We start from the raw sequence: 53,838 nt of genomic DNA, 5'->3' as shown, positions 1-53,838 counted from the left end.
TAAAAGAGACATTTCGTAACAGACTAAAAAATATTGCACAAGTTTGGATTATCGTATGTGGTCTTGTAAACCTAAATCTTTGAATAATTATATATTATTTAGGAAAGTTATCTAATAGGAATTTTAATGAATTTATCTTTTATTAAAAAAACAACAACTCCAACGATGATATAAAATAAACCAACTAAAAATAAGCCCAAAGGCAAATTATTAAGTTTATCGCCAATCAACCACGCTACCGCCAAACTCATGAATAACAAAACGGTAAGTCCAATCATAGAAAGTACCAAAGTGATAGCTAATGTTGATATGGTATCAGCCAATTTAGATGACAAATTTAAAATACTTAAATTCCATCTTGCCTCTGCATACGTCGAAGCCTCTTCAAAGATATTTTCGACCTTGTCTTTCATGTGTTCAATTGATTCCATCATAAAATTTCAATAGTTGATTAGTAGTCATAGGAAATTTTAAGACATTTAAAATTTCCTATGACCTGAAGGTTTTAGGTTAAATGGAGTCAAAACTATGCGGTTCTAATTTGTCTATCTGCCATTTCAATAGCGTCCTCAACTTCCTCTTTTGCTTTATTTTTCCATGACTTTGCTTTATTCTGGGCATCATCAGTTAATTGTTTTGCATTGTCTTTCCCATTCTGAATAGCCGTGAGCAAATCATCTGCCCATGTATTGGCATTTTGCTTAACTTTTTTTCTTAAATCTGAGCCTTTTTCGGGAGCAAACATTAATCCAATCGCCGCACCTACTGCCGCTGCCGTAGCAATACCGATAACAATTTTTGAGTTATTTGACATAATTCATTTTATTTATAGTGAAACATTATGTAATTACCCTAATTCAAAAAATAACTATGCCTTCAATAATTTGTTATTTTTGATAATTATTTGGGGCAAAAACACCTCAGTTTGAGAATAAACGACGATATTTTTATACGTAATTATGAATCCGTATCTATTAAAATCTGAAAGTCTATTAGAAAGGGCAGTATAATCCACATTTTGAGGTAGAACTCAAAAAAGGGATACGCACGAAAGCAAAGGGAAAGGAAAGTACAAATAAGAAGAAAACGAACTCGGTAGTAAATGGAGAGTATTGAAAATCAAAGCAAAAGCGATTGCTCAATTTTCATAAAATCAAGTGGTTTTTCAATAAAAGTATCCGCACCTGTACTGATAGCGATTTCAAAGAAATTTCCCATAGCACTAATCATAATAATTTTAGATTGTGGCGATAGAAGTTTTATTTCTTGAACTCTATCAATACCAAAACCATCGGGTAAATTATTGTCTAAAAATAACCAATGCGGTTTCACTTCAGAAGCTTTTCCAATGCCATCTTTGAGCGTATGGGCATAGTAAGAAGTAATCCCTTTTCTTTTGAGAAAATGCTTTAAAAGTAAACAAGTGTCCCTTTCATCATCTATTATTAACGCCACTTCGTGCATGGTACAAAATATTAAAATTATAAAATTATGGTATTATATATTACAAAATTTTCGATGTTGCAACATACATTTTTGTTAATCAAAAAACCGTACCAGCTCGTCTTAAAACTGACAATTAAGTTTCTTAAATTAACCTCCAATAAATAGTTTAAGTTTGAATATATTATAATTAGCTGGAAAATAGTGGTTTATGCAATAAGATTTACCTATGTGAAGATAAATTTAAAAAAAAATACGATTCTCTTTCACAAGAGAATCGTATTTTTTGATTTTATAAATCAGTAATTTATTTCTTAGTCCAAAATTTTAGTTCTTCTTCAGCCATTTTAACGGCTTCGTAAGCATTTACGATACCTCCACTTGATGATAAAAGACTAAAGTCCACTAATTCACCCGTACCAGGTTGGCTTACTTTTAATTTACTTAATTTGATAGATGAATTGAGTATAATTTGTTTAATTTTTTTGAAATCAAAATCTGGATAATAAGACATTAATAAGGCTGCCAAACCTGTAACCACTGGAGCTGCCATACTTGTACCACTTAAGTCTTCATACTGCGACCCCACAACTGTCGATTTTAAATCTACACCTGGAGCAAAAACATCCACAGTTTTATGACCATAGTTTGAAAATTCCGCTACGGCACTTGGAGGTTGCATCCATGAAGTTGCTCCTACTTCAAGCCAATTTTCGGCTTGTTTTCCATCAGCAAATTTCTTGGAAGGATAATTATCGCTTATATCAATATTTTCGTTTTCATTCCCTGCCGCATGAATCAATAATACACCTTTAGACTGTGCATATTTTACGGCTTCATCAACAGCCTGTTTCTGAGGAGATACCGATTTACCAAAACTCATGTTGATAATCTTTGCTCCATTATCTACTGCATATTTGATGGCATTAGCCACATCTTTATCTCGTTCATCGCCCTCTGGTACGGCTCTAATCGCCATAATTCTCACATTACTGGCAACGCCTGCAATACCTAAAGCATTAGTACGATTAGCCGCCACAATTCCCGCTACGTGCGTTCCATGACGTGCATCTGGACCTTTTACTTCATTATTACCATAATCTCTGTCGTTGATATTATCAACATCGTCTCCAACAATTGTACGTGGATTGAACGACAAATTTATCCCAAACTTAAACTGAGCATCATAATATTCGTAGGCTTCTTTGAGTTTTTCTTCATCCTGACCAATTTGCTCTAATAATTCAAATACTCTTTTCGCTTTTCTAATATCTTCTGGTTCTTTCGAAGTAATTTTTGCCAAGTCTTCTTTTGAAACGTCTTTTACTTTTAGATATGTTGAAAGAATCAATTTAGAATCTATATATTTTTCGTATAGCTTAATAACAAAAGGGCCTTGTTCTTGCAACTCTTTAACTTTTGCTTCGTAACGAGCTTTATATTTTTTATATAATTCATATTCAACATTCATTGCTGGCGAGAGGCTGGCAATATCTTGAATATATTGGTATATCTTCTTTAAACGGGCATATTCACGAGTAACTTCCATTGTTTCTCTTGATACGTCAGTGCCATCTTTTCCTCCTAAAAAATCCCAACCATTAATATCGTCAATATATCCGTTGTTATCATCATCGACTCCATTATCAGGAATTTCCTTAGCATTTACCCAAATATTATCTTTTAAATCCTCATGATTAATATCAATTCCAGAGTCGATAATAGCTACTAAAACGGATTTTGATGTTTTTCCATTCAAGAAATCACGATAAGCCCTTTCGGTACTTATTCCCCTAACGCCATTTTCCAAATAATCGAGATTAAACCAATTCAAGGGTGCTTTATCAGGAGATAATTCCAAATATTGAGCATTTGAAACCCTCAAAAAAGAACACAAGAAGACAATGAGGAGAAATTTATTCAATTTCATAATTGAGTTATTATAAAGTATAAGGATTACTTAGTGGCGGCAATTTCAATTTATTTACTGCAAAATAATCCATTTTGCAGTAAATGGCTATTTTTTCTGAGTAAATATATGATATTCTACAAATCTAATAAAAAATTACGATTTGAGATTGGCTTTTTCTAAAAATCCTTCAAGATGAATACATAAAAAGAAGTGCAAACTAATGTTAGATTAAAACTTACGCACTCTCAACATTCATATAGACGATATAATTTTCTTCTAATTGTTTTGAGCACCTAATAGAGACACAAAAGCAGATTTAAGAATCTCTGACAAAATCCTTAAACCTGCTTTTTACGAATATTCAAATTTTAATGTGAATCTCTGGTAACGATACTACCTGATTTTCCTTTTAAGAAATCCATATCAGCTCCTAAGTGTGCTTGCTCAACATGATTGATGTATAAATTAACATAACCACGAGAAATATTTAAGTCGATTGCTTGCCAGTTTTTGCGTCTTTCGGCGAGTTCATCATCCGAGACTTCTAAGTGGAGTGTTCTATCTGGAACATTCAAACTGATAAAGTCTCCATTCTGAACTAAAGCTAAATTTCCTCCTGCGGCTGCTTCTGGTGAAACATGAAGAACAACCGTTCCGAAACCTGTTCCAGACATCCGTCCATCCGAAATTCGTACTAAATCATGTACTCCTTTTTCTAATAATTTCTTCGGAATCCCCATATTTCCAACCTCTGCCATTCCTGGATAACCCTTTGGTCCAACATTCTTTAAGACTAAAACTGAGTTTTCATCTACCTCTAAGTTTGGGTCGTCGATACGAGCATGATAATCTTCAATGGTTTCAAAGACAACCGCTTTTCCTCTATGAATCATCAACTCTGGAGTAGCAGCAGAAGGCTTAATCACGGCACCATTTGGAGAAAGATTCCCCCTCACCACAGCAATTCCAGAGTTTTCTTTAAAGGGTGCTTCCATTGTTCCTACAATATCTCGATTAAATACTTCTGCATCTTCAGAATTCATCCCAATTGAACGACCGTTCACCGTTAACACATCATTATGAAGGACTGATTTTAACTCTTTTATTACTGCTGGAAGTCCTCCTGCGTAATATAAATCTTCCATAAAATGTTGCCCAGAAGGCTGTAAATTGGCAATAAGTGGAATGTTATGAGAGAATTTATCAAAATCTTCAATGTTCAATTCTATCCCAATTCTACCAGCAATTGCCAGGAGGTGAATTACAAAATTTGTTGAGCCACCAATAGCCGCATTAATCATAATGGCATTTTCAAAGGCTTCTCTTGTCAATATTTTCGAGAGTGTTAAATCCTCCTTAACCATTTCAACTATACGTCTTCCTGACAATTGAGAAATCACTTTTCTACGAACATCCGCCGCTGGAATTGCTGCATTATTTGGCAATGACAAACCTAATGCTTCAACCATTGTTGCCATCGTAGAAGCAGTTCCCATTACGGCACAATGTCCTTGTGTACGAGCCATACAACCTTCAGCTTCAATGAGTTGCTTCTCATTAATTTCACCTAATTTAAAGGCTTCTGCAAAACGCCAAACATCAGATGTTCCAATATCTTTTCCTCGCCAATGACCTTTAAGCATCGGCCCTCCAGAAATCACTAAAGTAGGAATATCCACACTACACGCACCCATAATAAGCGAAGGAGTAGTTTTGTCGCAACCACATAAAAGCACAACGCCATCTATCGGGTTAGCCCTGATTGATTCTTCAACATCCATACTTGCCAAGTTGCGGTATAACATGGCAGTTGGTTTAATTAAAGTTTCTCCCAATGACATTACTGGAAATTCAACAGGATATCCACCTGCTTCATAAACCCCTTTTTTTACAGATTCTGCCAAATCTCTAAAATGTGCATTACAAGGAGTCAATTCCGACCATGTATTACAAATGCCGATAACGGGGCGACCATCAAACATATCATCAGGAATTCCCTGATTTTTCATCCATGCACGATAAATAAAACCATCTTTGCCCGTTTTACCGAACCAATTTTGTGAGCGTAATTTTTCCATTTTGAGATTTTAAAGTAAGACAGATTTACAATCTATCAGTTTATTTTTGACGCATTGAAAATCCTCGATTTATTGTTATTGACAAGTGAAAACCTATCGATTTTATTCTTAGTGACAGTTAAAAACCTTTCTCACAATATCACTCTGTGTCTAAAGTTCTAACCATTGTAAATTTCAAATCATGCCCAAGAGCATATTCGCAGGTACGAGTTCCAGATGGAAATGCAGAAAACTGAGCATTTCTAAATTGAAATCGACGTACAAGATTATTGTTTTCTATGAAGAGCGTATCCTGTCCTGCATACCCAAATGATTGTCTTCCCATAAGTTGTGGGAGAGTGAATTTCCGAAGTCCATTCTGAGCTTCAAAGCCTGTAAAAGTAAGTTTATTATTGTTGCGTGAATACACTAATATTTCGGGGTATCCATCTGAATTCAAATCACTTGTCTCTGCTCTATTGGCATTTTCCAAGCTTTTATCATGGCTTTTCCCAATAATTTCAGTACCAAATAAAACAATTAATTTCACTCCAGTAGAATCTCTGAAAAGTTGAAAAGTATAAGCATCCTTCTTTTGCTCAAAAAACATTTCATCTCTTTTCAAATCTTGAATTTTAGGTGGCGAAGCATTCAAGAAATTAGCTTTTTCAAGCGAATCTTGTGCCTTAATTTGTTGTATTAAAGTATCTGGAAGAGCTATGTATTCGTTTTCTTCGGGGCTTGCTTCTTGACTTTCAAACCAATACAAAGCACCTGCCAAAGCCACTATAAATAAGAATAAGATTAGAAAAAATAATTTTGATTTTTGCATTGAATGAAATGGGAATCCCTTTTGTACAAAGCTATGAAGTTTTTGGGGCTTGACAAATAATTTCACGCATCGAAAAAAGAATATTCAACTCGTGGATAATTCCAACCAAATAAATTATTCAACTCATAACAAGCAATTAAACTAAATATTTTCGATAACGACTATTTTTGATTTTCAAAACCATTCAAAATGTACAAACACTATTTCATTTTCTTCCTTTTATTGTGCTTGAAAACCTCAGCACAAATCACTCATTCTCATAATGATTATGAGCAAAAAGAGCCTTTTTTCATGGCTTACAATTTAGGCTTTGATTCCATTGAAGCGGATGTTTACATCAAAAATAATGAAATTTATGTAGCTCACGACTGGGATAAAATTAGTCTTGATAGAACATTTACAAAACTCTACTTAAATCCAATTCTTGAAAAAATAAAGGAAAACAATGGCTATCCATATCCAAATAAAAAGCCCTTACACCTATTAATTGACTTAAAAAAAGATGGTAGGGAAATTCTTACCTTACTCACAGAAAAATTAAAACCATATAAAAAAGCCTTACGTCACGTAACCATCACCATTAGTGGGGATATGCCAGCACCAAACGAGTTTAAGAACTTTGATGATATTTTTTATTTTGACGGCAGAAATGAATTGACTTACTCGATAAAACAGTACAAAAGAGTAACAATCATGAGTTCGGGCATCACCGTTTTTGGGAAATATTGGAATGGAAAAGCTCCTTTATTGGATGAAATGGTACTAAAAATTAAAAATTTTGTAACAGAGAATCATTCAAAAGGGAAAAAAGTAAGATTATGGGGTACTCCAAATACCATTTTAGGATTTGAAACTCTGAAGAATTTGGAGGTAGATTATATCGGCACAGATGATTTAGAATTATTAGCCAATTTTATGAAATAAAGTAACACAGACTTTAGTCTGTTATTCAACTTACAGACTAAAGTCTGTGTTACTTTATTTTGCCATCACTTCAAACGGTAAATTCAAACTCAGTATCGTTTCTTCAATTTCAGAAAGTTCCTGTTTCATATTTTCGATATAACGTTCTGATTCATTTTTGAAAGAATTTGTCAGATTTTTATAATACTCAATTCCAGATAATAAATTGACATAAAATGCTTTCAGAGAACGTAATTGAGAGGCAGAGAGGCTTTCAATTTGTACATTTAATTGTTTTTTGTAATAGTCCACATAAAGTAAAAGTTCATTTACAAACAGATTGGGTCTTTTCAAAGAATTGAGTAAGTTGACTCTTCCATAAATGTGGTCAACCATTTGTTGAAGAGAAAAAACGCCTGAAAAATACGCTAAATTAGGACTGGGGCAAATAGTAACCGCCTTGAGATGATGGGCAGGATGAATATTATTAATCAACAAAGCCGATACCCCTAAGCCTTCGCATAAACAATCTCGCTGAGTAAGAAAGTCAGATTTTGTTTGTTTTTCCGCTTGACTCAAATCACTTTCTTCGATTTGTTTTAATTTTGAATGCAAATATTCACGAGAAGATTCACAAATCGGTATGGCAGAAAATTCAGTATTGGTCGTCAGAAATTTCTTATAACATGGACTTCCCGGTCGGTTTTTATCAATTCTTTTCACTCGCTGATGTTCAGCACTGGTTTTCTTGAAATTATTAAATGGAACGCCTAAAGGGGAGGCATTACTCAAAAAATAATCATCTTTCTCAGCAGTGGACAATTGAACAAGGGTTTCTTCATCAACGTTGGTAGCTTCTGGAACTAACAAAAACGGGCTTCCCCAACCAGTTCCATCGGCTTGATAATAATCTAATAAAAAATTGTCTTCATTGGCTGTACCAATACCTCCTTGCACCGTAATTTTCATAACAGGCAAATGCTCAAATGGTTGTAATCCTTTGCTAATCAAAGCATTATTACACATTTCTATCAGTTCATTTTTTAATGCCGAACTATTTTGTTTGAATTCCTCCATGATGGGCCCTAATAATAAGCCATCAGTTGCGAAAGCGTGACCTCCGCAATTCAAACCAGATTCTATTCTGAATTCCGAAACCCAAAGTCCTTTTTTGGCTAATATTTTACCTTGCGTTAAAGCAGAACGATAATCACTTACTTTTAAGATGATTTTTTTGGTTAAGTTACCTTTTTCATTAGGAAAAAAATCATCAAAACTATCAATGTAACCGTACAAACGTGGATTATAACCTGCTGAAAATACAATGCCTGATGATAAATTACTTTGTGCATAACCCCGCAAAGAAGTTAGGGCATCAGAATATTCCTTTGGCAATAGTTCACCTTCTTTGGTATAATTGTTTTTATCAACTTTTGACATCACATTTACATCAATTGAACCAGCTACGATACATGCCCGAAGCTTTTGCTGAATTTGCTGTTTTATGGAACATTCCTCCAACTGATTCATTTCGATATACAACTTTCTTAGCCGTGACGAATCAGGAAGTAACTCAAAATATTTAACTATTTCTGAGCCTTCAACAAAATCTTCTGCACGGAGTTTTTCAACTTGCTTTGTGACAAGTTTATCCAATAAATTGAGATATTCAGTGATTCGCTTTGCCCGATAATCAGTTTCTTTTACGCTGATTGGAATATATTTTTCACCATTGGCGAGCGAGTGAAATTTACGGAGTTGTTCAATTACTTCATCTTCTATGATTGAAATGACAGATGATATACCGAAGCGAGCTACTTTTAGAGGAGTGTCAATTGTATAACCCAAACCCATGACAGGAATGTGAAATGTATGAGATGTTGTTGCGGTCATTATTTTCAAAAGTTTTAACAAAGCAACTAACAAAACTGCTTGCTAAACATGACAACAATCATCGTTTTTCATGATAATTTAAGTAAAAATTGAAAGACAATATCACAAGTTTTGTTATTTGGCCTTCAACAAACTTCTTCCGCTTGTTCTTCCTTCTTCTTGGATTAAATCAATCTCTAAATTATCAGGACTCAAAATCTTACAAATTGTATAAGGAGTAGGTTTTTCATTAAAAAGCAACATTTTAGGCTCCGAAATCACAGGGTAATGATTTGCCTGTGCGGCATAAAAAGCAGGTTCAATTTCATCGTAAAGAAAACTGATATTGTCTATATGAGAGGAAAATTTTGATGAATCTCTATCTAAAACTTGTTCTCTAACCAAACCAAGTGCTTCAGGTTCAGATAAAACAATTTTTTGATTCCCCACTTTCAAAACAGTTGAACGGTCTTTTTTATCGACAACTTCTGCTCCTAAAACGTCTTGATAAAACTTAACATTCGTTTCTAAATTCTTAACAATCAACTGAATATGGTCTATATTAAATAAAGTTTTCACTTTTAAATTCGGACGTTCAACCAAAACAATAACATTATTGTCGAAGCCATACATGGCTACCGCATTTGTTTCTGGTTCATTGGGAAGTGTAAAGTCTTCAACAGCAAAGCCGTATCCCTGTTTTAAAAGTGATTTGACGGTTTTTCGAATATTTTTGGTGTTAATGGCTAACCAATGAACTCCATAAACTGGCAAAAACACTTTGGGGGATGAATTTTTCTTACTATTTGAATCTACTTTTGAAGTGTCAGAAATTGAAATATTTATCGTTGTTTCATGCGAACAAAAAGTGAGAATATCCAAAAATGTTAATGGATTGTCCGACTGTTCGATAATATGCTTCGCTTTAAAAAAAGTCGTAAAAAAATAGGAAGCATTTTTTTGGGACGAAGAATCACTAACAGTATAGTGAATATTATCAAGCATGATTGGCTTTTGAGCAAAATTGGGGAAAGTCAAAAACACAAATAATATTGAAATAATAAAGTTTATTTTCATCAGTTAGGGGAAACTTAAGGAGTTCAAGGGAATCCTTGCAATTTACCAAGTTTTCTAATCATCAAAAAGTAAACACGAGACAAGTAATCCTTTTTCATTGAAATATTCTCTAAATTGGAAGTAAATCAACTTATTTCAGCCGTTCTTGAACCCATAAACCATTCTACGAGTTAATAAAATAAGTCCGATAAGCAAACCAATAGATAATTTAGAATGTTTCAAAAAAATATTCAAACGCCAATATTAACCCAAAACTGGAAACAAAAATATTACCCGTGGATAATTTGTTTCTCGGGGTTACTTATTTTGATTGTTATCAACGGATTAACAACTACGTCTCTTTCCGTTTTTGACCATGCTTTTTTATCAGACTTTCACTGGACGAGAGAAGAGCTAAAACTTCGTGAATCCGTCACCAACAGTATTACACTCCTTTTTATTTTTATTTCTGGATTAATCATTGATAAAATTAGAGTCAAGAAAATGTTACTCTTTGGTACTTTCACTTTAGCATTTACCTTACTCGGTTACAGTTTTATCCAGAATAAATATCAAGCATACTTTGCTCATTTTTTTCTTGGAATTTCAATGATTACTTCAGGGTCAGTAGCTTGTATCATATTGGTTTCTACGTGGTTTAATGAAAAAAAGGGATTAGCCTTAGGTATCGTTTTGGTAGGAACAAGTTTAGGCAGTGCTATTTTTTCACCACTCAATACGTATCTTTTACATGAATATGGTTGGCGAGATGCCTTTAAAATATTATCCATATTTCCAGTTATTTTATTTTTCTATATTTTCTTTTTTGTCAAAAACTCTCCTTCTAATATTGGCATTTCTGCCTTAGGTAGTACGGTAAAAAATAGTCTTGATATAGATACCGATTTACTAAATCAAGGCATGAGTTATCAAGAAGCTTCAAAAACTCATTTATTCTGGTTAATTTGTATTTGTGGCTTTTGTACTTTTTACAGTTTAGTAGGCACTATTGCCAATACTTTTTTACACGTTATAGAAGCTGGTTATACAGAGCATAATGCCAGTTATTTTCTGACACTCTATTTTTTAGTGGCAGGAATGAGTAAATTAGTTATCTCTATTTTTTCAGATTATATCAACCCCTATCTGGTATTCACGATATGTTGTTTAATTATGATTTTGGGACTTTTAGGTTTTGGTTCTATGGATAAAAACTTAATTTTTCCATCTATTTTCCTGTTGGCTATGAGTTGGGGCGGTATTTATTCGCTTTATAACTTAATTGCAGTAAAGACTTTTGGCTTAAAAGAAGCAGGAAAAATAAACGGGACTATCAGTATGTTTGAAGGCGGTGGTGCTTTTTTAGGCCCTTTTTTAACGGCAAAAATCTATAATTTAGAGAATTCATACCAAGTGCCATTTTTGATAAATGCAAGTCTAATGATTTTTGTATTTTTCATATCTATTAAATTCAGAGCATACGTTAATAAAATCAATTCTTAGAATTTTATGCAATACAATTTCGACGAAGTAATCAACAGAAAAAATACTGATTCCTTTAAGTGGGATTTCTTTAATGACCCAGAAGATACCATTCCAATGCCCGTTGCGGATATGGATTTTAGAAGTGCAGAACCTATTTTGGAGGCTTTGAGAGAAGTTACTGAACATGGCGTTTTTGGCTATTCTATGGTACCTGAAGTATTAAAAGATGTTTTTCAAGAACGTTTACAAAGACTTTACGGTTGGAAAACTGAAAAAGATTGGCAAGTCTGGATTCCAGGATTAGTACCTGCGATAACGGCAAGTTGTAGAGCCATCGGTGAAATTGGGGAAGGAGTCATTACTTCCATTCCAGTTTATCATCCATTTCATTTAGCTCCCAATTATGTTGGTAAAAAGTTACAAACTTTTCCAATGAAAGAAATTGATAATCGTTGGACGTTTGATTTTGAGGCTCTCGAAAAAGCAATTACGCCTGATACTAAGCTATTTATGCTTTGTAATCCGTACAATCCAGCAGGAACGGTTTTTACCAAAGAAGAATTAGAAAAATTAGTTGATGTTTGCAAAAAACACGATATCGTGATTTGTTCGGACGAAATTCATTGCGATTTAATTTTGGATGAAAATAAAAAACATATTCCAATTGCCAGTTTGAGTGAAGAGGCAACCAATATGACCATTACATTATTAGCACCTTCCAAAACATTTAATATTGCAGGTTTGGGTTGTTCAGTAGCAATCATTCCAAACCCTGAGTTAAGAAAGAAATTTGAAGATGCTAAAAATGGTTTCTTCCCTCCACTTACTCGTCATTCATTGGTAGCCGCATTGGTTGCGTATCGTGATTGTGAAGATTGGCGTTTGCAATTGGTAGATTATTTAAAAGCAAATCACGACTTTTTATACCAAGAATTAAATGGTTACAAAGGTCTTAAAATGCTCCCACTCGAAGCCACTTATTTGGCTTGGATTGATGCAAGAGGAACAGGAATTGCCGATATTCAAGAGAAGATTTTAAAAGCTGGCGTGCGACTGATGAATGGAAATGTATTCATGGGTGAAGGCTTTTTGAGACTCAATTTTGCCTGTCCAAAATCAGTTTTAGAAGAAGCTGTAAAACGGATAAAAAGTATTTTATAAGATATTTTGAAAATCAAAAGGGTTGTCAATTTCATAATTGACAACCCTTTTTTAAGTTTGGCGAATAGCATTCGCCAAATTTTGAAATTAAATCTGGCGAATGCTATTCGCCACTACCAAAACTATTTACCATCCAAAACAATTGCTTGGATTTGTTCTTTCTTCACCAATTCATTAAATTCTGGCACTTTCTTATTTTTGATTTCATTGAATTTTGCTACAACTTTATCAATTTTCGTTGCCAAATCATTATAAACATCATAGTGTTGTTTGTTGGGTCTTGTAAATCCTCCTGATAGCACATAAGATGCCACGCCAGCCATTTTGTCATTCAATCTGATTGGATACGCCAAAACATCTTGTGGAGCTTTTGCTTTCGTTTGCATCAATGAACTTTCAATTACTTCCAACGAATCAATCATTGGTTGTGAAACCTTCTTCAATTTCGATACCAAAGCAGTATCCTTAATGGCTCCTAAATAACCACTAACCGACGATTTTATTTTACGAATTTGATTAATCGTTTTATGGCAATCGGTCACTTTTTGATTTACTTTTTGAACCAAGTCAAACTGAGCTTTGTAATCTTCGTCCGTTGCTTTTAGTCTTGGGTCTTTTTTGATTTCAAAAGTTTGTTCAGCAATTAAAGTTTTATCATCAATCAGACGAACTTTATACATTCCAGGCGTAGCAATTGCCCCTGCTCCACTCCCAGCCCACATCACGTTTGTACCATCCACCGCAACTACATCGGGATAACTAAAATCCCACACAAAATTATTCATTCCTACATTTGCCGATATTGTTCCTGCCTTTGGTTGTTTCAAATCTTCATAAAAATCCTTAGAAACTTTGAGAACTTCCCCTTTTTTATCTTTGATGTTTGAATAAGTGATGATTGTATCACCTTTCTCCGTCAAAAATTGAAGCTTTAATTCCTTGTTTGGCTTTGTTCCCAAATAATAGCGTACTTGCACGCCCAAAGGCACATTTTCACCAACTTCTGCATCTGGACGAGCAGGTCTTGCACCACCATTCATTAAATACGACGGACGTGGTTTGAACAAATGTTTTTCAGCTTTAACTTTTCCATCCATGATTTCATAAAGTGGCGTAATATCATCTAAAATCCAGAAAGAACGTCCATGCGTTGCAACGACCAAATCTTTTTCACGTTTATGCACTTGTAAATCACGAATCGGACTTTGTGGAAGGTTTAAGTTGAAAGGTTGCCAAGAATCACCATCATTGAACGAAACATAAATACCTCTTTCCGTTCCTGCATACAATAAACCTTTCATGTTCGGGTCTTCACGAACCACTCTGCAATATTCATCCACAGGAATACCATTGGTAATTTTCGTCCAAGTTTTTCCGTAATCCGAAGTCTTGAATAAATACGGTTGTCTGTCGCCAAACATATATTTATTGGCAGCTAAATACGCTTTTCCTTTGTCAAATTCAGATGGAGAAATTAAGCTAATTAATGAATAATCAGGCAATTGAGAGGTAGGTAAAGATACATTCAACCAATTTTTGCCCCCATCTTTTGAAATATGAATCAAACCATCATCTGAACCTGTCCAGAAATGCCCTTTTTCTAAAGGTGATTCTGCAAAGGTGAAAATTGTTCCATAAATCTCAGCACCCGTCATGTCTTTGGTAATTGGACCGCCTGTTTCTCCAAGTGTTTTGGGGTCATTTCTCGTCAAATCGGGTGAAATTGTTTCCCAACTTCTACCTCCATTTGTGGTTACGTGAACATAATTTGAAGTGATGTATAATTCTTGAGGATTATGCGGAGAAAAAACGATAGGATAAGTCCACTGAAAACGATATTTTTTAGTGATTGAAGGAGCTCCAATAGCTGATTCTGGCCAAATAGCCACATCTCTCATTTCCCCAGTTTCGGCATTATGTGACGACATTTGTCCATCGTATTCACCACCATAAGTAATTTTTGAATTTAATGGGTCAGCCGCAATATAACCCGCTTCCCCGCCTGCCACTGGATACCATGCTTTTGCATCAATACTATTTCCGTCCGTTCTTGAGGCAATTCTCACAGAAGAATTATCTTGTTGAGCTCCATAAACATTGTACGGAAAATCATTGTCTAATGAAACGTGATAAAATTGAGCTGTTGGCACATCAACGTCCGAGAATGTTGCACCGCCGTTGTAAGTTACCTCCGCTCCGCCATCATCGCCAATGATGAAATTATCAGGATTTTTAGGGTTTATCCAACAGTCGTGCGTGTCACCATGATGAACCGAAATTCTTTTGAAAGTCTTGCCTCCATCATTAGATTTCATGGCATTAACATTCAACACAATAAGACTATTTTCATTTTTCGGGTCAACTTCCAAATCCATATAATACCAACAACGTTGCCACAGGTTTTTGTCCTCATTAATCAAAGTCCAATGCTCACCACCATCGTCAGAACGGAAAAGTCCACCTTTCGCATTTTCAACCAAAGCAAACAAACGATTTGAGTTTGAACCAGCCACAGCAATTCCAATTTTACCCAATAATCCTTTGGGCATACCTGGTTTTTGACTCAAATTCTCCCAAGTATCTCCACCATCAATTGATTTATACAAACCGCAACTTTTTCCACCGCTACTCATAGAATATCCGTTACGATAGGCTTGCCACATTGAAGCGTAAATAATTCGTGGATTATTTGGGTCAATTCTTACCATTGCCGCACCTGTACTATCATTTTTTGAAAGAATTTGCTTCCATGATTTTCCACCATCAGTTGTTCTAAAAACCCCTCTTTCTGGATTGGGAGCGAATGGATTTCCAACTGAAGCCACATAAGCAATATCTGGATTGGTTGGATGTATTTCAATATTTCCAATGGCATCGGCTTTGGGTAAACCTACAAATTTCCATGTTTTTCCAGCATCGGTAGATTTATAAACTCCGTCACCATAAGAAATATTACTTCTCATATCGGCTTCACCCATACCTACATATAAAACGTTGGGGTCAGACGGAGCAACGGCAATTGCCCCAACCGAAGTAGAATGAAAAGTAGAATCTGAAATTGGAAACCAAGTTGCTCCACCATTAATGGTTTTCCAAACTCCACCACCAACTGCACCAAAATAATAAATTAAAGGTTGGTCGGCATGACCAGCAACCGCCAATGAACGTCCTGCACGATAAGGACCAATATTTCGCCAACGCAAAGCATTAAAAAGGCTGTCATTAACAACTTTTACAGGACTTGCCGTTGAAATAGTTTGTGAATTTTTCTTAGCTTTTTTTTGTGCAAAAGTAGTATATGCACATAGAGAGATTAGGCAAAATAGCCATATTCTGAGAGGTAATCGTTTGTTCATGATGAAAATGTTTTGATGAATTCATTCGTAATTTACGAATTAAAGACTTCTAAAAAAACATCTTTTCTGCTAAACGAAATGTATTACAATGGGCTTCAACAATATCCCTAATTTGTGGAGAATATCCTCCTCCCATCGACACTACGATTGGTAATTTATACTTAATTGCCTGCTCAAAAACAAATTCATCTCGGCGATAACAACCTTGCGTTGAAACGCTCAATTTTCCCAATTTATCAGTTGATAAAATATCAACTCCTGAAATAAAAAATAAGAAATCGGGCTTTTGAGTTTCAATTAATTGGGGTAAAGTAGCATATAATAAGGTCAGATATTCGTCGTCTTGTGTATAAGTTGGCAGTTCAATATCTAAATCGGATTTTTCTTTATGCAAAGGATAATTTTCCTTTCCGTGCATTGAAAAAGTGAAAACACGTGCTTCATTTTGGAAAATTTCAGCCGTGCCGTTTCCCTGATGAACATCTAAATCGACAACTAAAATTTTCTTGGCTAATTGATTATCTAACAAATAATTCGCAGCAATTCCTACGTCATTCAACAAACAAAACCCTTCTCCTCTATTGGTATAAGCATGATGTGTTCCGCCTGCCACGTTCAAAGAAATGCCATTATTTAGGGCAAAATGACAACAATCAATCGTTCCTTGAGCAATAATTATTTCACGTAAAACCAATTCTGCCGAAAGAGGAAAACCAATTTTACGAATCATCTTTGGGTCAATATTTAGATTTTTTAAGTCTTTCCAATAATCTTTGGAATGTGTTCTTAAAATCCATTTTTCATCAATTGGATGAGGGGCAAAAAAATCATCGGCATTGCAAGTTCCTTCATAAATGAGCTGTTCGGGGATTAGCTCATATTTTATCATCGGGAAACGATGTCCTTCGGGCAAAGGATGTTGGTAGATGGGCGAGTACGCTATTTTGAGCATATTTTTAGCGGCATATTGGTCTGAACTATCTTTTATTTTAACTTCCCGAAAGAAGAAATAACTTTCGGGAAGTTGCCAATTTATCTCTTAAACGTCTTCATGTGAGCAATTGTTTCGGTCGGATTCTCGGCATTGAAAACATAACTTCCTGCTACCAAAACATCAGCACCTGCTTCAATTAATTTTGGACCAGTTACATGATTTACACCTCCATCAATCTCGATTAAAGTATCTAAACCTTGTTCGTCAATCATTTTACGAAGTTTTTTAACCTTTGCATAAGTCATTTCTTCAAACTTCTGACCGCCAAATCCTGGGTTAATCGACATCAATAAAACCATGTAACAATCAGGTAAAATATCTTCCAAAACCGAAACAGGTGTTGATAAATTCAAAACAACCCCTGCTTTGCAACCAGCATCTTTTATTTGCTTTAAAGTACGGTGCAAATGAACCGTAGCTTCGTGGTGAACTGTAATAATATCCGCCCCAATTTTAGCAAATGTTTCAATGTATCTTTCAGGCTTTTCAATCATTAAATGTACGTCTAATGGCTTAGTAGCGTGCTTTTTAATGGCTTCGATAACTGGCATTCCATAAGAGATATTTGGCACAAAAAGACCGTCCATTACGTCAATATGAAACCAATCAGCTTGAGAATTATTGACCATTTCAATATCTCTTTGAAGATTCGCAAAGTCAGCGGCAAGCACTGATGGGGCAATTATAGTAGTATTCATTTGTACTTTTTGAAAAAATTAAAAAAATGTAACACAGACTTTAGTCTGTCAATCAATAAGGTAACAAACAGACTGAAGTCTGTCAATCAATAAGGTAACAAACAGACTGAAGTCTGTCAATCAATAAGGTAACAAACAGACTGAAGTCTGTCAATCAATAATGTAACAAACAGACTGAAGTCTGTCAATCAATAATATAACAAACAGACTGAAGTCTGTGTTACTTAATACCTAAAAGTATCACCTTTGAAATCAAAAATTTCTATTTTCTTACCGTCTTTTTTCTTCAAATAAACTTTGTCACGTTCATGAGCATCAACCATTTGAACAAACTCCGCATCCTTTGGTAAATATAAATTTACATACTGAGCATCCGCTACCGACTTTGTAATATTTTTGGTATAAACGTCTGATTTATAAACTTCTTTGCTGTAAGACGGATAAACTATGGTATCGCCCGTCTCATACATTCGTATTAAACTTTCAGCCACTTTCGGATATGGATTTTCTCCTCTTGCTTTATTTCGATAATTATATTTCAATGATTCATCATTCAAAACTTGTTGAATTGTTTGTGTTAGTGAAAACAAATGAATCACAAAAACCACCCAAATGGCATAATTCATAGGTTTGGATTTTACCCCTGCCTGAATTAAAGCTAAACTCACCAAAATAATTGAATAAGGAAATGAAAAGCCCGAATAACGTTGTGTTAAGCCAAAAGTATGTCCATTTTTGAAAGTAAAGAATATCAAAAATAGTGTCGGTAAAAAAGTCAAAATCAGTAAAAACCAATTTTGTTTTCTCTCAATTTCACCTTTTGTATTCCTCCAATATTCGGTCAGTAAATAAAATAGAAGTCCGCAATTGATAACTTCTAAATACGAAATACTTTGTTCCTTAAAAGCAAATATTACCGCCAAAACATATAAGGCTAAAATACCTTGTAACCATTTCAAATTCTTATTTTCACGATATTTCAGTAGAGCAAAAATGGAGAAAATTGAAATTATAAATGCTAAAAGCAAACTCTTTTTTCCAGCAATGGTACTTGTTAGACCATTACTACTGATAAATAAATCGGTAAAAATGGGTAGTGATTTCTTTGACACATTTTCAACGGTGGCGGGGTCGATATATCCTACATGAAGATTTGGAACTGCATGAGCCTCTTTATAGTAAATTTTGGCTTGATAGCTAAGTGTTTGAAAGGTATAATTTCCACCGCCAAATGTTATCCAATATCCAAAAACTGTTGCACCAATGGAAAGTGAAAGTGGCAATAATACCCACGCACGCATTTTTCTGACAAAAAGCAAAACATAAAGTCCATGAGCCATAAAAACGGTTGCGGTCAGGAAATGTGATAGTAAACACATAGCTGATAAAATTCCGTAGAATAAATACAAACCATTATTTTTAACCCCTTTTTCTTCATTTTTAATAATTTTCAGAAAAATATGAGTCGCTAAAAGTGTCAAGAAAAAACTTAAAGAATAATTGCGAATTTGTTGGCTATATGCAATAAAAAATGGCTCAATTGCCATTAAAAAGGAAGCTAATAAAGCTAAAGGAACATTATTGAAATGCTCTTTTATGAAGAAAAATAAGAGTAAAATCGTGGCACAACTAAATAAAACGGATAAAAAGCGAGCAGAAAAATCTGACAGTCCAAACATATTTATCCAATTATGAAGCACTACATAGTAAAACGGGCTATTGCCAATATCACTTCTACGAATACTATCATAATAATCATCGAGGTTTTTCTCAGCCCAAAATTCTTTTGGAGTAAAGGTATTTTTTCCTTCGGTATGGAAACAGTTTTTTTGAGAATTACCTTCCATTGCCATTCCTTGACTTATCAAAACGGAGGCTTTTTCATCAAAAAAAATACCATGTTTATCAAGATTATAAACTCTTAAACTAAAGGCAAGAATAACTATGAAGGTCAGAATGAGGTATGCGTAACGGGAAAGAGTCATTTGGTTTGGATTAAAACAAAAAACACGGAAGTAAATTCCGTGTTTTGAAATTCATCACAAAAATATGACTTATTCTTGCCCTAAGCAATAAAGAGAAACGTTTGATTATTTTTTTGACTAAAATAAATACCCGAGAGACAAGCCAATAGTTGTATTTCTGAAGCCATAAGGATTTGCAATATCACTACTTAAACGCCAAATATTAGCACTAAAATTATAACGACCTTCAATGAAAGCGTTATTCCCCAATTTAACACCCAAACCTAAAATACCACCCCACCCAAGGGCTTCTTCATTGTACACTTTATCGTTAACCGTTGGCAAATAAGAAGCATAAGGCCCAATTACTGTGTAAAGTCCTTCATCGCCCATATTAATTTTCAGCAATAATGGGATTTCAATGTAATTTGAAGTGATTTCTGAGGTATCAATTTTGAAACCTTTTTGCGAAAAAGCAATTTCAGGGCAAAGCGAAATATCTTCTGAGAGAGCAATATTCGCAAAAACTGCTCCTTCAAAGCCTACTAAAGTACCTTGTGGATTATAAATAATACTTCTTCCCCATTGAGTTCCCGCATGAGCTCCACCTCTAATTCCGAATCGAATATTTGATTGTGAAAAAGTAGTATGTGTTAAAGTAATTAGTAGTCCTACAATAAATACTTTGAATATTTGGGCAGTAAAGGTTTTTTCCATGATTTACAAAATTAGGGACGAGTTATCGTAAAATTAGTTTTATTTTGAGAAAATACTTCTCGTTATTTATTATTTGGCGGTAATTTAGCCAAAATTTATTTTTTGAATTATGAACCCACAAGAACAGATTAACCAACTGACAGACCAGTTAAATCACTATAGTTTTTTATATTATCAAACTTCAACTCCCGAAATTTCGGATTTTGAGTTTGATAAGCTTTTAGAAAAACTAAATGATTTGGAAAAAAATTATCCCGATTTTGTGCGTCAGGATTCTCCAACTCATCGAGTTGGTGGAACCATCTCGAAAGAATTTGAATCAGTTACGCATCGTTTCCCAATGCTTTCTTTGGGAAATACATATAATGCTCAAGAATTGGCGGATTTTGATGAAAGAGTTCGTAAAGGATTAAATGATGAACCTTACGAGTATATATGTGAATTAAAATTTGATGGCGTTGCTCTTTCTATGTGGTTTGAAAATGGTGTTCTAACTCGTGGTGTTACTCGTGGCGATGGAGTTAGAGGTGATGATATTACTGCAAATGTAAAAACAATACGAACATTACCGCTTAATATCACCGCAAAAAATATGCCAGTTAGCTTTGAAGTACGTGGTGAAGGCTTTATGCCCTTGACTTCTTTTGAAAACTTGAATAAAGAAAGAGAAGATATTGGCGAACAATTATTGGCAAATCCACGAAATGCGGCTTCAGGGACATTTAAAATGCAAGATTCTGCAGTGGTTGCCAAACGCAAAATGGATTGTTACATTTATCAGTTTTTATCAGAAAATGAGACTTTTACCACTCATGAGGAAAGTCTGATTGAAATGAAAAAATTAGGCTTCAATGTTTCTCCAACTTGGCAAAAATGCCATGACATTGAATCAGTTTTAGCATTTATCAATCATTGGGAAGCTGAAAGGCACAATCTGCCATTGAACACCGATGGAATTGTTATTAAATTAAATTCTTTTGCACAAAGAGAAATTTTAGGCTATACCGCAAAATCTCCCCGTTGGGCAATTGCTTACAAATACCCTTCAGAATCCGCCTCAACACTTTTAGAATCAGTCAGTTATCAGGTCGGCAGAACTGGAAATGTTACACCAGTAGCCAATTTAAAACCTGTACTTTTGGCAGGAACAACGGTAAAACGAGCAAGTATTCATAATGCCAACGAAATTGAACGCTTAGATTTATACTTGGGTGATTATGTTTTTGTAGAAAAAGGTGGAGAAATTATTCCGAAAATAACCAATGTTGATTTAAGTAAAAGAAAGGATAATCTTGAAAAAGTAATTTTTCCAGAAAATTGTCCCGAATGTGATTCGCCACTTGTCCGTAAAGAAGGTGAAGCCAATCATTATTGCCCGAATGAAAAAGGTTGTCCTCCACAAATTAAAGGCAAAATCGAGCATTTTATTCAACGAAAAGCCTTGAATATTGAAAACTTAGGAACGGAAACTATCGACTTGTTTTACAAAAGAGATTTAGTCCTGAATCCTGCCGATTTATACGATTTAAAACGTGAAGATTTAGGAGGTTTAGACGGTTTTAAGGAAAAATCAATTCAAAATATCTTGAAAGGTGTAGAAAAATCTAAAGAAATCCCTTTCAAACAGGTACTTTTTGGAATTGGAATTAGATTTGTTGGAGCAACAGTTGCAGAAAAATTAGCGAGCTATTTCAACAATATTGATGCACTCGCTAAAGCAACTCAAGAAGAATTATTACAAGTTCCAGAAATTGGGGAACGCATCGCACAAAGTGTGGTTGATTTCTTTCAAAATACTGATAATCAAGAATATATTGCACGACTAAAAGCGGCAGGATTAAAATTTACGCATGAAGCGGTTGAAATAGTTGTAGAGGGTGACACTTTAGCAGGAAAAACTTTCGTAATTTCGGGAACTTTTCAAAACTTTGAGCGTGACGATTTGAAAATCAAAATTGAAGCCAACGGAGGAAAAGTGCTTAGTGGCGTTTCTGGCAAACTAAATTACCTCGTAGCGGGTTCTGAAGCAGGACCTTCCAAATTAGAAAAAGCACAAAAATTAGGCGTTCAGATTATTTCAGAAGAGGAATTTATTTCGATGTTAGAGAGTAACTAATCACAATATGAAAACCACGGGATTATGCCAAAATAATCTCAGAATATAATTTAAAATTGACGGACAAAATCCGTTTTACATAATAATAATGAGACCAAAATTTCATGGCGTAGCTCCAGCCTTAGTAACTCCGATGTTAGCGGATGGGAGTATTGATTTCGACGGATTGAAAAATCTACTCAACCACGTAAGCGAAGGTGGCGTTGATTATTTAGTGGTTCAAGGAACAACAGGTGAGTCGGCAACGACAAGTAAGGCTGAGAAGAAAGCTATTTTGGACTTCATTAAAGCAAATAATCCTAAAAACTTACCAATTGTTTATGGTCTCGGTGGAAACAATACACCAGAGGTTATCGAATATATCAAAGAAACTGATTTTGATGGAATTGATGCCATTTTGTCGGTTTGTCCATATTATAATAAACCAGGTGCAAGAGGCGTAATAGCTCATTATACCGCTATTGCCGACGCTTGTCCAGTTCCCGTAATTATGTACAACATTCCTGGGCGTTCGGGTATCAATATGTCAGCAACAACGACTTTGACATTAGCTCAACACCCAAATATTATTGGTATAAAAGAAGCCTCATGTATTATTGAACAGGTGATGGAAATTTACAAAGACAAACCTGAAGACTTCCTAATAATTTCTGGTGATGATGTGCAAGCTGTGCCAATTATTGCTTTGGGTGGCGTTGGCGTGATGTCGGTTGTTGCCAATGCTATTCCGTCCAAATTCACGGAGATGATTCATGCGGCTTTGGACGGAGATTTCTCAACCGCCAGAACTACACTTGGAGATTTCTTGGCAATTGACCCACTTTTATATGAAGAAGGCAATCCCGTTGGTGTAAAGAAAATCATGGAAATAAAAGGACTTTGTGCTTCAGAGGTGAGATTGCCATTAATGAAAGCTTCAGACGAATTAGGTGAAAGAATGAAAGTAGTTTTGGCAAAAGATAACTTATAATTTAAAAACTCTTAAAAATATGTTTGTTCACGTTGTAAATTTTTGGTTAAAAAAAGACCTAACTGATGCTCAGCATCAGCAATTTGTTGACGGTGTAAAATCGCTTGGTGCAATTGAATCATTAGTAACTTTTAATGTTGGAAAACCTGCTGATACCGATAGACCTATCATTGAACGTAGTTATGATTATTGTGAATTAACAATTTTTAACGATGTTGCGGGACATGACTTATACCAAGACCACCCGATTCACGTTAAATTTGTGGAAGAATGTAACCACCTTTGGGAAAGGGTATTAATTTATGATTCAGAAACAGTTTAGCGTATCGAGTATGAAAACATTGAGTTTATTTTTGGGAGGATGTTTGTTATTGAGCAGTTCAATGATGAGTTGTAAATCTAATAAAAATTTACAAACAACCTCTTATTATCAGCCAAATTATCAAACTGGCGGACATGACCAAAAGACAGGTTTAGGTTTTCAAATTCCAGATAAATATCCAATCGAAATTCTTATTGGAAACGAGCAACCACAAACTTCAGTGCAGGAAATTGAGAAGTTATCTATTTCAGATGAATCTCCAATTCAGCCAAACCAAGTTTATAAAGGAACAATGTTGAATCGTGGAAATGACCAACAGCAGAAAAAAGCCTTATTAGATAGAATGGTAGCTCAGGCTCAAGATTTGGGAGCAAGTGGTTTAATGAATGTTAATTACAAAGTGTTTTCAACGGCCAAAACCACAGGTTATATTTTGTCAGGCACAGCTTTTAGATATGTTTTGAAGTAATGCTATAATTTACTAACAAAAAAGCTCTCAATTTGATTGAGAGCTTTTTTGTTTCGGAACTATCTACAATTTGTCGCAGAATAAAATTAGCCCACAGATTGTACTGATTCAACGGATTTACACGGATAAATTTAAAGAAAAATCAGTGTAAATCTGTTTTATCTGTTCTATCAGTGGTCTAATTTTGTCTTGCGACAAATAGTAGATAATTCCGTTTTGTTTTTATATGAACTGTTAGCAATTAATTACCAACCACAAAAACAGCATTACCAAAAAGTAATTTACCATTTTGCCAGAAACCTCTGAAAACGGGGTCATTTGCTAAATAAACAATTTGTCCTCTGCCTAAATCCTGCGTGCCAAACACTAAAGAATTTTTCAATTTTTCTTGTGCAGTTGAACCCGCAAAACCTGCTAATAAAGATTTCTCTTTAATCACACCTACGTTCCAACCTCCACTAAGGTATTGATAATCAGAAGATTCTAACACTAAACTAAAATAGTTTTTCTCATATCCAAATGCTAACGGATGTGTTGTATCCATCACGACACGATAAATACTTCCTGGAGTTTCTTGGGAAATTGATTCTCTCTCGGCATTACCAAAAATCTTTAATTTCTCTGCGTCAGTCTCTTTTTTCTTCTCCTCTTCTTTATGTTTTAATTCAAAGCCATCCTTTCCTGCCAAAGCATTTAAAGCTCCTTGAACAGCTACTAAACGCCCACCTGCACGTACCCAATCTTTAATTTTACTCAAGGTTTTATCGTCTAAAATTTTACCATAATTCCCATCTGCTAAAATCAATACATCAAATTTTGACAAATCGGTAGTTCCAAAATAGCTTTCTCCTAAAACAGTTGAAGGGTATTCAATTTGCTTGTCAAAGAAATGCCAAGTAGCCCCAAAAGCAGTTGGCGATACGCCATCACCCGATAAAATAGCCACTTTAGGTGGTTTCAGGTAACTAACATAGTCTGAACCAAAATCAGAGCCTTTGGTCATCATGCCCGTAGAAACTGAGAATAAATTTACTTGTAAACGGTCTGCCTCTTCTTTAACGATTTTATCGAATTGGTCGCCTAATTTTTCATTTCCAGTACGAGTAATAACTAATGTTCCTTCGTTAAAAGATTGATTTTCAACTTCAAAGGATTTTGCTGCTGAACGAACTTTAATCCCTTTTTTCAATAATGAAGCTAATAATTTCAATTCGCTAAATGCTTGCCATTTTACTAAATAAGCATAAGGCTTTTCGGCTTTGGCAGATGCAATTGTGAACGTTGGCTTTCCAGCAGGATTAATTCTATCTTTCACCGCAAAAGTATTCAAACCATAAGCGTAAGGGAGCGACCACGAGGTAATATCATACGTTAGAGAATCCTCAACCATCGTTTTGGGTTCTAATAAAATCTTCAAAAATGTTGAACGTGGTTGGTACAAATTAATCACAATGTCTTCAGCATCAACATTAAAAGTAGCATTTTTATCATCTTGGTAACTATAACCAGAAGCCATCATTGCTTTGCCTGCGGTTCCGTATTGGAAATTTTCACGATCTAAAAACGTCAAAAATTCACGTACACGACTTTCGTTTCCTTTTGTTTTGATGACATACGATTTATACTGACCTACTGGAAATTTTTGGGTATTATCAAAAAACTTGATGAATTCTGTAACCGTTTTGTCTGCATTACTCGAAATGGCCTCCATACAAGCAAAAGACGTACTAAAATGGTGGTCAATTCTTTGTTTTAGCGTCAAAGTATCACCGTCTCTTTTGGTAATTCCCAAACCTGCACGCCCCGAACCACCTTGTTCGTAAGTCATACCAAAAGCTCCATTGTAAGTTGGATAAGTATCACCGTAAGATGGATAAAGTAAATCAAAACGCTCTTTTGAGAAATACAACCAACTATTTTTATCAAAATCTCTTTTATTATAATCTCCCAAAATCTTTTGGAATTCTCTTTGCCAAGGCGTAATATCTTCGTGATAAGGTTTGGCAGATGGTGAGAAATAATACGGATTTTCTACTCCTTGCTCATGGAAATCAGCATGAAGATGTGGCATCCATTGACGATACAAAACCATTCGCTCTTGTGTCTCCTTTTGTACTTGCCAAGCCCAATCACGATTCAAATCGAACAAATAATGATTAAATCTTCCTCCAGGCCAAGGTTCATTGTGTTCAATAGCCGACGGAGTTGGATTATACGTTCCTCCCACTTTCTGATTATAAAAATTTACATAACGGTCATATCCATCAGGATTAATGCACGGGTCGAGCATCACCACTGTATTGGCAAGAATATTCTTGGAACGAGCATTTGACGGATTTAATAATTCATAAATCGTAAAGGGAGCTGTGTTTGAACTACAAGATTCATTTCCGTGAACATTATAACTCAACCACGCAATAGCAGGTTGCTTTTTGGTTGGTTTACCTTCCATCAAACCAATTGATTTTAAATTATTGGTTCTGATTTCTTCTAATTGACTAAAATTTTCAGGCGATGCAATGATTGCAACCATCAAAGGGCGACCTTCATTCGTTGAGCCGTATTTGACAATTTTTACCTGCGATGGATGCTTACTGGCAATATATTCGTAATAACTAACCACTTGATGATGACGTAAAAAACGGTCACCTTTTTTAAAATTTAAAAATTCTTCTGGAGTTTGTACGCCAGTTTGGGCAATTAAATTGCTCGATAGAGATAACAAAGTCAGAAGAAAAGATAAAAAAAACAGTTTTGTTTTGGCATTATTTTGCATGATAAATTGGTTATTGTGTTTGTTGAAGATGGTATATTGACTTTTGTACGGAATTCAAAATATTATAACCGTTTGATGTATGGTGTGTGAACAAACATGGATTTTTGATTACTTTTTGGGAACAGGGTCATAACCATGCCCGCCCCAAGGATGACAAGTGGATACACGTTTCATACCCATACGGAAGCCCTTCCAGAATCCCCAAACCTGAATTGCTTCAATCATATATTGAGAACAAGTAGGTGTGTATCTACATGAGTTGGGAAAATATGGAGAAACGATGGCTTGGTAAATTCTGAAAATCGAAATAAATATTTTTGACATATTACTCCTTTTTACGTCGAGGAAAGTTAAAGAAAAACGAGGTAATCATCGGCACAACAAAAATACCAACCGTGATTAGAGAAATGTACATATCAGCGGTTTCACTTTCAAGGAATTTACAAAGAAAATTGTCGTCATAAAAATGACAAAATGCTGATGACGAAAGTTTAACACCCAACACACCAATTACTAAAAAAGCAGCCGTTTCTAAAAATGGATAACGTTCCATTAATTTAACGAAGCCTTGAGCCACAAAACGCATTGCCAAAATACCAATAAAAACCCCAATACAAATGATATATAAATTGTCAGTAAAGGCTACTGCGGCGAATACATTATCTATCGAAAAAGCCAAATCCATCACTTCTACTAATGCAACAGTTGCCCAAAAAGGTCCAAATGCTCCAATCGTTTTTTTGTAAAACCAATTTGTCTTTTTATCAAGGGTATCGTCTTCATGCTGAGGGGTACTTTCGCCTTTAAAATAGTCATAACAAAGGTATAAAAGGTAAAATCCTCCGATGGGTTTCAACCACCAAATTTTCACTAACATTGAGGCAAAAATCAAACTCAAACCTCTAAAAAAATAAGCTCCAAAAATACCATACTTTAACGCTTTTTTTCTTTCTTCTTTCGATAAATCCATGACCATAGTTGCCAAAACAGCCGCATTATCTACCGAAAGTAGGCTTTCAATCAAAATTAAATTGCCAATAATTAAAGCCGCAGCCCCTAAGTCCTCCCCAAAAATTTGATGCAAAAAATCCATATTTAGAATTAAACGTTAAAAAATGTACCTACGAAGATAATAAAGGATGACTACATTATCAGACCCTGTGATTTTAAAATGATATGATATAATGAAATTTTAATATTTTCTCTAAAAATTTTGAGTATAAGCAGTTTTTTGTTCTCTTTGTCAATAAAATCATAAATCTCCATGAAAAGATATTGTTTGACTCTCGACCTAAAAGACAACCCGCAATTAATCTCCGAATACGAAGCTTATCATCAAAACGTCTGGGCTGAAATCCAAAAAAGTATTACGGATTCAGGTATTATTTCTATGCAAATTTATCGTTTACATACTCGAATGATGATGATTATGGAAACAGAGGACAGTTTTAGCTTTGAAAAAAAGGGTCAAATGGATGCTTCAAATCCGAAAGTTCAAGAATGGGAAAATCTCATGTGGAAATATCAACAAGCATTACCCTTTGCCAAAGAAGGCGAAAAATGGATGCTTATGGATAAGATTTTTGAAATATAATCAATTTAAAGCTAAAAGATAACGATAATATATGTTTTCATTAAAAGGTAAATCCGTAATTATTACGGGCGGAGGCTCAGGAATCGGTAGAGCAATTTCATTATTATTTGCAAAACAAGGTGCAATTGTCAACATCATTGAACTTAATGAAGTTGCCGCTGATGAAACCGTTTCCCAAATTATACAAGAAGGTGGTCAAGCAAAATCTTATGCTTGCAATATTGTAAATCAGGGTAAAGTATTAGAAGTATTTCAGCAAATTGGGAAAGTAGATATTTTAGTCAACAATGCAGGAATTGCACACGTAGGAAATATTGAAAATACTTCCGAGGAAGATTTCGACCGCATTTATCAAGTAAATGTAAAAGGTGCTTACAACTGCCTTTTCGTGGCAATCCCAATGATGAAAGAACAAGGCAGTGGCGTTATTTTAAATATGGCTTCAGTAGCATCGAGCGTTGGAATTTCCGACCGTTTTGCCTACTCAATGTCCAAAGGAGCAATTTTAACCATGACTTTATCCGTTGCGAAAGACTACCTAAAAAGTAACATTCGTTGCAATTGTATTTCACCTGCACGTGTACATACCCCTTTTGTGGATGGATTTTTAGCAAAAAACTATCCCGAAAATATTGACGAAATGTTTGATAAACTATCAGCTTCTCAGCCAATTGGACGCATGGGAAAACCCGAAGAAGTGGCACATTTAGCATTATATTTATGCTCGGATGAAGCAGGTTTTGTCACAGGTTGCGACTATCCGATTGATGGAGGATTTACTCGCTTGAATAATTAGTAACACAGACTTCAGTCTGTAAAAATACCACAGACCCCAGTCTGTAAAAGTAACACAGACTTAAAGTCTGTGAAAATTTCAATACAGACTTAAGTCTGTGTTACAATCAAACACATAATCTCAGAACAATGAAAAGACTATTAATTATCACGTCACTGTTTTTTGCAATGACTTCATTTATTCAGGATAAACCCAAAAAGATTGTATTCTTTGGTGATTCTATTACACAAGCAGGTGTACAACCCAAAGGATATATCACTCAGTTTGGTCAAATGCTTGAACAAAAAGGCTTAAAAGATAAATATGAATTAGTTGGAGCAGGAATTGGCGGCAATAAAATTTACGATTTGTACTTACGTTTAGAAGATGACGTTTTGAGCAAAAAACCTGACATCGTTTTTGTTTATGTTGGCGTAAACGATGTTTGGCATAAAGCAACGTCTGGTACAGGCACTGATGCTGACAAATTTGAGAAATTTTATCAAGCATTAATCAATAAAATAAAAGCCAATAACATCACGCTAATTTTGTGTACGCCTGCTGCCATTGGTGAAAAAAATGATGCCAGCAATCAGCAAGATGGCGACTTAAACCAATATAGCAAAATTATCCGAAATTTAGCCTCTAAAAACAACCTTGCTTTATGTGATTTAAGAAAAGAATTTCAAGATTATAACGTAAAAAACAACCCTGAAAATAAAGAAAAAGGGATTTTAACAACTGATAGAGTTCATTTGAACGATTTAGGAAATCAGTTTGTTGCCGAAAAAATGTTACCTTTAATTATCAAATAATATTAAAAAAATCAGATGAAATTATTTAGATTTGGAGCAATTGGAGAAGAAAAACCAGGTATTTGCATCGACGAAAAGATGTATGACGTTTCTTCTTATGTGCAAGATTACAATGAAACTTTTTTTGAAAAAGACGGACTTTCAGCACTCACGGAAACGTTGAAAGATGATAAAATTACTTTAACCGAAATTCCATCGGGTGTACGTATTGCGTCATGCGTGGCTCGTCCTTCAAAAATTGTTTGTATTGGGCTAAACTTTGCAGACCACGCTCGTGAAACTGGGGCAGAAATTCCAAAAGAACCTATTATTTTCTTTAAATCAACTACTGCATTATCGGGGCCAAATGACAATGTTATCATTCCAAAAAATTCAGTAAAAACGGATTGGGAAGTTGAATTAGCTTTTGTAATTAGTAAAAAAGCTCAGTACGTTGAGGAAGAAAATGCGATGGATTATGTGGCTGGATATTGCTTACATAATGACCTTTCGGAGAGAGAATTTCAATTGGAACGTGGTGGAAACTGGAGTAAAGGAAAAGGTTGCGACACGTTTGCACCTCTTGGACCATTTTTAGTTACTAAAGATGAAATTGAAAATGTTAATAATTTAAAAATGTGGCTTAATGTAAACGATAAGCAGTTTCAAATTAGTAATACCGACCAATTAATTTTCAAAATTCCAACGTTGGTTTCTTATTTAAGTCACTTTATGACGCTTCTTCCAGGTGATGTTATCTCCACAGGAACACCTCACGGAGTAGGTTTGGGATTCAAACCACCGATTTATTTAAAAGAAGGTGATGTAATGGAATTGGGTATTGACGGACTTGGAACTCAAAAACAAAAAGCGGTAAATTATAGCAAGTAACACAGACTTTAGTCTGTAAAAGTAACACACACTTCAGTCTGTAAAAGTAACACACACTGAACTCTCTATTTTTTATTACAGACTAAAGTCTGTGTTACTATAATTCCTAAAATATGACAATAGACTCGCATCAACATTTTTGGAAATACAATGCACAAACGCAGGATTGGATAAATGAGGAAATGAGCGTGATTCAGCGTGATTTTTTACCTGCTGATTTAGAACCAATCTTGAAACAAAACAATATTGAAGGCTGTGTGGCAGTTCAAGCCGACCAAAGTGAAGTTGAAACTGATTTTTTATTAGCATTAGCCGAAAAAAATAACTTCATTAAAGGTGTTGTAGGATGGGTTGATTTATTAGCAGACGATGTTTATGAACGTTTGGAACATTATTCTGAATTCGGAATAATTAAAGGCTTCAGACACATTGTTCAAGGCGAAAGTGATTCCGAATTTATGTTAAGACCAAAATTCAAGAATGGAATTACAGAATTGGGAGTTTATGATTTCACGTATGATATTTTGATTTATCATTTTCAATTGGAACAGGCTCTGAATTTAGTTAAGTTATTTCCTGACCAAAAATTTGTAGTTGACCATATTGCCAAACCTGACATAAAATCGGGTGAATATGCTGCATGGCAAACAAATATTAAGAAATTAGCTCTTCATCAAAATGTATATTGCAAAATTTCAGGCATGGTGACAGAGGGAGAATGGAAAGATTGGAAAACGTCCGATTTCAAAATTTATTTGGATACCGTTGTGAAAGCCTTTGGTACAGACAGATTAATGTACGGTTCTGATTGGCCCGTTTGCTTAGTAGCTGGTACTTATGAACAACAATTGAATATTGTCCAAGAATATTTTTCGTCTTTTACAACGTTGGAAAAAAAGAAAATTATGGGTGCAAATGCCGTAAAATTTTATCAATTATAAGGACATAAACCTTACCTCAATACTTACATTAATTATGAATTTAGGACTAAAAGAAAAAGTAATTGTCGTTTCAGGAGGTGCAAAAGGCATTGGCGAAGGCATTTCGGGTGTTTTAGCAACGGAAGGTGCTTACGTTGCCATTGTTGGTAGAAACGAAGCTGACAATTTAAAAGCCATTGAAAAAATACAAGCGGCTGGTGGTCAAGCATGGTCGTTTGTAGCGGAATTATCAGACCCAAATGAATGTGCAAAAGCCATTTCGGAAGTAGTAGAAAAATTTGGAAGAATTGACGGTTTAGTCAACAACGCAGGTGTCAATGATGGTGTTGGTTTGGAAAATGGCAATTACGAAAAATTTGTACAATCATTGCATAGCAACCTCATTCATTATTATTTATTGGCTCATCATGCTTTGCCATATTTGAAAGAATCGAGAGGTGCAATTGTAAATATTGGGTCAAAAACTGCCGAAACGGGTCAAGGTGGGACATCTGCTTATGCAGCTTCAAACGGTGGTAGAAATGCCCTAACTCGTGAATGGGCAGTTGAATTACTCCAATATGGCATTCGTGTAAATGCTGTAATTGTGGCAGAATGTTACACACCATTGTACGACCGCTGGATAAAAACGTTACCAAACCCAGAAGAGACATTGGCTAAAATTACCGATAAAATCCCGTTGGGAAAACGCATGACAACCTCTGAGGAAATTGCCAACATGGTAGTTTTCTTGATGTCAAAACGCTCAAGCCACACTACTGGACAAATCATTTATGTGGATGGAGGTTATACCCATCTCGACCGAGCATTATTGTAGAAAAAAAACTGAGTATTACTAAAACATAACCTTGTTTGATTCGTTCGGGCAAGGTTATTTTATTAGTTTAGAGTATAAAATCTATCAAAAAATGACAAATAATTCCTTTCAAAATCAAGTAGCAATCGTCACAGGTGCTGGAATCGGTATTGGCTTTGAAGTCGCTCGGCAATTATCTTCTTTGGGGGCAAAAGTAGTTTTAAATGATATTGATGACGATTTAGCAAAAATTGCCAGCCAAAAAATCATTGAACAAGGCGGTATTTGTGAAGCTTTTGGCGGAGATATTTGTGAAATAAATGTAATTAATGGAATTATTGCTTTTACCGTTAAAAAATTTGGTCGATTAGATATTTTAATTGCCAATGCGGGCATTACCACTTTCGGCAATTTCTTGGAATATCAACCAGAATCTATGCAAAAACTCTTACAGGTGAATTTATTTGGTACATTTTTCTTAACGCAAGCTGCCACCAAACAAATGGTTTTGCAAGGCAATGGAGGTAGTATTTTGTTAACATCGTCCGTAACTGCCCACCAAGCTCACGAAAATTTAGCCGCTTATGGCATGACCAAAGCAGGAATTGAGCAATTAGCCAAAAATTTAGTAATCGACCTCTCTCCTCATCAAATCAATATTAACACCATTGCACCAGGGGCAACTTTAACTGAAAGAACCCTCCAAGATTCTGAATATATCTCCACATGGTCACGTATTACCCCCACAGGCAGGCCATCAACCGTACAGGATATTGCTAACGCTGCCGTATTTTTGGTATCCCCTTTCTCCAGACAAATTACTGGGCAAAGTTTGGTCATTGACGGCGGTTGGACTTCGGTGGGCGTTTCACCTTATTAATAGTCGATTTTCGATGTTTGTTTATCGATACTCTGAAAAAAAAATGTCACGCTTAAATCGAATAATTCGTCAGTAAAAAATCAAGGGTACAACCTTTTAAACATAATATTACTATTTAACAATCCATGAACATGAAATCCCCTATTTGCAGAATTTCAATTCTTGCGATTTCATCTGCTTTAACGATTACCAACATTGCCATTGCTCAGAAAAAAGCTCCTGTGGTAAAGCCTGTGGTAGTTCGTGAAGACCCTAAAACGGTACTTTCAAAAGCAAAAGAAATTCGTGATAAAACCGCCATCAAAGTTGCTGATGGTTTACAAGTAAGCCTTTGGGCTTCCGATTCTCTCGCTCCAGACCCTGTTGCGATGTCAATTGATGACTGGGGAAAAATTTATTTAATCAGAACCAACCGTCAGAAAAATTCTGAATTTGATATTCGTGGACATCGTGACTGGATGACTGAATCTATCAGTTTCAAAACGGTAGAGGATAGACGTGCCTTTTTAAGAAAAACGTTTTCGGCTGACAAAAGTGATAAAAACGGTTGGTTGAAAGACTTAAATGAAGATGGCGTTCATGATTGGAAAGACTTAAAAGTTGAAAAAGACGAAGTTTGGAGAATTGAAGATAAAAATAACGATGGCGTTGCAGAAACTTCTACGAGAGTTTTAAATGATTTTAACGAAGAAATTTCTGACGTTGCGGGCGGTATTTTAGTCCGTAAAAAAGATGCTTTTATCGGCATTGCTCCAGATGTTTGGCGTTTGAAAGATACCAATGGTGATGGCGTTTATGACCAAAAAAAGTCTATTAGTCACGGTTATGGCGTGCATATTGGTTTTGGTGGACACGGAATGTCGGGCTTAATTGAAGGTCCAGACGGTAGAATTTATTGGAATATCGGTGACATTGGGGCAAATATTACCACTGCCGATGGAAAGAAATTTGAACATCCTAACTCAGGAATTATTGCTCGGTCAAATCCAGATGGAAGTGATTTTGAAATCTTTGCTTCAGGTTTACGAAATACCCACGAATTTGTTTTTGATGATTACGGAAACTTAATTTCATCTGATAATGACGGTGATTACCCTGGAGAAAGTGAGCGTTTAGTTCACGTAGTTCAAGGTTCCGATGCAGGATGGCGTTCAAACTGGCAATACGGTAAATACACCGACCCAAAGAATAACAAATATAATGTTTGGATGAATGAAAAGCTTTTCAAACCACGTTGGGAAGGTCAGGCAGCGTATATCATTCCGCCATTGATGAATTATCATAATGGCCCAACAGGAATGGTTTATAATCCAGGAACGGCTTTGGGAGCAGAATGGAAAAACAAATTCTTCTTGGTGGAATTCGTTGGAACACCTACACGCTCACATATTTGGTCGTTCGGTTTAAAACCAAACGGTGCAACCTTTGAATTAGATGGTGAAAAAGACATCGTTAGCGGTATTTTACCAACGGGAATCAGATTTGGACCAGATGGAGCTTTATATGCTGCCGACTGGATAAATGGTTGGGACGCAAAGAATTATGGTAGAGTTTGGAAAATCGACGTTACAAAAGATAAAAATGATTTAGATGCTATCAGAACTGAAACCAAAAGATTAATTCAGTTGGATTATGCTAAACAAACAACCGATTTGTTATATACTTTGCTTGGCAATGTAGATATGCGTATTCGTCAGAAAGCTCAATTTGAATTGGTTGAAAGAGGTGCCATAGGTTTAGTAGTTTTGAAAAAAGCCATTACTCAAACAGAAAACCAATTAGCAAGAATTCATGGTATTTGGGGTGTTGGACAAATGGCTCGTACCAATAAAACAGTTGCTCCAATTTTGATTGGTTTATTGAATGATAAGGACTCCGAAATTATTGCTCAAGCCGCAAAAATGATTGGGGATGCCAAAATTACAGGGGCAGGTTCAACATTAATTACGCTTCTGAAAAACGATAATCCAAGAGTAAAATTCTTTAGTGCAGAGGCATTAGGAAAAACGGCTCAACAAGATGCCGTTCAGCCTTTGATTGAAATGCTTTCGTCAAATAATGATACCGATTTGTATTTGAGACACGCAGGGGTTTTGGCTTTATCGAAAATTGGAAAAGTTGAGCCAATGTTGGCATTAGCCAATAACTCAAGCAAGGCTTTGAGAACGGCAGCTGTTTTGGTATTGAGAAGATTAGGCAATCCTAATATCACTACATTCTTGAAAGACCAAGATGAATATATTGTTACAGAAGCCGCTCGTGGCATTAATGATGATTTGTCTATTTCGGCAGCATTACCTGCTTTGGCATCTGTATTAAATGAAAAAAGATTTACGGCTGAGCCACTTTTACGAAGAGCTATCAATGCAGCATTGAGAGTAGGCGGTGAGAAAGAATTAGATGCTTTGATTGCTTTTTCAACCAGAACAGATATTGACGACAATATTAAATCTGAAGCAATTGCCACATTAGGAACTTGGGTAAATCCGTCTGAAACTGACAGAGTTGACGGGCGTTATCGTGGCATTATCAAACGTGATGTGGCTTTGGTGAAAGCTAAAATCAAACCTCATGTTAGTAATTTCTTGAAAGAAACAAATCCAGAAACAATCATTGCAATGGCTGGTTTAATTTCAGAATTGAACATGACAGAAGCGACAGAACAATTAGCAAAAATATATGCAGAAAGTTCAAATGATAAAGTTAAAGTAGCAATACTTCCTGCCCTTAATCAATTGAAATACAAAGGAATGGAAGAAGTTATCAAAAGTGGAATGGACGACAAAACGGAAACCGTAAGAACAACTTCTATTGGACTTTTGAATAATAATAATGTTTCTAAAGAGAGTTTGCCTGTTTTGGTAAGTACCATTTTTACCAAAGGTGGCATTAAAGAACAGCAACAACTTTTGACGGTTTTGGGTAAAATGGAAGCCGACAAAACAAAAGTAATTTTGTCTGATTTGATTGAGCAATTGAAAAACAATAAAATTTCACCAAGTCTTTCTTTAGAATTAAAAGAAACAGTTGATGCTTCTGGAATTGAAGAATTAAAAGCAAAAATTGCAGGTTTGAAAAAAGCTGATTCATTCTTGGGTGAATATGCTGAATCATTACACGGTGGCAATAGACAAGAAGGCAAAAACATTTTCAATTACAATAGCACCGCACAATGTGTTCGTTGTCATACCGTCGGCAGTAGCGAAGGTGGTTCTGTTGGTCCTTCATTAACCAAAATCGGAAGCACTTTGACAAGAGAGCAGATTTTACAAGCACTCGTTGAACCAAGTGCGAGACTTTCGCCAGGTTATGGAAGTGTTATTTTAACACTTGTGGATGGACAAGAAGTAAATGGAACATTAGCTAAAGAAACCGCAACGGAATTAACCATTACTACTTCCGATGCTGAACCATTAGTTGTTCCAGTTGGGAGAATCAAGAAAAGAGAAAACGTAGCATCTGGTATGCCTCCAATGGGAAGTTTACTTTCTAAAAGAGAAATTAGAGACGTAGTAGAATATTTGAGTACATTACAATAAAACAGCAATTTCAGTTACAAAAAACGTCGATAAGCTTAATGTTTATCGACGTTTTTTTTGTTGGTAATGGTAGTGGCGAATGGCATTCGCCAAGTTCAATTTGAGCGTTGGCGAATACTATTCGCCACTACCATCTGATTACCTTTTTCCCGTAAAAAAAGTATAAGTTCCAATAGCGTAATATTGAAGCGTTGAACCATGCGTACCACCTTCGCTTGTAAAAAGATTCACTTTCCCTCCTTTTGCTTTCATGGCTTTTTCAGCAGTAACAGAATTGGAATAAAAAACCTGTTGGTCTGCATCACCATGATATAATTGTGTTTCTGTTTTGGGAGCCCAATCAAACACGTCATTGTCTTTTACTGCATTCAAAAATGGAGTATCAGTTCCGTCATTGACTGCTTTTTTGAAAGACTCATTTATTGCTAAATTAAAACTAATATTGACATTAGCATTGTTTCCATTCGCTTGAATATCAGTAGCATAAGGCTCTTTAAAATAGGTATTCATCATCCGATTTAAACCATAAACTCGGTTATACGTTTGAGTAACCCAAATATACAATTGATTGTATTCTGGAATGGCATGGGTTGTAGTGTTATACAAATCTTTCATGAACTGAGATTTATTGTAAGCCCCTGCACCACAAGAAGATGCGACTAAATTAAACTCCGTTGGAAATTGTTCTTCTATCTTTTTTTGCAAAGACATTGTGGCAAAACCACCTTGAGAATAACCCGTAATCATCAGTTTTTTATTCCAATTTATCTTTTCATTTGCCAAAAACTCAGATGCAGCTCTAATCATATCCAAACTCGCTTGTGCTAAGCTTTCACGGTGTTCGTAAGGGTGTTGAATACTTTTTGACACGCCATAACCAATGTAATCTGGACAAGCAATAATGTACCCATTTGAGCCAAAAATCGACGCAATCGAATATGCTTCGCTACTTGGTTGATAATTTGACGGTGCTTGAGTATCGGTTCTGATTGTTCCGTGTTGTTGGCTAATCATCGGCAATGCCTCCGTAGCTGATGGAATAATTAACGCACCAGAGGCTTGAATCTCTGTTCCATCAATATTCTTCGTTTTGTAGATGATTTTGTAAGCCTTGATGTTGTATTTCAACAAAGAATTTACAAAAATAGTCACGGCTGGACTACTTAAACCTCCGCCTAACCCATCTGCACGAGACTGTAATGCACTTTTTGAATATTCTCCAATCAAGGAACTGCTCACCAAATATTTATTCGCTTGAGGAGTTGGGTCGGAAGTTGATGAATTTCCGCACCCATTCAGAAGAAAAAATAATACAGGAAGAATAAGGTAATAAATTTTGAATCTGTTATGAGTTGATGTCATTTTTGTTATATTTTGGTACTTGTGTTTAACGATATTTTTACAAAATTTGTACATTTTAACATGAATAATTAAAGTGAACTTTCACAAAAATAAGGTATTAAAATGACTATTCTTGAAGCCTCCAAAAAACATTTACCTCAAATATTACGTCTATACGCAGAAGTTTTAGACAAAGGAGAAGTCCTCACGGCTGATGATGCAGCAATAATCTTCGATAAAATATCAAGCTATCCTAACTATAAAATTTATGTGGTTGAAATTGATAATCAAGTAGTTGGCACGTTTGCCTTACTAATTATGGACAATCTTGCTCATCTTGGCACGCCTTCGGGTATTGTTGAAGATGTTGTCGTTTCTGAAAAGTTTCAAGGAAATAGTATTGGAAAAAAAATGATGACTTTTGCCATTGAAAAATGTCGCCAATTGGGTTGTTATAAAATGGTACTATCCAGCAATTTGAAACGAGTAGAAGCTCATCAATTTTATGAGAATTTAGGTTTTGAAAAACATGGTTTTAGTTATCGAATCAATTTATAAAATTGATAGCGAGTAAAAAATATTTTATTATTTCTTTCAATAATTATAAATACAGGATACTATTTATTGTTTAAAAATCTATATTTACGACATGATGCAATCGGTTTAAATCAACCAAAAACAATCCGACAATTATATGAGTTCAGAAAAAAATGATTCTATTTCAAGAAGGAAATTTCTTGATTTAAGTTCAAAAGGGATTTTGGGAAGTGCCGCCATTATTAGCGGATTTCCAACTATTTTACCAGCATCCGTTTTTGGTAAAAACGCACCAAGCAATCGAATAAATATCGGTGCAATTGGTGTTGGGAGAATCTCTCGTGGACATGATATGCCTGGAGTTTGGAAATATGACAATGCCCAAATTACGGCAGTTTGCGATTTGGATAGTAATCGGGTTACGGCAGCTCAAAACTTAGTAAATGAATATTACACCAAGAAAACAGGCAAAGATTTCAAAGGGGTAAAAGGCTATGACCATTATCAAGATTTATTGGCAAACAAAGATATTGATGCCGTTTTGGTAAGTACGCCCGACCACTGGCACGCTCCAATCGTGATTCATGCAGTTGGTGCAGGCAAAGACGTTTATATGCAAAAACCCGCTTCCTTAACAATTGCTGAAGGAAGAATGATGTCAGATGCCGTAAAAGCATCAGGGAGAATTGTACAAGTGGGTAGCCAACAACGTTCAGCATATCAATTTAGATATGCCGCAGAATTAGTACGAAACGGTAGAATTGGCAAGCTTCAACGGGTATATGTTGGCTTACCTGGCGACCCCTCTGGTGATGAAGAACCACAAATGCCAATTCCTAAAAATCTCAATTACGATATGTGGTTAGGCACTACGCCAGACGTTTATTATACCGAAAAACGGGTGCATCCTCATGCAGGTTTTGACCGCCCAGGTTGGTTGCGTTGTGAGCAATTCGGTGCAGGAATGATAACGGGTTGGGGAGCCCATCACATAGATTCTGCTCACTGGGCAATGAATACCGAATATACAGGCCCCGTTGAAATTTGGGGAAAAGCAGATTTCCCGAAAAGTGGCTTATGGAATGTTCATGGAATTTTCAGAACGGAAGCCATGTACGAAAATGGTGTACAAATGACGGTGAGCAATGAAATTCCAAATGGAATTCGTTTTGAAGGAACGGAGGGTTGGATTTTTGTTTCTCGTGGTGATTCAGCCGTTACCACCAGTGACCCAATCGCTAAACAAAATGCAGCGAAGAAATTAGATGCCAGCGACCCGAAATTATTAACATCGGTGATTGGACCAAACGAAATTCATTTGCGCGAAAGTAACGACCATCATGGCAATTGGCTTGACAGTATCGTTACCCGACGAGAACCCCTCGCTCCTGCCGAAATCGGTCATCGTTCATGTTCTGCCTGTTTATTGCATCATGCTGCCATGAAATTGAACCGCAAACTTTATTGGAATCCGAAAACAGAAAGGTTCAAAAATGATGAAGAAGCCAACAAATTATTAGCTCGTGAACAAAGAGCTCCGTATGCTATCAAATTAGCAAAACCTTCAAAGAAAAAGTAATATTTTCATTCCAACATAATGACACAATTTTCAATTAAAATGACTTTGGGATTATCCATACTTTCAACAGTTGGATATTCCCAAACCTCAAAAGACTTTAAGTTAATTACGCTCGACCCTGGTCATTTTCATGCGGCTTTGGTACAAAAAAGTATGTATCCAGAAGTTAGTCCGCTGGTACACGTGTATGCTCCTACGGGTGCGGATGTTAATTTTCATTTAGACAGAATTAATTCTTATAATAATCGAAAAGAACAACCAACCAATTGGCAAGAAAAAGTATATACAGATAGCGATTATTTTCAAAAAATGTTAGCTGAAAAAGCTGGAAACATTGTAGTAATTGCAGGAAATAATCGAATAAAGTCTGATTATCTTGAAAAATCTGTCAACGCAGGTTTTAATGTTTTAGCAGATAAACCTATGATTATCAATGGGAAAGACTTTGAAAAACTGAAAAAGACTTTTGCCAATGCTACGAAAAAGAAGGTTTTATTGTACGATATTATGACCGAACGTTATGAAATCAGTACGATGCTACAAAAGGAATTTTCGATGATTTCAGCCGTATTTGGAAAACTTGAAAAAGGTACTTTGGAAAACCCTGCCGTAACCAAAGAAAGCGTTCATCATTTCTATAAATATGTGTCTGGAAGTGTCTTAACTCGTCCATCATGGTTTATGGATGTCAATCAGCAAGGCGAAGGAATTGTAGATGTCACAACCCATTTAGTTGATTTAATTCAGTGGGAGTGCTTCCCAAATCAAATCATTGATTATCAGAAAGATATTAAAATAAATGAAGCTCATCATTGGACAACTGATATGACTTTAAGTCAATTTAAAACCATCACAAAGACACAAACTTTCCCCGATTATTTAAAGAAAGATGTGGTAAATGATACTTTATTAAAGGTGTTTTCAAACGGAGAAATTAATTATCAATTGAAAGGCGTTCATGCAAAAGCATCGGTAATTTGGGCGTTTAAAGCTCCCGAAGGTGGTGGCGATACGCATTATTCAATTATGCGGGGTACAAAAGCAAACTTGATAATTCGTCAAGGAAAAGAGCAAAATTATAAGCCAACATTGTACATTGAGCCTATTATAAACTCCCAACAATATGAAAATGAGTTAATGCAAAGTTTAAAACTCATCCAAGCCAAATTTCAAGGCATAGCATTAAAGAAAAATGCCAAAGGTTGGGAAGTAGAAATCCCCGAAAAATACAAAGAGGGTCACGAAGCACATTTTGGCAGAGTTACCGAAAAGTATTTCGAATATCTCAAAAAAGGCAAATTACCATCATGGGAAGTACCAAACATGATTGCCAAATATTATACAACAACTCAAGCCCTAAAAATGGCTCAAAAAGGTAAAAAACAACATGGAAAATAATCGTCGTAATTTCTTAAAAAATAGCTTAACAGGTGCAGCAGGTATTGTACTTTCACCAAGTATTATTCAAGATATTTCTGCCAAAACAAGTCAGATTGAAGTACCTGCTTTTCTCAAAAATATTGCCCCAAGAATTAAATTTTCAGTGATTGGCATTAATCATAGTCATATTTATGGAATGGTTGAAGCGGTTACTCGTGGTGGTGGCGAATTAGTGGCGGTTTACGCTAAAGAAGCTGATTTATTAGCAAACTTTGTCAAAAAATATCCACAAGTAAAACAGGCAAAAGACGAAAAGGAAATTTTAGAAGACAATTCAATACAATTGATTTTAACGTCTGGAATAGCGAGCGAAAGAGCCAAATTAGGAATTAGAGCAATGAAAAATGGTAAGGATTTCTTATCAGATAAACCAGGTATTACCACACTCGAAGATTTAGCAGAAGTTAGAAAAGTACAAAAAGCAACCAAACGGATTTATTCAATTATGTTTAGCGAGCGTTTTGAAAATAAAGCGACTGTCAAAGCAGGTGAATTGGTAAAATCTGGGGCTATTGGAAAAGTTGTCCAAACGATTGGCATGGGGCCTCATAAAATGAACACCAAAAGTCGTCCTGATTGGTTTTTTGATAAGAATAAATTTGGTGGAATCATCACGGATATTGGTTCGCACCAATGCGACCAGTTTTTGTTTTTTACAGGCTCAACTTCTGCGGAGGTTGTTTCCTCACAAATTGGGAATGTGAATCACCCAGAATTTCCACTTTTTGAAGATTTTGGTGATTTAATGTTGAGAGGAGATAAAGGAACTGGTTATATTCGGGTGGATTGGTTTACGCCAGACGGACTCAAAACTTGGGGAGACGGCAGATTAACTATCTTAGGGACAGAAGGTTACATTGAAATTCGCAAAAATATCGACATCGCCAATCGTGATACAGGCAATAATTTATACTTGGTAAATAACAAAGAAACCAAATTTATTGATTGTAATGCTGAAATACTACCTTTCGGGGGACAATTGGTTGATGATATTGTAAACAGAACCGAAACGGCAATGTCGCAAGACCATTGTTTTTTAGCAACAGAACTATCGCTGAAAGCTCAAAAATTTGCTAAAAAATTAGCGTTAAAGTAAGAATAAATGTCAGCCTAATATTCCTCTTTAAAATGCGAAAAACCAACTTTTAGGAGCTGGTTTTTCGCATTTTAAAGCACAAAATTTATCGGAATTATCTACTATTTGTCGCAAGACAAAATTAGACCACGGATAAAACAGATTTACACTGATTTTCTTTAAATTTATACATGTAAATCCGTTGAATCAGTACAATCTGTGGTCTAATTTTATTCTGCGACAAATTGTAGATAGTTCCGAAATTTATTTATAAGCGTCAATGGTTTGTATTGTTCCGTCAGGATTGTATTTCAATTCTGTAACTTTTACATTTCGTAAATGAGTTTGACCAGACAATTGAACATCATGGTAAAACAAATACCACTTCCCTCCTTTTTGGATAATGGAATGGTGGCTCGTCCAGCCTTGTACAGGTTTTAGCACCACTCCTTTATAGGTAAAAGGGCCATAAGGATTGTCAGCAATGGCGTAACAAATATTATGAGTGTCGCCCGTAGAATAAGAAAAATAATATTTCCCTCTGTACTTATGCACCCAAGCAGCTTCAAAAAATCGTTTATCGTTATCGGATTCTTTGAACACGTTGCCCTTTTCATCGACAATTTTAATTTCCTTAACCTCCTCCGAAAACTCTTTCATATTCGCTGACAACTTGGCTATTCTTGGTAAATGAGCAAGTTCATTTTTCTTTGCCATTTCAGCATTTTCAAGATATTGATTGTCTTTCCATCGTTGCAATTGTCCTCCAGAAATTCCTCCAAAATACAAATAATAGCTATCATCGCTATCTTTAAAAACGGCGGGGTCAATACTATAACTTCCTTTAATTGGGGTAGCTTCTGCTTTGAAAGGTCCAATAGGTTTTTTACTACTTGCCACACCAATTCTAAAAATATCGTCCTTATCTTTTACAGGAAAATACAAATAATATATACCCTTTTTTGCGGTGGCATCAGGAGCCCAAAGTTGTCGTTTTGCCCAAGGAATATCTTTAATTGACAGAGCAACGCCATTATCTTTCACTTTTCCACCAATGTTATCCATTGACAAAATCCGAAAATCCTTCATATCAAAATGATTTCCATCTGCATCAGCTTTCACCCCTGATTCTATGTCATGTGAAGGATAAATATAGATTTTACCATTAAAAACATGAGCAGAAGGGTCAGCAGTATAAATATGAGAAACTAAAGGCTGAGAAATTGGCTTTTTTTCTACATTTTGAGCATCTATTGTGTTGGATAACGACGCTAATACCGCAAAAACTGATAAATGACGATTCTTCATGAATAAATTTTATTTTTGTAAATGATTGAAACAAGGAACCTACTTCGTTATTTCCCCAAAATAAATTTCGGGGCTACAAAATTTCCCGAGCCTATGCCTCTTTTGAGGACAAATTATAAAGTATCAAAGTAGAGATAAGTACAATGACAAATTAAGAATCACGATTATCAATGGTTTCTTGGATTTCAAAAAAGTGTTTTATTTTGCCCTATTACTTACTTCGGTTATCCCTCTTAGAATCCAATTGAATTTCCACCATCAACAGGTAACGAAGCTCCTGTAATGTAACCCGCACCTTCAGAAGCCAAGAAAACGGCTGCCCAACCAATATCGGCAGGTTTACCAAATTTTGCCATTGGTGTACGGTTCAAAGCTCTATTCATACGGTCAGGGTCGCTACCCATAGCGGTTTTCATCATGCTTGTTTCGATAAAACCTGGGGCAATAGCATTGATTCTAACATTGAATTTTGAAAACTCCGAAGCCAATACTTTTACCATTCCTTCTACGCCCGATTTTGAAGCTGCATAAGCAACCACACGGTCAATTCCGTAATAAGCCGCCATTGATGAAATCATGATGATAGAACCACTTTGGCGAGCAACCATTCCTTTGGCAACAGCACGAGTCAAAGCAAAAACTGCACTAAGGTTTGTATGAATAATTTTGCTAAAATCCTCATCAGTTACCTCTAATGCAGGTTTTTTCATGTTAATACCTGCATTATTCACCAAAATATCAATAGTTCCAAATCGGCTTTCAATTTCGGCAACTAAACCTTCTAATTTTTCTAATTCGGTAACATCATTCACTACATAATGAGCATTTTTGCCCAATTTATCGATTGCTTCTTTCAAAGCAAATTCTCTTCTTCCTGTGATAACAACGGTAGCCCCCGAAGCCACCATACATTCTGCGATATCGTAACCAATACCGCTTCCTCCGCCTGTAATTAGAGCAATTTTTCCTTTCAAAGAGAAAATATTAGCAAAAATTGAGTTATTATTTTCTATTGAATCTATGTTATTTACAATGTTGTCCATGTTTATTTTTAATATTTTAATAACTTATTTCAATTGGTAAATTTCTACGATTTTTTTCATTTCTTCCAAAGTTCTCTCTGGCTTAATGAATGGAACAGGAATGGGTTGTTTTGAATGTGTTTGAAAATACAAAACACAGGCATCTCGCCAATTTAAAGCTTCTCGATGTTGTGCAGACAAACGTCCTTTTACATCTTCAAAAACTTCTTCATCAACATTTCCTTTTACTTTCGACCAATCATTTTGAAGTTTTTCAACCTCAGAAACTCCTGAATAATAACGAGTACATAATTCGTCCCAAAGAGTTTTACCTGTCGATAATTTTTGATTCCAAGAAACATGATGAAACCAAAGTAAATATCTCAAATCGCAGGTTTGAGGGTTATTCCATTGATTTTGAACTTCTTTGGCATACAGTCCCAGAGCATTACTTCCATTGGCAGTACGGTCAAAGCCAATCCCCAATGAATCAGCACGGTGATAATAAATAGCTGTCCAGTCAGGTCTGGCACTTTTTTCCAACCAAGGTTCCATGCCAAAATGAATTCCTTGTCCCATGATGTGATGCAAGCCTAATGGATTAGTAAAATTCACATACGTTTCTCTTGACGACAAAAGGATATTTTTAATAATTTTCTGCGAATTTACATCCTTCGTTAAGGTCATTTTTGTCCATTCCTCCGCAATTTGTTCCGAAGAAATCTCGTGATTCCAAGCCAAACGTCCGTAACCATACCAATTTGCTTGCGACATAAAATGCCCCGTCCAATTTCTATCTGAACCAGTATTGGCAACCCCAGCAATTGCCGTTATTGGATAATTATGAACCGAACCATCCACGACTTTTGCCACCGTCGAACCTTTTCCATTTACATAAGTATCTGATTCTAAGACTTCTTTAAAGAGTGATGGTAAAAAAACAAGATTTGTAGAGAAGCCTATATATTCTTGTGTAATTTGAAATTCCATCGCCAAAGGAGTTTTTGGCATCGCCCCAAAAAGCGGATGAAATGGCTCACGTGGCATAAAATCAATAGGGCCATTTTTTACTTGAACAATTACATTCTTTGCAAATTGACCATCCAAAGGTTTAAATTCATTAAAAGCCTCTTTATATCTATCTCCTTTTGGATTTGGGCCGTACACAAATGCACGCCAAATAACTAAACCGTTAAAAGGTTTTACGGCTTCTGCCAACATATTGGCACCGTCGGCGTGCGTTCTACCAAATTCCTGCGGGCCAGGTTCACCTTCCGAATTTGCTTTAACTAAAAAGCCACCAAAATCTGGAATAAAGCTATACACTTCCTTTGCTTTTTCATTCCACCACTGCTTAACTTCTGGTTCGAGTGGGTCAGAATTTTTAAGTTTTCCTAAAATCTTAGGAGATGCAAAATTTATAGACAAAAAAACTTGAATACCATAAGGACGAAATACATCTGCTAAGGCTTTTACTTTCGCTAAATATTCTTTCGTCAAAAATCTCGCACTGGCATTTACATTGTTCAAAACCACCGCATTAATCCCAATTGAAGCATTAGCACGAGCATATTCAATGTATCGTGGGTCAATATTTTCGGGTAATTCGTACCATTTCCAAAGCGAAGAACCTGCATATCCACGTTCAATTGTTCCCAAAACATTATCCCAATGATTCAACATTCGTAGTTGAATTTTAGGTGAACTTGAAAAATTAATGTTTGAAATTGTATTTTCCGTTTGAATTTGTCGCAATAATTCAAAAGAACCATACAAAATTCCTTTATCGTCTTGGGCAGAAATAACGATATTTCCATTTTTCGCCTCTATTCTGAAACCTTCTTTTGGTATAGAATTATCTCTCTGAAAAATGATTCCACCCGACGTTTTTATAGTTTTGGAAAAAGTAACGCCTAATAGCCCCGATAAACCTTTTTTAAGTTCGTTTTCGGCTGTTTGTATGATGGGCGTTGTTGGAAATTGATTCTTAATAAAACCACTAAAACGCTTATATTCAGCAACTTTGTTACTATTTTTCAACAAATCATATTTCAACCAAAGCCGATAACCGTCATCTGCTTTAGCTTGAAATAGTATAACTGTTAAAAATAAAATGATTCCTTTATTGAGTATCGTCTTCATTATTTGGGTATTTAGTGTTTTCATTTTGATGGTTCTTCTAAACTGCGGATAATTCCTAATGCTAAACCTCTCAATTCCGCTAATCCTTTCAAGCGACCGATGGCAGAATATCCAGGATAAGTTTTGCGGTTCGCCTCTCGTTCCTGCAAATCATCCAGCATTTGGTGTCCGTGGTCGGGTCGCATTGGAATATTGAATATCGGTTCTCCACTTTGTTTTCGTCTTTTTTCTTCTAAAACTAATGCTTTGATAACGGCATACATATCAACGTCGCCAGTCAAGTGGTCTGCTTCATGAAAATTGAGTGGATTATCTTCTCTTGTTGTGCTTCGGAGATGTATAAAATGAATTCTATTGCCAAATCGTCGGATTATTTGGGGCAAATCATTATCCTCTCTAACACCCAAAGAACCTGTACAGAAAGTAATCCCATTGGCAGGATGATGATAGGCTTGCATCAACTGAGCTAAATCGTTTTCGGTACTTACCACTCTCGGCAAACCCAACAAAGGCTTCGGTGGGTCATCAGGGTGAATACATAGATTTATGCCCAATTCCTCCGCAATTGGGGCAATTTGTTGAATAAAATAATAAAGGTTTTGCCTTAATTCGGCATCTCCAATATGCTTATAATTATCTAAAAGTCCTTGAAATTTATCTAATTCAAAAGCTTCTTCTGACCCTGGCAAACCCAATAATGCCGTATTTTTTAAGGTATTAATTTCTTCTTGAGACATCGACTCAAATTTCTTTTTTGCCGATTCTTGTACCTCAGTGGTATAATCATTGACCGCATTGGGTCTTTTGAGAATATGTAAATCAAAAATGGCAAAATCTTCCCACACAAAACGCAAAGCCAAAGAGCCATCAGGCATTTGGTAGTTTAGGTTAGTTCTTGACCAATCTAAAACAGGCATGAAATTGTAACAAACTGTTCTGATACCACATTGAGCCAAATTTCTAAGTGATTCTTGGTAATTTGAAATGTATTTTTCACGGCTTGGCAAACCTTTTTTAATATCTTCGTGTACAGGTAAACTTTCAACTACGTCCCATGTTAAAGGTGTAAATTGCTCATTTTCAGCTTGAATAATATTTATTCTTTCTAAAATATCATTCACTTGCCAAACTTCACCGACAGGAATTTGATGCAAAGCACTTACCACACCTGTGCAACCTGCCTGTCGAATATCCATCAGTGAAACGGGGTCATTTGGACCAAACCAACGCATTGTTTCTATCATAATCTTTCACATTTAGTATTAGCAATACAGACTTTAAGCCGTATTACTATAAAAGCAAAAATATCTCTTTTTATAATTATATTTATTTTGAATGTAAATATCAACCTACTTTTCAGCTTTTGCAACCGATTGCATGAAATAAGGTCAATATTTTATCCAAATATTTCATGGTAACTTTTACAAAATAGAATGAACATAAGAAAAGAAGGGGAATTCGATTATTTATCTTAAATTTGATTTTGAACCTGTTTCAGAAAAAACAAATTTTACCATTTTTAGGCAATTAATTTTATACGTATGAGTAAAGAAATCACCATTTATGACATTGCCATTTCCTTAAATATTTCTCCAGCAACTGTAAGTCGAGCATTAAATAATCATGATGCCATCAGTTCAAATACGAAGGCATTAATTAATGCCAAAGCGGAAGAATTGGGCTATCGTTCCAATAAATTTGCCAGCAATTTACGGAAACAAAAAACGAATACAATCGGTGTAATTGTACCAAGATTAAACAGTACCTTGATGTCAACCATATTGGCAGGCATGGAGAAAGTGGCGAATGAAGCGGGCTATAATCTTTTAATTACACAATCTTTAGAGTCTTTCAAAAAAGAAATTTCTAATGTAAAAACCATGTTTAATAGCAGAGTGGACGGTTTAATGGTTTCAGTTTCTTACGATACCGAAGGCTACGAACACTTTAAATCTTTTATTGATAAAAAAATTCCCCTTATTTTCTTCGACCGTACTCTGGATAAATCTGAATGTCTCAACATCGTCATTGATAATATTAAAGGCGGTTATGATGCTACAAAACATCTGCTGGAACAAGGTTGTAAGAATATTATTCATGTGACAGGAAATTTAAAACGGAATGTTTATGCCGACCGTCTGAAAGGCTACAAACAAGCCCTTGAAGAGTTTGAAATGCCTTTTAAAGAGGAGAATGTATTTGTCACAGATTTGACAACTGAGGCAGGAAGAACAGTTGTCAAAGCAATAAAAGAATCTCAAGAAATCATTGATGGAATCTTTGTAACGAATGATTTTTGTGCGGTAACTTGTATGGGCGAACTCAAAAAATTAGGGTATTCTATCCCGAATGATATTGCAATAGTTGGTTTTAATAATGACCCTCTAACTGAAATCATCACACCTTCACTCTCTACAGTTTATTATCCTGGAAAAGAAATGGGTGAAATTGCAGCCAAAAGTATGATAAATCACTTGAATGGATTAATGGATATTGGACACACTAATTATATTGTACTCAAATCGGAATTGATTATTAGGGATTCATCTGAAAGAAAAGTTTGAAAAACTATTTTAAATTTAGTAAAATGCCAACTATCCATTAATCAGATAGTTGGCATTTTATTTAGGCAATTTTTACCACTTGTTGAGCTTTTTCTTTATTGTAATCTACAAATAAATTTATCCAAACAAGTCGAGCAAGACGGAAAAAAATGGGTAATAAAACCACCATTCCAAGCACTACTCCACCCAATACATAATATATTTCAAAATCGAATATCCCGACAAAACCTACAAAACACGTTACCATAAAAGCCACCATAAATGTGTAACTAATGTACATTGAACCTGTAAAATAACCAGGTTCTTTTTCATATCTTTCCCCACAAGAAGGGCATTTTTCGTGCATTTTATCAAATTTTTTCAAATCATAAGCACTACTGACTTGAAAAAAATCACCTTCATGGCAAACGGGACATTTATTATTAAAAATGCTATAAAATTTCGATTCTTTGTACATATCATTATTGAGTTTGATGTACAGATAAAACATCTATTTTATGTCAAAGATTCGGTATTTTTTAACGTTGATATGGTACAATTTACTTATTTTATGAAATTATGAACGAGCAATTACTCTAAATTGGTCTGGCGTTTGACCTGTATCATTCTTAAAAACACGAATAAAATACGAACAATCATGATAACCCAAAGCAAAAGCCATTTCGCAAACCGATAATGTAGTGTGAATTAATAGACGTTTGGCTTCCAAAACAATCCGTTTTCTAATCAATTCTCCTGCCGACTTTCCTGTTGTTTTGTTACAAATAGCATTCAAATAATTGGGCGTAATGTTCAATAAATCAGCATAATCTTTCACAGATTTTAACTTGACAAAATGCTTTTCTATCATTTTTTCAAAACTTCTAATTTTTGAAATATTCAAATCAGAACTACTTCCTTGGTACAAAGGTTTGTAAGCTCTCAATGAATAAAGCAATAAAGATTTCAACTTAACTTTGATAAGTTGCTGATAATGAGCATTTTTCTGTTGAAATTCTAATAATATTTCTTCAAAAATAGCTTGAATTATTTGTGATTCATTTTTATTGAAAACAACAACAGGTAAATCATTATCGCTATTATTAAAGAACGGCAACGTTTGAAGTAATAAAGATTTCTCATCAACTTCGTAAAACTCCTTCTTGAAAAAAAGCGTAAAACCTTTTATATTTTGCAGTTCCCATTCATGCACTTGGCAATCATCCATAAAAAATAACTGATTGGGCTGAATTCCATATTGCTTAAAATCTATGTCATGTGTTCCGCTTCCTTCGGTAATAAAAATAAGATTATAGAAATCGTGCCGATGTGGGAATTTTAAATTATTGGGATTTAAAATATGAATTTCCAATCTCCGAATATCAAAATCCATTGCCACTAACTCAGCACAACGATTAATCTCTTCAATGGAATAACTCGGTATTTTTTTGCTCATGATTTGGAGGAAAGAATTGTACTTTACTTTCCAAAAATACAAGCAAAATAGATTTTATTCCCACATTTCAACTCATAAGTAAGAATAACAAATTAATTAATAATATTAAATATTGTCATCATGACGTAGGGGCGTATCGCATACGCCCAAAAAGTCGAGATGTGGGCGTATGCGATACGCCCCTACACAATATCAATTTATTTATTCCAAATACTTAATTTCAATTTTCTTAAAACTACAAAACAAGAAATTCTGCTCAGTATTGAAGGGCGTGACATGATTTTCTTGAAAACACTTAATTTTACTAAAACTTTCGGACAATTTACTTTCAAGTTCACGTTCGGAATATTGCTTTATTTCAAGTCCACTACACTTGGTTGGTCCATTTTCAGAGAAAGTCCCAATCGTCATAAAACTTGAAACGGCTTGACTGGCGGTTTCTACATAATTCTTAATTTCTTCGGTTGTTGTCAAAAAATGAAAGGCAGCTCTATCATGCCAAACATCATATTTTTCATTTGGCTTAAAATCATTGATGTCTGAAACTATCCACGAAATTTTATCGGCGTTTTCACCCAAACGATTTTTAGCACGTTCCAAAGCATTCGCCGAAATATCCAAAACGGAAATATCCTCAAACCCTTCCTCTAATAAATAATCAACCAATTTGCTATCTCCTCCACCAATATCAATTATTTTGGCAGTTTTGGGTAATTGATAGCTTTTAATTAAATCAATTGATGTGGTTGGTACGTCTTGCGTCCAACTAACTTCATGGGATTGTTTTGTGGTAAAAACAGTTTCCCAATGAGCTTTTAATGAATTTTCCATAATTAATGAGGGAGTTTATCTCTAAAATATCCGTAAGTCCAAGTTCCTGCTAAAGCACTTAAAAAAGTAATAAAAACCACAAAGAATCCACTTCCGATTTGTGCGAACAATGGGCCAGGACAAGCTCCAGTGATTGCCCAACCGAGTCCAAAAATTAATCCTCCATAAATCTGACCTTTATTAAAAGTCTTATCATGAAATATTACCTTCTCTCCAGTCAACGTTTTGATATTCAATTTCTTAATCAAGAAAACCGAAATTATCCCTACTATTACCGCCGTGCCAATGACACCGTACATAAAGAAGGATTGTAACCGAAACATTTCTTGGATTCTAAACCATGAAATGATTTCTGCTTTTACAAAGACAATTCCGAACAACATTCCCACAAAGGCATATTTAAGATTTGACCACAAACTTTCCTTTTTGATTTGTTCGTTGGGAGCTTCACATTCAAGTGGATGTTCTATTTGTATATTTTTCATGTTAAAACAATTTAAAAATTAATGGTAAAAGAAGATTTGTCATTACAAAACCGCCAATCATGAAACAACAAGTAGCAATAATTGATGGAATTTGCAAATTTGAAATACCCATAATGGCATGACCCGAAGTACATCCGCCTGCATAACGAGTACCAAAACCAACCATAAAACCGCCAATTACAAAGAAAATCAAGCCTTTTAATGTAAAAATATTCTCTACGCTAAATAAATCTTGGGGCATTAAGTGACTAAAATCTGTAATGCCAAGTGCTTTTAAGTCTGCTATTGTGGCAGGATTAACAACAATTTCATCTGGATTCGACAAGAAATTAGTAGCGACAAAACCACCAATTAACACACCAAAAACAAAAAAAAGATTCCATGCTTCTTTCTTCCAATCGTATTTAAAAAATGGAATGTTGGCAGGTAAACAAGCCGCACAAATGTGTCTGAGACTTGATGAAATACCAAATGATTTATTACCAATGAGTAATAATGTGGGGACGGTAAGCCCAATGAGGACTCCCGCAAAAGCCCAATGCCAAGGTTGGCGAATTAATTCTAACATTTTTAGTGGGGATTTTTAATTGGTTATTGGTTATTGGTTATTGGTTATTGGTTAATTGGTTATTGGTTAATTGGTTAATTGTGTCCCGTCCTAAAATAGGTTGACTTTTTTGATTATTTGTAAACTTAGAAAAGTCCAAGTTGTTGTCCAAATTTTTGTTTGTTAATTGTTCTTTCATCGACGTAAATATTCATTTTA

The 53,838-nt window shown here is 35.3% G+C and carries 46 protein-coding genes; 20 read left to right on the top strand and 26 right to left on the bottom strand.

Annotated features, from left to right (window positions below; genetic code table 11):
• Positions 1 to 107 precede the first annotated feature (107 nt).
• The 6 genes from VB796_RS22055 to VB796_RS22030 all read right to left on the bottom strand — a co-directional run bounded on the left by VB796_RS22055 (position 108) and on the right by VB796_RS22030 (position 6,244).
• Positions 108 to 434, bottom strand: a complete 327-nt coding sequence (locus VB796_RS22055; RefSeq protein WP_323348760.1) for a hypothetical protein — start codon at positions 432 to 434, stop codon at positions 108 to 110.
• 92 nt (positions 435 to 526) lie between these two features.
• Positions 527 to 814, bottom strand: coding sequence for a YtxH domain-containing protein (locus VB796_RS22050; RefSeq protein ID WP_323348759.1), 288 nt, complete (start codon positions 812 to 814; stop codon positions 527 to 529).
• 305 nt (positions 815 to 1,119) lie between these two features.
• Positions 1,120 to 1,464, bottom strand: a complete 345-nt coding sequence (locus VB796_RS22045; RefSeq protein WP_323348758.1) for a response regulator — start codon at positions 1,462 to 1,464, stop codon at positions 1,120 to 1,122.
• Positions 1,465 to 1,750: 286 nt separating this feature from the next.
• Positions 1,751 to 3,373, bottom strand: coding sequence for a S8 family peptidase (locus VB796_RS22040; RefSeq protein ID WP_323348757.1), 1,623 nt, complete (start codon positions 3,371 to 3,373; stop codon positions 1,751 to 1,753).
• 350 nt (positions 3,374 to 3,723) lie between these two features.
• The gene (locus VB796_RS22035; protein ID WP_323348756.1) at positions 3,724 to 5,433 is read right to left on the bottom strand and encodes an IlvD/Edd family dehydratase; all 1,710 of its coding nucleotides are present in this window, start codon (positions 5,431 to 5,433) and stop codon (positions 3,724 to 3,726) included.
• 139 nt (positions 5,434 to 5,572) lie between these two features.
• The gene (locus VB796_RS22030; protein ID WP_323348755.1) at positions 5,573 to 6,244 is read right to left on the bottom strand and encodes a hypothetical protein; all 672 of its coding nucleotides are present in this window, start codon (positions 6,242 to 6,244) and stop codon (positions 5,573 to 5,575) included.
• 189 nt (positions 6,245 to 6,433) lie between these two features.
• Here VB796_RS22030 and VB796_RS22025 point away from each other — a divergent pair, with 189 nt between their 5' ends.
• A complete protein-coding gene (locus VB796_RS22025; protein WP_323348754.1) occupies positions 6,434 to 7,168 on the top strand; it encodes an alkaline phosphatase in 735 nt (244 codons plus the stop codon).
• Positions 7,169 to 7,222: 54 nt separating this feature from the next.
• On the opposite strand, the gene VB796_RS22020 is transcribed toward VB796_RS22025, so the two are convergent.
• Both VB796_RS22020 and VB796_RS22015 read right to left on the bottom strand, forming a co-directional pair.
• Positions 7,223 to 9,040: a hypothetical protein gene (locus tag VB796_RS22020; RefSeq protein ID WP_323348753.1), complete on the bottom strand. Its 1,818-nt coding sequence runs from the start codon at positions 9,038 to 9,040 to the stop codon at positions 7,223 to 7,225.
• Between the two features lie 114 nt (positions 9,041 to 9,154).
• Entirely contained in the window at positions 9,155 to 10,096 is a 942-nt protein-coding gene (locus VB796_RS22015; RefSeq protein WP_323348752.1) for a VOC family protein, read from the bottom strand.
• A gap of 213 nt (positions 10,097 to 10,309) precedes the next feature.
• On the opposite strand from VB796_RS22015, the gene VB796_RS22010 reads away from it, so the two are divergent.
• The gene (locus tag VB796_RS22010; protein WP_323348751.1) at positions 10,310 to 11,578 is read left to right on the top strand and encodes an MFS transporter; all 1,269 of its coding nucleotides are present in this window, start codon (positions 10,310 to 10,312) and stop codon (positions 11,576 to 11,578) included.
• Positions 11,579 to 11,584: 6 nt separating this feature from the next.
• Positions 11,585 to 12,721: a PatB family C-S lyase gene (locus tag VB796_RS22005; RefSeq protein ID WP_323348750.1), complete on the top strand. Its 1,137-nt coding sequence runs from the start codon at positions 11,585 to 11,587 to the stop codon at positions 12,719 to 12,721.
• 122 nt (positions 12,722 to 12,843) lie between these two features.
• On the opposite strand, the gene VB796_RS22000 is transcribed toward VB796_RS22005, so the two are convergent.
• From VB796_RS22000 to VB796_RS21980, 5 genes are all read right to left on the bottom strand, one after another.
• Positions 12,844 to 16,077 (bottom strand): WD40/YVTN/BNR-like repeat-containing protein, encoded by a 3,234-nt coding sequence (locus VB796_RS22000; RefSeq protein ID WP_323348749.1) that lies wholly within the window; start codon positions 16,075 to 16,077, stop codon positions 12,844 to 12,846.
• Positions 16,078 to 16,126: 49 nt separating this feature from the next.
• Positions 16,127 to 17,029 (bottom strand): histone deacetylase, encoded by a 903-nt coding sequence (locus VB796_RS21995; RefSeq protein WP_323348748.1) that lies wholly within the window; start codon positions 17,027 to 17,029, stop codon positions 16,127 to 16,129.
• Between the two features lie 80 nt (positions 17,030 to 17,109).
• A complete protein-coding gene (rpe, locus tag VB796_RS21990) occupies positions 17,110 to 17,769 on the bottom strand; it encodes a ribulose-phosphate 3-epimerase (RefSeq protein ID WP_323348747.1) in 660 nt (219 codons plus the stop codon).
• A 224-nt stretch (positions 17,770 to 17,993) separates the two neighbouring features.
• A complete protein-coding gene (locus tag VB796_RS21985) occupies positions 17,994 to 19,754 on the bottom strand; it encodes a glycosyltransferase family 39 protein (protein WP_323348746.1) in 1,761 nt (586 codons plus the stop codon).
• A gap of 117 nt (positions 19,755 to 19,871) precedes the next feature.
• Positions 19,872 to 20,450 (bottom strand): outer membrane beta-barrel protein, encoded by a 579-nt coding sequence (locus tag VB796_RS21980; protein WP_323348745.1) that lies wholly within the window; start codon positions 20,448 to 20,450, stop codon positions 19,872 to 19,874.
• Between the two features lie 109 nt (positions 20,451 to 20,559).
• On the opposite strand from VB796_RS21980, the gene ligA reads away from it, so the two are divergent.
• The 4 genes from ligA to VB796_RS21960 all read left to right on the top strand — a co-directional run bounded on the left by ligA (position 20,560) and on the right by VB796_RS21960 (position 24,327).
• Entirely contained in the window at positions 20,560 to 22,566 is a 2,007-nt protein-coding gene (gene ligA, locus VB796_RS21975) for an NAD-dependent DNA ligase LigA (protein ID WP_323348744.1), read from the top strand.
• 88 nt (positions 22,567 to 22,654) lie between these two features.
• Positions 22,655 to 23,536, top strand: a complete 882-nt coding sequence (gene dapA, locus VB796_RS21970) for a 4-hydroxy-tetrahydrodipicolinate synthase (RefSeq protein ID WP_323348743.1) — start codon at positions 22,655 to 22,657, stop codon at positions 23,534 to 23,536.
• Between the two features lie 19 nt (positions 23,537 to 23,555).
• On the top strand, positions 23,556 to 23,858 hold the full coding sequence (locus VB796_RS21965; protein WP_323348742.1) for a Dabb family protein: 303 nt from the start codon (positions 23,556 to 23,558) through the stop codon (positions 23,856 to 23,858).
• Complete coding sequence (locus VB796_RS21960; RefSeq protein ID WP_323348741.1) at positions 23,839 to 24,327, top strand: hypothetical protein; 489 nt, start codon at positions 23,839 to 23,841, stop codon at positions 24,325 to 24,327. The genes VB796_RS21965 and VB796_RS21960 overlap by 20 nt, the downstream gene beginning before the upstream one ends.
• 241 nt (positions 24,328 to 24,568) lie before the next feature.
• On the opposite strand, the gene VB796_RS21955 is transcribed toward VB796_RS21960, so the two are convergent.
• From VB796_RS21955 to VB796_RS21945, 3 genes are all read right to left on the bottom strand, one after another.
• Positions 24,569 to 27,103 (bottom strand): M14 family metallopeptidase, encoded by a 2,535-nt coding sequence (locus VB796_RS21955; RefSeq protein ID WP_323348740.1) that lies wholly within the window; start codon positions 27,101 to 27,103, stop codon positions 24,569 to 24,571.
• Between the two features lie 108 nt (positions 27,104 to 27,211).
• On the bottom strand, positions 27,212 to 27,427 hold the full coding sequence (yidD, locus tag VB796_RS21950; RefSeq protein ID WP_323348739.1) for a membrane protein insertion efficiency factor YidD: 216 nt from the start codon (positions 27,425 to 27,427) through the stop codon (positions 27,212 to 27,214).
• A 1-nt stretch (position 27,428) separates the two neighbouring features.
• Positions 27,429 to 28,196, bottom strand: coding sequence for a TerC family protein (locus VB796_RS21945; RefSeq protein ID WP_323348738.1), 768 nt, complete (start codon positions 28,194 to 28,196; stop codon positions 27,429 to 27,431).
• A 171-nt stretch (positions 28,197 to 28,367) separates the two neighbouring features.
• Here VB796_RS21945 and VB796_RS21940 point away from each other — a divergent pair, with 171 nt between their 5' ends.
• The 8 genes from VB796_RS21940 to VB796_RS21905 all read left to right on the top strand — a co-directional run bounded on the left by VB796_RS21940 (position 28,368) and on the right by VB796_RS21905 (position 37,313).
• Complete coding sequence (locus tag VB796_RS21940) at positions 28,368 to 28,697, top strand: L-rhamnose mutarotase (RefSeq protein ID WP_323348737.1); 330 nt, start codon at positions 28,368 to 28,370, stop codon at positions 28,695 to 28,697.
• Between the two features lie 31 nt (positions 28,698 to 28,728).
• Entirely contained in the window at positions 28,729 to 29,493 is a 765-nt protein-coding gene (locus VB796_RS21935; RefSeq protein WP_323348736.1) for an SDR family oxidoreductase, read from the top strand.
• Between the two features lie 128 nt (positions 29,494 to 29,621).
• Positions 29,622 to 30,287, top strand: a complete 666-nt coding sequence (locus VB796_RS21930) for an SGNH/GDSL hydrolase family protein (protein WP_323348735.1) — start codon at positions 29,622 to 29,624, stop codon at positions 30,285 to 30,287.
• Between the two features lie 15 nt (positions 30,288 to 30,302).
• Positions 30,303 to 31,157 (top strand): fumarylacetoacetate hydrolase family protein, encoded by an 855-nt coding sequence (locus VB796_RS21925; protein ID WP_323348734.1) that lies wholly within the window; start codon positions 30,303 to 30,305, stop codon positions 31,155 to 31,157.
• 113 nt (positions 31,158 to 31,270) lie between these two features.
• The gene (locus tag VB796_RS21920) at positions 31,271 to 32,098 is read left to right on the top strand and encodes an amidohydrolase family protein (protein WP_323348733.1); all 828 of its coding nucleotides are present in this window, start codon (positions 31,271 to 31,273) and stop codon (positions 32,096 to 32,098) included.
• Between the two features lie 34 nt (positions 32,099 to 32,132).
• Positions 32,133 to 32,915, top strand: a complete 783-nt coding sequence (locus tag VB796_RS21915) for an SDR family oxidoreductase (RefSeq protein ID WP_323348732.1) — start codon at positions 32,133 to 32,135, stop codon at positions 32,913 to 32,915.
• 91 nt (positions 32,916 to 33,006) lie between these two features.
• Complete coding sequence (locus VB796_RS21910) at positions 33,007 to 33,774, top strand: SDR family oxidoreductase (protein ID WP_323348731.1); 768 nt, start codon at positions 33,007 to 33,009, stop codon at positions 33,772 to 33,774.
• A 131-nt stretch (positions 33,775 to 33,905) separates the two neighbouring features.
• Complete coding sequence (locus tag VB796_RS21905) at positions 33,906 to 37,313, top strand: HEAT repeat domain-containing protein (RefSeq protein WP_323348730.1); 3,408 nt, start codon at positions 33,906 to 33,908, stop codon at positions 37,311 to 37,313.
• A gap of 138 nt (positions 37,314 to 37,451) precedes the next feature.
• Here VB796_RS21905 and VB796_RS21900 read toward each other — a convergent pair whose 3' ends face one another.
• Complete coding sequence (locus VB796_RS21900) at positions 37,452 to 38,675, bottom strand: alpha/beta hydrolase family protein (RefSeq protein WP_323348729.1); 1,224 nt, start codon at positions 38,673 to 38,675, stop codon at positions 37,452 to 37,454.
• 102 nt (positions 38,676 to 38,777) lie between these two features.
• On the opposite strand from VB796_RS21900, the gene VB796_RS21895 reads away from it, so the two are divergent.
• From VB796_RS21895 to VB796_RS21880, 4 genes are all read left to right on the top strand, one after another.
• Positions 38,778 to 39,212 (top strand): GNAT family N-acetyltransferase, encoded by a 435-nt coding sequence (locus VB796_RS21895; protein WP_323348728.1) that lies wholly within the window; start codon positions 38,778 to 38,780, stop codon positions 39,210 to 39,212.
• 136 nt (positions 39,213 to 39,348) lie between these two features.
• Positions 39,349 to 40,770, top strand: a complete 1,422-nt coding sequence (locus VB796_RS21890; RefSeq protein WP_323348727.1) for a Gfo/Idh/MocA family oxidoreductase — start codon at positions 39,349 to 39,351, stop codon at positions 40,768 to 40,770.
• Between the two features lie 39 nt (positions 40,771 to 40,809).
• Complete coding sequence (locus tag VB796_RS21885; RefSeq protein ID WP_323348761.1) at positions 40,810 to 42,168, top strand: putative oxidoreductase C-terminal domain-containing protein; 1,359 nt, start codon at positions 40,810 to 40,812, stop codon at positions 42,166 to 42,168.
• The gene (locus VB796_RS21880; RefSeq protein WP_323348726.1) at positions 42,158 to 43,306 is read left to right on the top strand and encodes a Gfo/Idh/MocA family oxidoreductase; all 1,149 of its coding nucleotides are present in this window, start codon (positions 42,158 to 42,160) and stop codon (positions 43,304 to 43,306) included. The genes VB796_RS21885 and VB796_RS21880 overlap by 11 nt, the downstream gene beginning before the upstream one ends.
• Before the next feature lie 243 nt (positions 43,307 to 43,549).
• Here the strand turns inward: VB796_RS21880 and VB796_RS21875 are convergent, their stop codons facing one another.
• From VB796_RS21875 to uxuA, 4 genes are all read right to left on the bottom strand, one after another.
• Positions 43,550 to 44,593: a glycoside hydrolase family 43 protein gene (locus tag VB796_RS21875; RefSeq protein ID WP_323348725.1), complete on the bottom strand. Its 1,044-nt coding sequence runs from the start codon at positions 44,591 to 44,593 to the stop codon at positions 43,550 to 43,552.
• A 233-nt stretch (positions 44,594 to 44,826) separates the two neighbouring features.
• Positions 44,827 to 45,636 carry an SDR family oxidoreductase gene (locus tag VB796_RS21870; protein WP_323348724.1) on the bottom strand — a complete coding sequence of 270 codons (810 nt, stop codon included), beginning with the start codon at positions 45,634 to 45,636 and terminating at the stop codon, positions 44,827 to 44,829.
• Between the two features lie 24 nt (positions 45,637 to 45,660).
• Positions 45,661 to 47,757 carry an alpha-glucuronidase family glycosyl hydrolase gene (locus VB796_RS21865; protein ID WP_323348723.1) on the bottom strand — a complete coding sequence of 699 codons (2,097 nt, stop codon included), beginning with the start codon at positions 47,755 to 47,757 and terminating at the stop codon, positions 45,661 to 45,663.
• A gap of 20 nt (positions 47,758 to 47,777) precedes the next feature.
• A complete protein-coding gene (gene uxuA, locus VB796_RS21860; protein WP_323348722.1) occupies positions 47,778 to 49,001 on the bottom strand; it encodes a mannonate dehydratase in 1,224 nt (407 codons plus the stop codon).
• A 297-nt stretch (positions 49,002 to 49,298) separates the two neighbouring features.
• Here uxuA and VB796_RS21855 point away from each other — a divergent pair, with 297 nt between their 5' ends.
• The gene (locus VB796_RS21855) at positions 49,299 to 50,321 is read left to right on the top strand and encodes a LacI family DNA-binding transcriptional regulator (protein WP_323348721.1); all 1,023 of its coding nucleotides are present in this window, start codon (positions 49,299 to 49,301) and stop codon (positions 50,319 to 50,321) included.
• A 61-nt stretch (positions 50,322 to 50,382) separates the two neighbouring features.
• Here VB796_RS21855 and VB796_RS21850 read toward each other — a convergent pair whose 3' ends face one another.
• The 5 genes from VB796_RS21850 to VB796_RS21830 form a co-directional block, all read right to left on the bottom strand.
• On the bottom strand, positions 50,383 to 50,811 hold the full coding sequence (locus tag VB796_RS21850) for a DUF983 domain-containing protein (RefSeq protein ID WP_323348720.1): 429 nt from the start codon (positions 50,809 to 50,811) through the stop codon (positions 50,383 to 50,385).
• Between the two features lie 66 nt (positions 50,812 to 50,877).
• Positions 50,878 to 51,756, bottom strand: a complete 879-nt coding sequence (locus VB796_RS21845) for an AraC family transcriptional regulator (protein ID WP_323348719.1) — start codon at positions 51,754 to 51,756, stop codon at positions 50,878 to 50,880.
• 201 nt (positions 51,757 to 51,957) lie between these two features.
• Positions 51,958 to 52,587 (bottom strand): class I SAM-dependent methyltransferase, encoded by a 630-nt coding sequence (locus tag VB796_RS21840; RefSeq protein WP_323348718.1) that lies wholly within the window; start codon positions 52,585 to 52,587, stop codon positions 51,958 to 51,960.
• A 2-nt stretch (positions 52,588 to 52,589) separates the two neighbouring features.
• Positions 52,590 to 53,072 carry a DUF6691 family protein gene (locus VB796_RS21835; protein ID WP_323348717.1) on the bottom strand — a complete coding sequence of 161 codons (483 nt, stop codon included), beginning with the start codon at positions 53,070 to 53,072 and terminating at the stop codon, positions 52,590 to 52,592.
• A 1-nt stretch (position 53,073) separates the two neighbouring features.
• Positions 53,074 to 53,640: a YeeE/YedE family protein gene (locus tag VB796_RS21830; protein WP_323348716.1), complete on the bottom strand. Its 567-nt coding sequence runs from the start codon at positions 53,638 to 53,640 to the stop codon at positions 53,074 to 53,076.
• Between the last annotated feature and the right edge of the window lie 198 nt (positions 53,641 to 53,838).

The organism is Arcicella sp. LKC2W, assembly GCF_034931005.1.
Classification (GTDB): Bacteria; Bacteroidota; Bacteroidia; order Cytophagales; family Spirosomataceae; genus Arcicella.
The sequence above is the reverse complement of the archived record's forward strand: the minus strand, read 5'-3'. Positions and strand labels throughout refer to the sequence as shown.

What these genes read in the sequence shown, in the direction of transcription:
- VB796_RS22055 (WP_323348760.1), bottom strand. Translation starts at nt 434, where the DNA reads ATGATGGAATCAATTGAACACATGAAAGACAAGGTCGAAAATATCTTT.
- VB796_RS22050 (WP_323348759.1), bottom strand. Translation starts at nt 814, where the DNA reads ATGTCAAATAACTCAAAAATTGTTATCGGTATTGCTACGGCAGCGGCA.
- VB796_RS22045 (WP_323348758.1), bottom strand. Translation starts at nt 1,464, where the DNA reads ATGCACGAAGTGGCGTTAATAATAGATGATGAAAGGGACACTTGTTTA.
- VB796_RS22040 (WP_323348757.1), bottom strand. Translation starts at nt 3,373, where the DNA reads ATGAAATTGAATAAATTTCTCCTCATTGTCTTCTTGTGTTCTTTTTTG.
- VB796_RS22035 (WP_323348756.1), bottom strand. Translation starts at nt 5,433, where the DNA reads ATGGAAAAATTACGCTCACAAAATTGGTTCGGTAAAACGGGCAAAGAT.
- VB796_RS22030 (WP_323348755.1), bottom strand. Translation starts at nt 6,244, where the DNA reads ATGCAAAAATCAAAATTATTTTTTCTAATCTTATTCTTATTTATAGTG.
- VB796_RS22025 (WP_323348754.1), top strand. Translation starts at nt 6,434, where the DNA reads ATGTACAAACACTATTTCATTTTCTTCCTTTTATTGTGCTTGAAAACC.
- VB796_RS22020 (WP_323348753.1), bottom strand. Translation starts at nt 9,040, where the DNA reads ATGACCGCAACAACATCTCATACATTTCACATTCCTGTCATGGGTTTG.
- VB796_RS22015 (WP_323348752.1), bottom strand. Translation starts at nt 10,096, where the DNA reads ATGAAAATAAACTTTATTATTTCAATATTATTTGTGTTTTTGACTTTC.
- VB796_RS22010 (WP_323348751.1), top strand. Translation starts at nt 10,310, where the DNA reads ATGTTTCAAAAAAATATTCAAACGCCAATATTAACCCAAAACTGGAAA.
- VB796_RS22005 (WP_323348750.1), top strand. Translation starts at nt 11,585, where the DNA reads ATGCAATACAATTTCGACGAAGTAATCAACAGAAAAAATACTGATTCC.
- VB796_RS22000 (WP_323348749.1), bottom strand. Translation starts at nt 16,077, where the DNA reads ATGAACAAACGATTACCTCTCAGAATATGGCTATTTTGCCTAATCTCT.
- VB796_RS21995 (WP_323348748.1), bottom strand. Translation starts at nt 17,029, where the DNA reads ATGCTCAAAATAGCGTACTCGCCCATCTACCAACATCCTTTGCCCGAA.
- rpe (WP_323348747.1), bottom strand. Translation starts at nt 17,769, where the DNA reads ATGAATACTACTATAATTGCCCCATCAGTGCTTGCCGCTGACTTTGCG.
- VB796_RS21985 (WP_323348746.1), bottom strand. Translation starts at nt 19,754, where the DNA reads ATGACTCTTTCCCGTTACGCATACCTCATTCTGACCTTCATAGTTATT.
- VB796_RS21980 (WP_323348745.1), bottom strand. Translation starts at nt 20,450, where the DNA reads ATGGAAAAAACCTTTACTGCCCAAATATTCAAAGTATTTATTGTAGGA.
- ligA (WP_323348744.1), top strand. Translation starts at nt 20,560, where the DNA reads ATGAACCCACAAGAACAGATTAACCAACTGACAGACCAGTTAAATCAC.
- dapA (WP_323348743.1), top strand. Translation starts at nt 22,655, where the DNA reads ATGAGACCAAAATTTCATGGCGTAGCTCCAGCCTTAGTAACTCCGATG.
- VB796_RS21965 (WP_323348742.1), top strand. Translation starts at nt 23,556, where the DNA reads ATGTTTGTTCACGTTGTAAATTTTTGGTTAAAAAAAGACCTAACTGAT.
- VB796_RS21960 (WP_323348741.1), top strand. Translation starts at nt 23,839, where the DNA reads ATGATTCAGAAACAGTTTAGCGTATCGAGTATGAAAACATTGAGTTTA.
- VB796_RS21955 (WP_323348740.1), bottom strand. Translation starts at nt 27,103, where the DNA reads ATGCAAAATAATGCCAAAACAAAACTGTTTTTTTTATCTTTTCTTCTG.
- yidD (WP_323348739.1), bottom strand. Translation starts at nt 27,427, where the DNA reads ATGTCAAAAATATTTATTTCGATTTTCAGAATTTACCAAGCCATCGTT.
- VB796_RS21945 (WP_323348738.1), bottom strand. Translation starts at nt 28,196, where the DNA reads ATGGATTTTTTGCATCAAATTTTTGGGGAGGACTTAGGGGCTGCGGCT.
- VB796_RS21940 (WP_323348737.1), top strand. Translation starts at nt 28,368, where the DNA reads ATGAAAAGATATTGTTTGACTCTCGACCTAAAAGACAACCCGCAATTA.
- VB796_RS21935 (WP_323348736.1), top strand. Translation starts at nt 28,729, where the DNA reads ATGTTTTCATTAAAAGGTAAATCCGTAATTATTACGGGCGGAGGCTCA.
- VB796_RS21930 (WP_323348735.1), top strand. Translation starts at nt 29,622, where the DNA reads ATGAAAAGACTATTAATTATCACGTCACTGTTTTTTGCAATGACTTCA.
- VB796_RS21925 (WP_323348734.1), top strand. Translation starts at nt 30,303, where the DNA reads ATGAAATTATTTAGATTTGGAGCAATTGGAGAAGAAAAACCAGGTATT.
- VB796_RS21920 (WP_323348733.1), top strand. Translation starts at nt 31,271, where the DNA reads ATGACAATAGACTCGCATCAACATTTTTGGAAATACAATGCACAAACG.
- VB796_RS21915 (WP_323348732.1), top strand. Translation starts at nt 32,133, where the DNA reads ATGAATTTAGGACTAAAAGAAAAAGTAATTGTCGTTTCAGGAGGTGCA.
- VB796_RS21910 (WP_323348731.1), top strand. Translation starts at nt 33,007, where the DNA reads ATGACAAATAATTCCTTTCAAAATCAAGTAGCAATCGTCACAGGTGCT.
- VB796_RS21905 (WP_323348730.1), top strand. Translation starts at nt 33,906, where the DNA reads ATGAAATCCCCTATTTGCAGAATTTCAATTCTTGCGATTTCATCTGCT.
- VB796_RS21900 (WP_323348729.1), bottom strand. Translation starts at nt 38,675, where the DNA reads ATGACATCAACTCATAACAGATTCAAAATTTATTACCTTATTCTTCCT.
- VB796_RS21895 (WP_323348728.1), top strand. Translation starts at nt 38,778, where the DNA reads ATGACTATTCTTGAAGCCTCCAAAAAACATTTACCTCAAATATTACGT.
- VB796_RS21890 (WP_323348727.1), top strand. Translation starts at nt 39,349, where the DNA reads ATGAGTTCAGAAAAAAATGATTCTATTTCAAGAAGGAAATTTCTTGAT.
- VB796_RS21885 (WP_323348761.1), top strand. Translation starts at nt 40,810, where the DNA reads ATGACTTTGGGATTATCCATACTTTCAACAGTTGGATATTCCCAAACC.
- VB796_RS21880 (WP_323348726.1), top strand. Translation starts at nt 42,158, where the DNA reads ATGGAAAATAATCGTCGTAATTTCTTAAAAAATAGCTTAACAGGTGCA.
- VB796_RS21875 (WP_323348725.1), bottom strand. Translation starts at nt 44,593, where the DNA reads ATGAAGAATCGTCATTTATCAGTTTTTGCGGTATTAGCGTCGTTATCC.
- VB796_RS21870 (WP_323348724.1), bottom strand. Translation starts at nt 45,636, where the DNA reads ATGGACAACATTGTAAATAACATAGATTCAATAGAAAATAATAACTCA.
- VB796_RS21865 (WP_323348723.1), bottom strand. Translation starts at nt 47,757, where the DNA reads ATGAAGACGATACTCAATAAAGGAATCATTTTATTTTTAACAGTTATA.
- uxuA (WP_323348722.1), bottom strand. Translation starts at nt 49,001, where the DNA reads ATGATAGAAACAATGCGTTGGTTTGGTCCAAATGACCCCGTTTCACTG.
- VB796_RS21855 (WP_323348721.1), top strand. Translation starts at nt 49,299, where the DNA reads ATGAGTAAAGAAATCACCATTTATGACATTGCCATTTCCTTAAATATT.
- VB796_RS21850 (WP_323348720.1), bottom strand. Translation starts at nt 50,811, where the DNA reads ATGTTTTATCTGTACATCAAACTCAATAATGATATGTACAAAGAATCG.
- VB796_RS21845 (WP_323348719.1), bottom strand. Translation starts at nt 51,756, where the DNA reads ATGAGCAAAAAAATACCGAGTTATTCCATTGAAGAGATTAATCGTTGT.
- VB796_RS21840 (WP_323348718.1), bottom strand. Translation starts at nt 52,587, where the DNA reads ATGGAAAATTCATTAAAAGCTCATTGGGAAACTGTTTTTACCACAAAA.
- VB796_RS21835 (WP_323348717.1), bottom strand. Translation starts at nt 53,072, where the DNA reads ATGAAAAATATACAAATAGAACATCCACTTGAATGTGAAGCTCCCAAC.
- VB796_RS21830 (WP_323348716.1), bottom strand. Translation starts at nt 53,640, where the DNA reads ATGTTAGAATTAATTCGCCAACCTTGGCATTGGGCTTTTGCGGGAGTC.